The organism is Bradyrhizobium sp. CCGUVB23, assembly GCF_024199885.1.
Lineage (GTDB): Bacteria > Pseudomonadota > Alphaproteobacteria > Rhizobiales > Xanthobacteraceae > Bradyrhizobium.
On the sequence record NZ_JANADQ010000001.1, the window covers coordinates 8,568,491 to 8,621,193 of the forward strand.

Annotated in this window: 67 protein-coding genes and 2 tRNA genes (1 of these 69 cut by a window edge); 37 read left to right on the plus strand and 32 right to left on the minus strand. The window is 62.1% G+C overall.

The genetic code is table 11. The features are described from left to right. On the minus strand, positions 1-893 hold the 5' portion of the coding sequence (locus NLN62_RS39965) for a PrsW family intramembrane metalloprotease (RefSeq protein WP_027524647.1). 139 nt of this gene lie to the left of the window's left edge; only the first 893 of its 1,032 coding nucleotides appear in the window; the start codon lies at positions 891-893; its stop codon lies beyond the left edge, outside the window. A 222-nt stretch (positions 894-1,115) separates the two neighbouring features. Between NLN62_RS39965 and NLN62_RS39970 the strand changes: the two genes are divergently transcribed. Further along, positions 1,116-1,427: a hypothetical protein gene (locus NLN62_RS39970; protein ID WP_254112330.1), complete on the plus strand. Its 312-nt coding sequence runs from the start codon at positions 1,116-1,118 to the stop codon at positions 1,425-1,427. Here the strand turns inward: NLN62_RS39970 and NLN62_RS39975 are convergent. The 7 genes from NLN62_RS39975 to NLN62_RS40005 form a co-directional block, all read right to left on the minus strand. Continuing rightward, positions 1,424-1,693 carry a hypothetical protein gene (locus NLN62_RS39975; protein ID WP_254112331.1) on the minus strand — a complete coding sequence of 90 codons (270 nt, stop codon included), beginning with the start codon at positions 1,691-1,693 and terminating at the stop codon, positions 1,424-1,426. The genes NLN62_RS39970 and NLN62_RS39975 overlap by 4 nt on opposite strands. Positions 1,694-1,892: 199 nt before the next feature. Further along, positions 1,893-2,459, minus strand: coding sequence for a hypothetical protein (locus tag NLN62_RS39980; protein WP_254112332.1), 567 nt, complete (start codon positions 2,457-2,459; stop codon positions 1,893-1,895). 407 nt (positions 2,460-2,866) lie between these two features. After that, complete coding sequence (locus NLN62_RS39985; protein ID WP_254112333.1) at positions 2,867-6,394, minus strand: autotransporter outer membrane beta-barrel domain-containing protein; 3,528 nt, start codon at positions 6,392-6,394, stop codon at positions 2,867-2,869. A gap of 760 nt (positions 6,395-7,154) precedes the next feature. Further along, positions 7,155-7,304 (minus strand): hypothetical protein, encoded by a 150-nt coding sequence (locus tag NLN62_RS39990; protein WP_156944471.1) that lies wholly within the window; start codon positions 7,302-7,304, stop codon positions 7,155-7,157. Positions 7,305-8,373: 1,069 nt separating this feature from the next. Further along, on the minus strand, positions 8,374-8,679 hold the full coding sequence (locus NLN62_RS39995; RefSeq protein ID WP_254112334.1) for a hypothetical protein: 306 nt from the start codon (positions 8,677-8,679) through the stop codon (positions 8,374-8,376). Positions 8,680-9,146: 467 nt separating this feature from the next. Further along, the gene (locus tag NLN62_RS40000) at positions 9,147-9,431 is read right to left on the minus strand and encodes a hypothetical protein (protein ID WP_254112335.1); all 285 of its coding nucleotides are present in this window, start codon (positions 9,429-9,431) and stop codon (positions 9,147-9,149) included. A gap of 112 nt (positions 9,432-9,543) precedes the next feature. Beyond that, positions 9,544-9,816: a hypothetical protein gene (locus tag NLN62_RS40005; protein ID WP_254112336.1), complete on the minus strand. Its 273-nt coding sequence runs from the start codon at positions 9,814-9,816 to the stop codon at positions 9,544-9,546. A gap of 451 nt (positions 9,817-10,267) precedes the next feature. Between NLN62_RS40005 and NLN62_RS53735 the strand changes: the two genes are divergently transcribed. Both NLN62_RS53735 and NLN62_RS40015 read left to right on the plus strand, forming a co-directional pair. Beyond that, entirely contained in the window at positions 10,268-10,393 is a 126-nt protein-coding gene (locus NLN62_RS53735) for a hypothetical protein (RefSeq protein WP_371933074.1), read from the plus strand. Positions 10,394-10,581: 188 nt separating this feature from the next. Then, complete coding sequence (locus tag NLN62_RS40015) at positions 10,582-10,896, plus strand: hypothetical protein (protein ID WP_156944863.1); 315 nt, start codon at positions 10,582-10,584, stop codon at positions 10,894-10,896. 136 nt (positions 10,897-11,032) lie between these two features. Here NLN62_RS40015 and NLN62_RS40020 read toward each other — a convergent pair whose 3' ends face one another. The 3 genes from NLN62_RS40020 to NLN62_RS40030 all read right to left on the minus strand — a co-directional run bounded on the left by NLN62_RS40020 (position 11,033) and on the right by NLN62_RS40030 (position 12,657). Further along, positions 11,033-11,320, minus strand: coding sequence for a hypothetical protein (locus NLN62_RS40020; protein ID WP_254112337.1), 288 nt, complete (start codon positions 11,318-11,320; stop codon positions 11,033-11,035). Between the two features lie 485 nt (positions 11,321-11,805). Then, positions 11,806-12,090 (minus strand): ribbon-helix-helix domain-containing protein, encoded by a 285-nt coding sequence (locus NLN62_RS40025; RefSeq protein ID WP_027527734.1) that lies wholly within the window; start codon positions 12,088-12,090, stop codon positions 11,806-11,808. A 492-nt stretch (positions 12,091-12,582) separates the two neighbouring features. After that, positions 12,583-12,657, minus strand: a tRNA-Glu gene (locus NLN62_RS40030). Between the two features lie 209 nt (positions 12,658-12,866). On the opposite strand from NLN62_RS40030, the gene NLN62_RS40035 reads away from it, so the two are divergent. Together NLN62_RS40035 and NLN62_RS40040 are read left to right on the plus strand one after the other, a co-directional pair. Then, entirely contained in the window at positions 12,867-13,121 is a 255-nt protein-coding gene (locus tag NLN62_RS40035) for a PilZ domain-containing protein (protein ID WP_027527733.1), read from the plus strand. Between the two features lie 35 nt (positions 13,122-13,156). Further along, positions 13,157-13,432 carry a hypothetical protein gene (locus NLN62_RS40040; RefSeq protein WP_371933075.1) on the plus strand — a complete coding sequence of 92 codons (276 nt, stop codon included), beginning with the start codon at positions 13,157-13,159 and terminating at the stop codon, positions 13,430-13,432. Positions 13,433-13,609: 177 nt separating this feature from the next. Here the strand turns inward: NLN62_RS40040 and NLN62_RS40045 are convergent, their stop codons facing one another. Together NLN62_RS40045 and NLN62_RS40050 are read right to left on the minus strand one after the other, a co-directional pair. Continuing rightward, complete coding sequence (locus tag NLN62_RS40045; protein WP_254112338.1) at positions 13,610-14,257, minus strand: glutathione S-transferase family protein; 648 nt, start codon at positions 14,255-14,257, stop codon at positions 13,610-13,612. Between the two features lie 300 nt (positions 14,258-14,557). Beyond that, positions 14,558-15,010, minus strand: a complete 453-nt coding sequence (locus NLN62_RS40050) for a VOC family protein (protein WP_027527730.1) — start codon at positions 15,008-15,010, stop codon at positions 14,558-14,560. 173 nt (positions 15,011-15,183) lie between these two features. On the opposite strand from NLN62_RS40050, the gene NLN62_RS40055 reads away from it, so the two are divergent. Continuing rightward, positions 15,184-15,534: a GrlR family regulatory protein gene (locus NLN62_RS40055; protein WP_027527729.1), complete on the plus strand. Its 351-nt coding sequence runs from the start codon at positions 15,184-15,186 to the stop codon at positions 15,532-15,534. Positions 15,535-15,698: 164 nt separating this feature from the next. Further along, positions 15,699-15,899 (plus strand): hypothetical protein, encoded by a 201-nt coding sequence (locus tag NLN62_RS40060; protein ID WP_027527728.1) that lies wholly within the window; start codon positions 15,699-15,701, stop codon positions 15,897-15,899. 220 nt (positions 15,900-16,119) lie between these two features. Here NLN62_RS40060 and NLN62_RS40065 read toward each other — a convergent pair whose 3' ends face one another. Next, a complete protein-coding gene (locus NLN62_RS40065; RefSeq protein WP_254112339.1) occupies positions 16,120-16,350 on the minus strand; it encodes a hypothetical protein in 231 nt (76 codons plus the stop codon). A gap of 311 nt (positions 16,351-16,661) precedes the next feature. On the opposite strand from NLN62_RS40065, the gene NLN62_RS40070 reads away from it, so the two are divergent. Next, positions 16,662-16,937, plus strand: coding sequence for a hypothetical protein (locus tag NLN62_RS40070; RefSeq protein ID WP_254112340.1), 276 nt, complete (start codon positions 16,662-16,664; stop codon positions 16,935-16,937). Between the two features lie 69 nt (positions 16,938-17,006). Here the strand turns inward: NLN62_RS40070 and NLN62_RS40075 are convergent, their stop codons facing one another. After that, positions 17,007-17,171 (minus strand): hypothetical protein, encoded by a 165-nt coding sequence (locus NLN62_RS40075; RefSeq protein WP_198031950.1) that lies wholly within the window; start codon positions 17,169-17,171, stop codon positions 17,007-17,009. A gap of 447 nt (positions 17,172-17,618) precedes the next feature. Between NLN62_RS40075 and NLN62_RS40080 the strand changes: the two genes are divergently transcribed. The 4 genes from NLN62_RS40080 to NLN62_RS40095 all read left to right on the plus strand — a co-directional run bounded on the left by NLN62_RS40080 (position 17,619) and on the right by NLN62_RS40095 (position 20,003). Then, positions 17,619-18,380 (plus strand): Sir2 family NAD-dependent protein deacetylase, encoded by a 762-nt coding sequence (locus NLN62_RS40080; RefSeq protein ID WP_254112341.1) that lies wholly within the window; start codon positions 17,619-17,621, stop codon positions 18,378-18,380. A gap of 199 nt (positions 18,381-18,579) precedes the next feature. Further along, positions 18,580-19,242, plus strand: a complete 663-nt coding sequence (locus NLN62_RS40085) for a cold-shock protein (RefSeq protein ID WP_027527724.1) — start codon at positions 18,580-18,582, stop codon at positions 19,240-19,242. A gap of 133 nt (positions 19,243-19,375) precedes the next feature. Then, complete coding sequence (locus tag NLN62_RS40090; RefSeq protein WP_027527723.1) at positions 19,376-19,852, plus strand: DUF192 domain-containing protein; 477 nt, start codon at positions 19,376-19,378, stop codon at positions 19,850-19,852. Positions 19,853-19,926: 74 nt separating this feature from the next. After that, a tRNA-Pro gene (locus NLN62_RS40095) sits at positions 19,927-20,003 on the plus strand. Positions 20,004-20,194: 191 nt separating this feature from the next. Here NLN62_RS40095 and NLN62_RS40100 read toward each other — a convergent pair. Further along, positions 20,195-20,383 (minus strand): hypothetical protein, encoded by a 189-nt coding sequence (locus tag NLN62_RS40100; RefSeq protein ID WP_254112342.1) that lies wholly within the window; start codon positions 20,381-20,383, stop codon positions 20,195-20,197. Here NLN62_RS40100 and NLN62_RS40105 point away from each other — a divergent pair. Continuing rightward, positions 20,358-20,522: a hypothetical protein gene (locus tag NLN62_RS40105; RefSeq protein ID WP_245288295.1), complete on the plus strand. Its 165-nt coding sequence runs from the start codon at positions 20,358-20,360 to the stop codon at positions 20,520-20,522. The genes NLN62_RS40100 and NLN62_RS40105 overlap by 26 nt on opposite strands. Positions 20,523-21,347: 825 nt before the next feature. After that, on the plus strand, positions 21,348-21,479 hold the full coding sequence (locus NLN62_RS53085) for a hypothetical protein (RefSeq protein ID WP_256375340.1): 132 nt from the start codon (positions 21,348-21,350) through the stop codon (positions 21,477-21,479). A 24-nt stretch (positions 21,480-21,503) separates the two neighbouring features. Here the strand turns inward: NLN62_RS53085 and NLN62_RS40110 are convergent, their stop codons facing one another. Beyond that, positions 21,504-22,682 carry an OpgC domain-containing protein gene (locus tag NLN62_RS40110; RefSeq protein WP_254112343.1) on the minus strand — a complete coding sequence of 393 codons (1,179 nt, stop codon included), beginning with the start codon at positions 22,680-22,682 and terminating at the stop codon, positions 21,504-21,506. A gap of 289 nt (positions 22,683-22,971) precedes the next feature. Between NLN62_RS40110 and NLN62_RS40115 the strand changes: the two genes are divergently transcribed. Further along, positions 22,972-23,277 carry an ETC complex I subunit gene (locus NLN62_RS40115; protein ID WP_254112344.1) on the plus strand — a complete coding sequence of 102 codons (306 nt, stop codon included), beginning with the start codon at positions 22,972-22,974 and terminating at the stop codon, positions 23,275-23,277. Between the two features lie 103 nt (positions 23,278-23,380). Further along, entirely contained in the window at positions 23,381-23,878 is a 498-nt protein-coding gene (locus NLN62_RS40120; protein ID WP_254112345.1) for an Lrp/AsnC family transcriptional regulator, read from the plus strand. A gap of 620 nt (positions 23,879-24,498) precedes the next feature. On the opposite strand, the gene NLN62_RS40125 is transcribed toward NLN62_RS40120, so the two are convergent. Beyond that, the gene (locus NLN62_RS40125; RefSeq protein WP_254112346.1) at positions 24,499-25,527 is read right to left on the minus strand and encodes an AraC family transcriptional regulator; all 1,029 of its coding nucleotides are present in this window, start codon (positions 25,525-25,527) and stop codon (positions 24,499-24,501) included. 103 nt (positions 25,528-25,630) lie between these two features. Here NLN62_RS40125 and NLN62_RS40130 point away from each other — a divergent pair, with 103 nt between their 5' ends. From NLN62_RS40130 to NLN62_RS40150, 5 genes are all read left to right on the plus strand, one after another. Next, a complete protein-coding gene (locus tag NLN62_RS40130) occupies positions 25,631-26,803 on the plus strand; it encodes an isovaleryl-CoA dehydrogenase (RefSeq protein WP_027527716.1) in 1,173 nt (390 codons plus the stop codon). A 74-nt stretch (positions 26,804-26,877) separates the two neighbouring features. After that, a complete protein-coding gene (locus NLN62_RS40135; protein WP_254112347.1) occupies positions 26,878-28,482 on the plus strand; it encodes a carboxyl transferase domain-containing protein in 1,605 nt (534 codons plus the stop codon). A gap of 2 nt (positions 28,483-28,484) precedes the next feature. Next, on the plus strand, positions 28,485-30,488 hold the full coding sequence (locus NLN62_RS40140) for an acetyl/propionyl/methylcrotonyl-CoA carboxylase subunit alpha (RefSeq protein ID WP_254112348.1): 2,004 nt from the start codon (positions 28,485-28,487) through the stop codon (positions 30,486-30,488). A 4-nt stretch (positions 30,489-30,492) separates the two neighbouring features. Then, complete coding sequence (locus NLN62_RS40145) at positions 30,493-31,404, plus strand: hydroxymethylglutaryl-CoA lyase (RefSeq protein WP_027527713.1); 912 nt, start codon at positions 30,493-30,495, stop codon at positions 31,402-31,404. 78 nt (positions 31,405-31,482) lie between these two features. Further along, positions 31,483-31,911 (plus strand): zinc-ribbon domain containing protein, encoded by a 429-nt coding sequence (locus tag NLN62_RS40150; protein ID WP_254112349.1) that lies wholly within the window; start codon positions 31,483-31,485, stop codon positions 31,909-31,911. Between the two features lie 13 nt (positions 31,912-31,924). On the opposite strand, the gene NLN62_RS40155 is transcribed toward NLN62_RS40150, so the two are convergent. From NLN62_RS40155 to dctP, 3 genes are read right to left on the minus strand one after another with little or no spacing between them, the layout of a single operon-like run. Next, complete coding sequence (locus NLN62_RS40155; protein WP_254112350.1) at positions 31,925-33,283, minus strand: TRAP transporter large permease; 1,359 nt, start codon at positions 33,281-33,283, stop codon at positions 31,925-31,927. Next, on the minus strand, positions 33,280-33,834 hold the full coding sequence (locus tag NLN62_RS40160; protein ID WP_254112351.1) for a TRAP transporter small permease: 555 nt from the start codon (positions 33,832-33,834) through the stop codon (positions 33,280-33,282). The genes NLN62_RS40155 and NLN62_RS40160 overlap by 4 nt, the downstream gene beginning before the upstream one ends. Further along, on the minus strand, positions 33,831-34,853 hold the full coding sequence (dctP, locus tag NLN62_RS40165) for a TRAP transporter substrate-binding protein DctP (RefSeq protein ID WP_027527269.1): 1,023 nt from the start codon (positions 34,851-34,853) through the stop codon (positions 33,831-33,833). Before dctP ends, NLN62_RS40160 begins: the two co-directional genes overlap by 4 nt. 372 nt (positions 34,854-35,225) lie before the next feature. Between dctP and NLN62_RS40170 the strand changes: the two genes are divergently transcribed. Then, positions 35,226-35,462, plus strand: coding sequence for a pentapeptide MXKDX repeat protein (locus tag NLN62_RS40170; protein ID WP_254112352.1), 237 nt, complete (start codon positions 35,226-35,228; stop codon positions 35,460-35,462). A 134-nt stretch (positions 35,463-35,596) separates the two neighbouring features. On the opposite strand, the gene NLN62_RS40175 is transcribed toward NLN62_RS40170, so the two are convergent. After that, entirely contained in the window at positions 35,597-35,950 is a 354-nt protein-coding gene (locus NLN62_RS40175) for a DUF6481 family protein (RefSeq protein ID WP_027527267.1), read from the minus strand. 268 nt (positions 35,951-36,218) lie between these two features. Between NLN62_RS40175 and NLN62_RS40180 the strand changes: the two genes are divergently transcribed. The 4 genes from NLN62_RS40180 to NLN62_RS40195 all read left to right on the plus strand — a co-directional run bounded on the left by NLN62_RS40180 (position 36,219) and on the right by NLN62_RS40195 (position 38,565). After that, positions 36,219-36,446 (plus strand): hypothetical protein, encoded by a 228-nt coding sequence (locus NLN62_RS40180; protein ID WP_027527266.1) that lies wholly within the window; start codon positions 36,219-36,221, stop codon positions 36,444-36,446. Positions 36,447-36,509: 63 nt separating this feature from the next. After that, positions 36,510-36,719 (plus strand): hypothetical protein, encoded by a 210-nt coding sequence (locus NLN62_RS40185; protein WP_254112353.1) that lies wholly within the window; start codon positions 36,510-36,512, stop codon positions 36,717-36,719. 161 nt (positions 36,720-36,880) lie between these two features. Next, entirely contained in the window at positions 36,881-37,630 is a 750-nt protein-coding gene (locus NLN62_RS40190) for a hypothetical protein (protein WP_254112354.1), read from the plus strand. A gap of 140 nt (positions 37,631-37,770) precedes the next feature. After that, complete coding sequence (locus NLN62_RS40195) at positions 37,771-38,565, plus strand: transglycosylase SLT domain-containing protein (RefSeq protein ID WP_027527263.1); 795 nt, start codon at positions 37,771-37,773, stop codon at positions 38,563-38,565. Positions 38,566-38,837: 272 nt separating this feature from the next. Here NLN62_RS40195 and NLN62_RS40200 read toward each other — a convergent pair whose 3' ends face one another. Both NLN62_RS40200 and NLN62_RS40205 read right to left on the minus strand, forming a co-directional pair. Next, on the minus strand, positions 38,838-39,077 hold the full coding sequence (locus NLN62_RS40200; protein ID WP_063621812.1) for a hypothetical protein: 240 nt from the start codon (positions 39,075-39,077) through the stop codon (positions 38,838-38,840). A 96-nt stretch (positions 39,078-39,173) separates the two neighbouring features. Then, complete coding sequence (locus NLN62_RS40205; RefSeq protein ID WP_027527261.1) at positions 39,174-39,440, minus strand: hypothetical protein; 267 nt, start codon at positions 39,438-39,440, stop codon at positions 39,174-39,176. Between the two features lie 240 nt (positions 39,441-39,680). On the opposite strand from NLN62_RS40205, the gene NLN62_RS40210 reads away from it, so the two are divergent. The 4 genes from NLN62_RS40210 to NLN62_RS40225 all read left to right on the plus strand — a co-directional run bounded on the left by NLN62_RS40210 (position 39,681) and on the right by NLN62_RS40225 (position 41,864). Next, entirely contained in the window at positions 39,681-39,902 is a 222-nt protein-coding gene (locus NLN62_RS40210; RefSeq protein ID WP_027527260.1) for a hypothetical protein, read from the plus strand. A 132-nt stretch (positions 39,903-40,034) separates the two neighbouring features. Beyond that, entirely contained in the window at positions 40,035-40,184 is a 150-nt protein-coding gene (locus NLN62_RS40215) for a hypothetical protein (protein WP_198031917.1), read from the plus strand. Positions 40,185-40,394: 210 nt separating this feature from the next. Next, positions 40,395-40,535 (plus strand): hypothetical protein, encoded by a 141-nt coding sequence (locus tag NLN62_RS40220; RefSeq protein ID WP_156944785.1) that lies wholly within the window; start codon positions 40,395-40,397, stop codon positions 40,533-40,535. 1,143 nt (positions 40,536-41,678) lie between these two features. Then, positions 41,679-41,864 carry a hypothetical protein gene (locus NLN62_RS40225; protein ID WP_254112355.1) on the plus strand — a complete coding sequence of 62 codons (186 nt, stop codon included), beginning with the start codon at positions 41,679-41,681 and terminating at the stop codon, positions 41,862-41,864. A 627-nt stretch (positions 41,865-42,491) separates the two neighbouring features. Here NLN62_RS40225 and NLN62_RS40230 read toward each other — a convergent pair. The 5 genes from NLN62_RS40230 to NLN62_RS40250 form a co-directional block, all read right to left on the minus strand. Further along, complete coding sequence (locus NLN62_RS40230) at positions 42,492-42,749, minus strand: hypothetical protein (RefSeq protein WP_254112356.1); 258 nt, start codon at positions 42,747-42,749, stop codon at positions 42,492-42,494. Positions 42,750-43,577: 828 nt separating this feature from the next. Further along, positions 43,578-43,979, minus strand: a complete 402-nt coding sequence (locus NLN62_RS40235; RefSeq protein WP_084801777.1) for a hypothetical protein — start codon at positions 43,977-43,979, stop codon at positions 43,578-43,580. A 157-nt stretch (positions 43,980-44,136) separates the two neighbouring features. Further along, a complete protein-coding gene (locus NLN62_RS40240; protein WP_254113891.1) occupies positions 44,137-44,313 on the minus strand; it encodes a hypothetical protein in 177 nt (58 codons plus the stop codon). A gap of 377 nt (positions 44,314-44,690) precedes the next feature. Next, positions 44,691-45,014 (minus strand): hypothetical protein, encoded by a 324-nt coding sequence (locus NLN62_RS40245; protein ID WP_254112357.1) that lies wholly within the window; start codon positions 45,012-45,014, stop codon positions 44,691-44,693. A 33-nt stretch (positions 45,015-45,047) separates the two neighbouring features. Then, on the minus strand, positions 45,048-45,254 hold the full coding sequence (locus NLN62_RS40250; RefSeq protein ID WP_027527256.1) for a hypothetical protein: 207 nt from the start codon (positions 45,252-45,254) through the stop codon (positions 45,048-45,050). A 735-nt stretch (positions 45,255-45,989) separates the two neighbouring features. Between NLN62_RS40250 and NLN62_RS40255 the strand changes: the two genes are divergently transcribed. After that, on the plus strand, positions 45,990-46,361 hold the full coding sequence (locus NLN62_RS40255) for an Ig-like domain-containing protein (protein WP_254112358.1): 372 nt from the start codon (positions 45,990-45,992) through the stop codon (positions 46,359-46,361). Between the two features lie 203 nt (positions 46,362-46,564). Here the strand turns inward: NLN62_RS40255 and NLN62_RS40260 are convergent, their stop codons facing one another. Then, the gene (locus NLN62_RS40260; RefSeq protein WP_027527254.1) at positions 46,565-46,747 is read right to left on the minus strand and encodes a hypothetical protein; all 183 of its coding nucleotides are present in this window, start codon (positions 46,745-46,747) and stop codon (positions 46,565-46,567) included. A 328-nt stretch (positions 46,748-47,075) separates the two neighbouring features. Next, positions 47,076-47,345, minus strand: coding sequence for a DUF3551 domain-containing protein (locus tag NLN62_RS40265; RefSeq protein WP_084801780.1), 270 nt, complete (start codon positions 47,343-47,345; stop codon positions 47,076-47,078). 189 nt (positions 47,346-47,534) lie between these two features. Between NLN62_RS40265 and NLN62_RS40270 the strand changes: the two genes are divergently transcribed. The 3 genes from NLN62_RS40270 to NLN62_RS40280 all read left to right on the plus strand — a co-directional run bounded on the left by NLN62_RS40270 (position 47,535) and on the right by NLN62_RS40280 (position 49,262). Further along, positions 47,535-47,741, plus strand: coding sequence for a hypothetical protein (locus NLN62_RS40270; protein WP_027527253.1), 207 nt, complete (start codon positions 47,535-47,537; stop codon positions 47,739-47,741). A 278-nt stretch (positions 47,742-48,019) separates the two neighbouring features. Further along, positions 48,020-48,202: a hypothetical protein gene (locus tag NLN62_RS40275; protein ID WP_035664644.1), complete on the plus strand. Its 183-nt coding sequence runs from the start codon at positions 48,020-48,022 to the stop codon at positions 48,200-48,202. A 175-nt stretch (positions 48,203-48,377) separates the two neighbouring features. After that, positions 48,378-49,262: a hypothetical protein gene (locus NLN62_RS40280; RefSeq protein ID WP_371260559.1), complete on the plus strand. Its 885-nt coding sequence runs from the start codon at positions 48,378-48,380 to the stop codon at positions 49,260-49,262. 180 nt (positions 49,263-49,442) lie between these two features. Here NLN62_RS40280 and NLN62_RS40285 read toward each other — a convergent pair whose 3' ends face one another. Then, entirely contained in the window at positions 49,443-49,601 is a 159-nt protein-coding gene (locus NLN62_RS40285) for a hypothetical protein (protein ID WP_254112359.1), read from the minus strand. Positions 49,602-50,095: 494 nt separating this feature from the next. On the opposite strand from NLN62_RS40285, the gene NLN62_RS40290 reads away from it, so the two are divergent. From NLN62_RS40290 to NLN62_RS40300, 3 genes are all read left to right on the plus strand, one after another. Next, the gene (locus NLN62_RS40290) at positions 50,096-50,593 is read left to right on the plus strand and encodes a hypothetical protein (protein WP_051390146.1); all 498 of its coding nucleotides are present in this window, start codon (positions 50,096-50,098) and stop codon (positions 50,591-50,593) included. A 421-nt stretch (positions 50,594-51,014) separates the two neighbouring features. Next, the gene (locus NLN62_RS40295; RefSeq protein ID WP_027527251.1) at positions 51,015-51,650 is read left to right on the plus strand and encodes a DUF1326 domain-containing protein; all 636 of its coding nucleotides are present in this window, start codon (positions 51,015-51,017) and stop codon (positions 51,648-51,650) included. Between the two features lie 270 nt (positions 51,651-51,920). Further along, positions 51,921-52,493 (plus strand): DUF2182 domain-containing protein, encoded by a 573-nt coding sequence (locus NLN62_RS40300; protein WP_198031915.1) that lies wholly within the window; start codon positions 51,921-51,923, stop codon positions 52,491-52,493. The last annotated feature ends 210 nt before the right edge of the window (positions 52,494-52,703 follow it).

Consider the following 52,703-nt stretch of genomic DNA (forward strand, 5'->3'; position numbering starts at 1 on the left):
TTGTGATCGGGGTTGACCAGCCAGTGATGGATCGAGGTCAGCACGAAGGCGAGGCCGACAAAGCCGACGCCGCCGCCGATCACCAGCAGCGCCCACATGCGCCGAAGCTGGCTGAGGCGCTCGCGCGCAACCTCGGTGCGCGGTGCGTGGTGGCGCGCGACGCGCCGCACCAGGCGGATCGCGAAAGCGATCGAGCTGAATCCGATCAGAAGGCTCGCCGCGCCGAGCCACATCCGCACATTCGGATCGAGGTCGGGCATCCGCTGCAAGGTCAGCAGCGGAAAATCGAAGCTCGCATGCAGTGCGAGCGGGCCCATCAGCATCAGCACGCGGCTCGAGAAACGCGCCCAGTCGCGATGATGGCGGTGCGCGCCGAGCGCTGTGCCCGAGCGGGCGATGGCGAGATAGGCTCCGGCAATGATGCCGAGTGCGCCGTGGAAGGGCACCGTGAGCACGCTGCGCAGGGCCGCGAGCGAACGCCACATGTCGGCATGTTGCACGAGATAGGCGAGGTTTTCGTAGGCGGCAAAGCCGAGCCCGACGGCGGCGCCATAGACCACCGTGTCCATCGGATTGGCAAAGGTCCGCCGCTTGGTCGAGGACACCAGAACGATGGCGATGACCTTCACCGCTTCCTCCGGCAGCGCCACGCCGAAGATCGAATGCATGGCCAGCGCGGCCCAGGGATCGTCGGGGGCTGCGACCATCTTGGCGAACGGCGCGCGGGCGAGCCCCAGCAGCGAAATGCTGGCCGCACCGAGCAGGAAGGCGGTCCAGACCTGGGCCGGCGGGCCGGGACGCTCCTCGGCCGCGATGACGAGCCAGAGCATCAACAAAGCCGGTGCGACGGCGGCCGTCCCGATTACGGTCGGCAATGCTTCAAGCAGTGTCATCATCGGCTGGACAATAGGTTCCCTCGGTCAGCTTATCCACTTGAAGCGATGCGACGATGTGTCATGCGTCTGCTGTCGCAACGCTTAACGATCCCGACAGCTGCCGTTCATCCATGCTCGGCATCTCGATCGAAAGGCCTGCGCGATCAAACGCATAACCATCTCCGCTCGATTTCTACATCAAGAACGGCGCGCGTGAGCGGTGATTAGTCAGAAAAATCAATGGATTCAGAGCGTTTCTTAGCTCCACGATGCGCGCGTTCGGACCGCGTGTCCATAAGCGAAATCGCGAAAACCGGGCAGCCGGTGGGCGCCCTCAAGCGCCTATCGCCGCTGCGGCGGTTGGTTGCGGTGTGCGCGGGCCTGCTCGAGCTGCCAGAAGAGCCGCACAAAACAAGAGCCCAGGAAGACGACGATGAGCCGCAACAGGAAGGCCTGATCGGGAGCGGCAAGATGGTTCATGCCCCTGACAAAGCAACACCTAAGCCATCTGTTCCCCGCGGCGCCCTGCACCTGGGGCAGACACGCTACTAGTGAAGCCCGCCTGTCGCCGCACCCGCATATCCGCCATCGGAAGCTGGTTGAGCGTCGGGAGCGATGTCGAACGCGCCGAGATGGAATTCATCGCCGACCGCATCGGCCGACGGCACTTGCGCCAGGAGCGTGAAGGCAGCGTCTGGGTATTGCTGCCAGACCTGGATGTCCCCCTCCGTGATCGTCAGCCAGCCGAACGTGTACATGTAGCGTCCGGGCTCGGTGACCCGGCCAACGCGTTCCCAGGTGATCTTGTTGACAGCCATTCGGTCTCCGATCGCAAGCGAGCAATGACAGCGAAGGCCGCGCACAAGGCACGGTCGCCAGCAGTTTGCCTCGGCAATTTGGGCCAAGACAAGGCGATCAGTCGAACGCGGTTAAGGCGGGACGGCGCAGGCGGCCGGCCAGGGCGAGATCAGCCAGCTGTCGAGGTTGCTCGCGCGTCCGAGGCCGCTCCATGGTCCTTCAACGCGAAAGCGCATGATCGCGATGGACAGAGGCGATCAGTCGAACGATTTCGCAGGTGGCAAGGAGGCCGATCAGCCACGCGATGTTGAGCAGTCCGAGGCGCGCCACGACCGACGTCGTGAAGGCACCGGCTCCGCCAAGGAGAGGCGTGACAGCGAACAGCGTGAGCTCGTACGCGCCGTAGGCGCACAGCAGGGCAATGGCGAGCACGAGCGGCGTGCTCTTCAAGGAGAGATGTTGGAGCACGGCCGATGCTGCCGCGGTCGCAGCCAGCGCGGCGGCGCCGATCGCACCACCCCAGGCCATCGTGCTTGCATCGATCGGATAGTGAAGCGCGGCGAATCCGATGGTTTGGTTGACGAGCCACGCACCGGTGATGACAAGCAGCGCCGGGCGTTGCGGCAGTGCCGCCGCGGCAATGACCGCGAACGCCGCAAAGGGCGTCGTGCAGGCGAGCGCAAAGCTCGCAAGCGCGGATGAGGCGGTCAGCAGCGCGAAACAGAAGGCCGCTGCATGGCGCGGTTCGACCGGACGAAGACGGACGTGATCGACGGAAAGCGGCATGAAATATCCTCTCGTCGAACTCTAATACATTTTCAGATCTGAGACAGTCCGGACGAGATCACGGTTTGGCGGCCGGAGCCTTGGCATCACCGGCCGATGAGCAGGACGATCGTCGCCAAAAAAATGGCGAAACCGATAGCGGGGACGATGATCCAGATGGTTTCGTTCCTCATGCCGACTGATAGGCCGGAATTTGCGGTACTCCGATAGCTATACGTTGGTTTCAGCAAGTCCGACGCTAGGGCTGCCTAGTGGCGTCGATGTTCCATTCAAAATCAATGGGTTAGTAAGCGTACTGGGAAAGCAAATTCCACTGCTTTCTAGTAGCTTTTTTGCACGTCCCCAACGCGAAGGCGTTCCTTTCCCTCGCCAGGGAGCCGTGCTGATTTCGAAGATGGCAACCTTCGTCACCAATTTACCCGCAATCCGGCCTTGCCGGTGTAGGCGAATCCGCCGCCGTCAAACCGGCTCTGGTAGGACGCGTTGGCATAGAGCGTCGTATTCGATCTCACCTGCGCGCTGACGCCGACATTGATCTCGCCCCAGAGACCGCCGAGATCAGCAAAGAACGGAATGAAGCCGGTTTCCGAAGAGAACGATGTGACCGGGTTGCCGCGGAATTCATTCCAGAGATTTGGCCGGATCCAGGCGGTAATCGCCTGCTGCGCGAACCCGTCAAGCGCCCATGTGCGACCAAACCTCGCGCCGACTCGAGCGGCGAGCGAATCGACGTCGGCAAAGCGGACCCGGGCCGCGATGTCGGAGGCGTCATGGATGTTGATGTTCTGATAGATCAGCTGCGCCTGCGGTTCGATGAACCAGCCGCCGGCGAATTTGAAGGGATAGCCGCCCTCGAGTGAGGCGGCCAAACCCTGGCCTTGAGTCTTCAATGTCGGCAGGCCGCGGTTGGCCGTCGAGTTGATGTCGTAGAAGGTGCCCTGCAGGATCGCATCAAGGTACCAGCCGGTCGGCCCGAAATGAGTCCAGTAGCCGCCGAGCGTGTAGGCAGCGAAGTCGCTATTGCCTTCTCTGCTGTCGAAATGGGTGACCTGCCCCTGGTTGCCGCCGATTGCGAAATAGCCACCGGCGTGATCGCGCGAACCATCGGGTCGGTCTTGGCGGAGGAAATCCATGCCCGCCTGCAGCCCCAGGAATTGGTATTCAAAGCGCGGACCGCCGGTGCCACCACTCAACACGCCGAGGCTGTCGCCGTGCTGCGTACCGTTGACGCCGATGATCCGACCCCAGCCAAGATACGGTGAGCCGGGAGTGAGCGGGGCAGCCTTGTAGTATCCGGCCGAGGCCGCGCTTGGATCGAACTCCTCTCCGACGCGCTCGTGCAGCGTATCGAGCAGATTGCGGCCATACAGGAGCGCCATCGACGGGATCGCCGCATAGAGCGAGGTCTCGATGCGGAAGTTTGGGGTCGTCGGCGTCGGTGGAATGGGCGGAACCGGTGTCTGACATTCTGGCAAGTTCGGGGCCAGCGTGCAGTTCAGCGTCGAGCGCAGGTACCAGTTGCCGTTTCCTGCATCGGCGCCGACACCGCCCAGGAACAGGGTGTATTCGTAAGGGCCGGCGACGGCGGGCGCGCCGAGCGTGAAGACGCCGCCGGCTGAACGGCCGGGATCAAGTGCCTGCACAACCAGGATGCCGTCGTTGACCGTCAGCGCACCAGCGCCGCCAGCATTCTTGGCAAAGAGCCGCGTCGCACCGCCAGCGCCAAGCGAGGTGCCATCGACCACGAGCACGTCGGAGTGCGAGTTGGCGCCGCCCTCGTTCAGCACGGTGTCGAGCAGAAGCTGGCCGCCATTCGCGATGAATGTACCGCCACCGCTCATGCCGGGCGTATGGCCACCCGAAATCAGCAACACGTCACCGGGAACGGGATTGGCCTGCAGATCGATGATGCCGGAATTGGTGAAGCTGGTCGCCCCGAGAATCTGGCCCTGCACGGGGCCGCCGAGCGCCATCGCATTGAAATTCAGTCCCAGCGGCAAATACTGGCCGGCGGCATCGAGGGTGGTCGCCCCAGGACCGCCCAGCAACGCCAACGTTCCGCTATTGGTGAAGGTACTGGGACTGCCACCAAGATCTGAAACCGCGACACGCAACGTGTCGCGAACTCCGTCGCCATTGGTGTCGGCGAAATGGCGCAAGTTGAAGATGCCGTTGTTGGTGACATCGTTCACGCCCGCGAGCTGGACAAAACCGGTGATGGTGCCGTTGTTGATGATGATCGGATCGCCGGCAACGGCGCGATCAGACAGTGCGCTTATGCTCCCGTCATTGGTCAGGGTCGCGAGCCCACCTGCGGAGCTGAGGAAAACACCGGTGGCCTGCAAGCCCCAAATCGGCCCGACACCGGTCAGGTCGGCCTGCCAGCCGCCCATGATCGATCCGCCTTGCGCGATGTTGACCGTCACGCCACCGCTGCCGCTCGTTGCGCTGATTGCGGTACCGAACTGTCCCGGCGTCGATACGTTGGCCGCGTTGACCTCGACATGTCCTGTCGTTGTGGAGCGCGCAACCGGCCCGTGCAAAGTCTGGGTATCGGTGAGTAGCCCGCTGTTTCTAGCGAGTATCGTGCCACTGTCAGCCAATATGCCAACAGCATTGGAGCTATTGGTCGTGTCGATCGGCCCGGTGGCATTGATGGTGATGCTGCCACTGCCGGAAAGGGCAACGATGCCAGCGCCGCCACCGCCCTGGGTGGTAATGCCGGGGCCGGTGTAGGTCACCGTGGTTGGCGCGTCGGCGTAACTGATGGTTCGGATACCTACGGGATCGTTGAAAATATTCGAATCGGGGACCGCGGTCCCGAAGCTCATGATGGTCGATGCTACGGTCGCAGTTAGCGACCGTCCGTTTGCTGCGGTGGCCGAATCCAACTGGACAGCGATGCCCGCCTTCACAGGTTGAGTAGGGCTGCCGTCCCCGGGGTTCGCGCCACTGACGGTTATGACGGTGCCAGGACTGGTGGTGACCGATGCCGAGCCGTCGCCCTCGGCCCATACGACGATGCCACGAGGCTTGTTTCCAAACACGTTGATCGTGCCACTACTGTATGTCACCGACGCATCGCCGGCTCCCGACGGGACAAGCAGGGAGTCACCGGCATGAGCGATCAAGCCGTAAAAACCGGCCCCACCTACACCCGGCGTGCCCGTGATATTGCCGGAAGCAACTATTGCGGCGTTTCCTATTCCGCGGTTATCGGCCTGGATGCCAGTCGCCTCGGTTCCGCTAGAGGTTAGGCTCCCCCCGCTCCAGGTTACGCTCGCCAGATGTGGGATCCCCGTCAGGTTTGGCATTGCGAACGCAACGATCGCGTCCTCACTTGCGGTGCCGGCCACGTCAATCGTGGTGTTCGTTGCGCTGATGATCGCGTCGCCGCTCGACTGGATCCGCAATCCGGTGTTGTTAGCCGTAAGAGGGTTGGCCGTATTGTTGATGGTCACACCATCCGTAGTGATGGTGATGTTGGCACTGCCCGAAGTTACGCCCGTTGAGTTAGCGGCGTTCACGGCGTTAACGCTGCCTGCGCCGGCGGGGATGACGACATTGACGCCGGGTAGAAGCGTGAGGCCGATGGGGGTGCCGCCCAGGCCGTTATTGGTATCGACGTTGATGCCGCCGGAATAGGGGTTGCCGCCCAGCGTACAGATCGTGTTGCTCGCGGGACCCGCGCACTGCGCCAGCGCTGGCGACAGTCCCGCATCGAATGCGGCGACGGCAGTTACAATGGCGGCTAACGAAACGGTTGATAGCAGCCGATAGCGTAGCAATCGATACGAGTCGAAATCACGAACCAGTCGGTGGAGCGCGACGGTCGCAACCGAATGGTGATCTCGACGCTTTATGGCGTTCCAGACTTGTGGGTCCGATAAACAAGCGCCGACGGCCGCGAATCCATGCTTCATCGCTTTCCCCACCGAGGTGATACAAGCAAATGAAAAAGGCGCGCCGTCCCGTTTGGTTGGAACGCAAACACAATCGTTGCGTCACACGAGCAGCATGACGCTTAAATTCAAGCTCCCCAGCCTGACTGTAAGCCGACGCCACAATCGCCAATGAAGTCGTGCACGTCTCCTTGTCCCCGCGCGACGCCATCCGTGATTTGTGGTCATAATCCCCAGCAACGATCCGGCAACTACGGGACCGTTGCTTGTGAGGCCTGTCGGATTGCCGATAGGCACGCTCATACAAGACGATAAACCCAGAGCGTGCAATTGTCCTTAAAGACAATTGCCCGCTAGAGGTGCGGTCCTGGTTGCAACGATCAGCGGCGCACTGCCCTTGAGCTAATGCTTGCTTTGAGCATGCAAGGTCCGAAAGAACCCTTGCGAGCGCACGGGCGAAGGAGAGAAAGACTTCGATGTGGGAGCGACCCCGTTGACGGAACTGTCCGATGCGCAACCTTACGAGATCGCCGGGACGAGCTGAGGTCATCGGAGACACACACCGCGATGCCGCGCTCGAGCCGGCGGATCACCGGTCGGTATGGGGGAACTCGTAGCGCTCCAGCCGCTCGACGGCTGCCTCTTGCTCGTGATGTCCCAACCACAGGACGAAGAGGATCAGCGAGCCGCCTAAAGCAGCCTGGCCGAAAGCTAGCTGCCTCATCCCGTTTGAATGCGCAGTAGGGCCCGACGTTCCCGCGTTTTCCAGGCGGCGCCGCTTCGGTTCCGCGTCCTATATTGACGGGCTGACCGATCCGCAGGGCATATGGGTTTTGACCAGGCGCCCGTGCAGGCACTCTCCATGCCGCTCGTGGACGAAGGCAAGCAAGCCCATGACAATCAAAGCAGCGACGACACACACGATTACGAAGTTCTGCGTCATGATGCCACTCCAGGGCCGGAGTCTGATCCGCGGCTATCGGGCGGGATCAGCACATCATTGAGGAGCTCAGGCGGTGAACGAAAAACTGCCCGCCAACTCCTAGGCCGGCGGGTTCGCCATGCGTCGCAGCTTCATCTTGGCAGGTGACTTTTTTTGCTTTGGGGCAGCGAGAACCTGCGGACTGTCGCTGTCGGGCTGGCGTTGTTGCTGAGCTGGTGAAATGGGCCGTTCAAATCTGGCAGCCCACCGCTGCGCGGACCGCCTTTCAAGTTCTAGAGGGACCGTACTCACGACCGGAACTCCGGGTTCACGATCCTGCCCTGGCTTGGAGACCTCAACGCTCACGACGTCTCAAAGGTCCCATTCGGGATTTCCCGGTCTCGACCGGACACAGGCGAGTCCACACTCGCGCGCGTGCGAACCTCCGGTATGACGACCGCGGAACGTCGCGCGCCGTCGCGCTCCTTTTCGGCCTCCGGGCGCCTAGGTGTGACGTGGGTCACGGCGCGAACGAACCCAAGAGAGCCACACTCTTCTCTTCCTAAACCATTGCAGGAGCGAGAATGAGCAACGAACTTCACGAACTATCCATCGGCGATCTCGATGAGGTTAGCGGTGGCATCTATAGGGATTTCACCCCTGGCCCGGCCGTTGTGCCATCCATCCCCATCCCGCCGCCCTTGCTGGGGCTCTTGGGGGCCGGCCCGGTCATCCCTGGAGGGTACGGCCCGATCGGTACCATCACCCCTCAGTAACGCGCGCTCTCAACGCAGGCGGCGCCTCAAGCGCCGTCTGCGCACCTTACCGCGCCTGGGACATCTTCCAATACAGGCACGCCCGCCTCAGATTTTTTTCGAGCCAACTCCGCGTCGCTAGCGGAGCCATAGAGCCACGAGGGCACACGTGAAGCCTGCCGCCAGGATGCTCGCCGCCGTTAGGGTGACTAGATCAATTGACCAGGGGTGTCGTTTTCCACCGATCAAGTCGAAGTGTCTGGAGTGGTGGTCGTCCCTGAATGTCTGAAGGCGCATGACACGCACTCCCTTGTGCGCGGTACCCTGACCTGGCCTTAGTATCCTGACTTGGCCTTTGCACCGCTGGCCGCATTTCCGGTCGTCGTTCCAGTCGACATGCCGGTCGTCGTGCCTGGCGCCATCTTCTTCCCTGCATGGTGAACTTTGTGGGTCGTCTGGTGGGTCGTCGACATGGCGCTTGTGGCTGTTGGAGCGACGCTTAGGCCGATGGCGATAGCTCCCACAATGAGTGCCTTGAGCATGGCAAACCTCCGGTCGGCCTGCCCCAAAAAGAAAACCGGCGGATTTGTGAAAAGTTCCTTTTTCGCCTTGATTGCAGCCACCCAGCGCGCGTCGCTCATGCGTCGGCAGGAGGCCTCACAAGGCGCTGCGGCCCAGCCCACGAGTGTTGCTTCCGATGAGGGCAATCGCAAGCCCGTCCAGGAATCGGCGCCGGTTATTTTGGTCACTGACCGCCACTAGGCGCTTGCGATCCTCTCGACGACCGTGTGTGAAGTTAGCTTGACGGCACTTCTGACAGGTCGCCATGGCGGCCCGTTTCGTTTACCCGCCAACTGCGAGCGCGGCCTCGTTCTCGATTTGGCGCCGCAAGTTAGTTCGGGAGCCGGGCGTCGTCCGACGTCGGTCGAGCATTTCCGTTCGCGCCGATCTCGCAGGTCCTAGCCTGGCGTATCAGTCGGTCTCGCTCCGCGCCCGGGGCAACCGAATGTGCGCGCAGGCGCGCCGCAGCGGCCTGCTCGAGGAGCCGCTTTCGTTCGGCAGCGAAGTCAGTGTCGCGTCGCATCTTAGTCCCCGTCGACATTCTGAATCACAGATTAGGGTAGTAGAAGTGAGCACCCAGCACCGTCGCCCTTCGGCCACACTCAGGCGCATGACGTCCGCTTATCCACAGCGCGGAGCGCCAGGGCGCGAGCGCGGGGTGGATATCAGTGAGGATCTGCAAAAAGCGCTGGCGGCGACGCCGCGCAAGCATGTCTGCGTCATCACCACCGAGTTCGGGAAGCAGTTCACGGTCGACGGCTTCAGCGGCTTCATGCGCGATGCCATCAAGCGGGCAGGATCGGACGTCCGAGATCATGCGGGCGGCCGTCACGTACACGTCCCTCAACGGCGCCATCAACGGCGCATGGAGGGCGGAGCACACTGGCAATTCAACCGTTGCCGAGCCGGTTCTCGCGCTGGCGGGGCGTAAGGCGTATGTCAGCCTATCGTGCAATCTGTCGTCGTCGTCGATTCCCCCGCGGGGTTGGCGGCTGCGAGGTCCGGTTCGGATTTGCCTCCAATGCCGGGCCTCGCTTCTTACCGCTGTTCAAGGCTCGCACAATGCCGATGCGAGCAAGCATCGTCGGACCGCCTTTCTCAGCGACCAGGATCAGCGCCTCCATCGCGGCCTGCCATTCCGGGCGATCGTGCACGGCCTTCGGCAGCTCGGCAATGTATTCGCCGGCATTGCGCAGCGTGGCCAGCTCTGTGTTCACAAGTGCACCGACCGGCGGGTTCGATTGCCCTAAAGGCCAATTTTACTCAACTCGCGGTGTGCTGCAAAAGGATGGCTGGCGCGGACCTGTTTCGCCAGGGGTCGCTAAGAGCCGGACATCGCTCATCGGGAAAAATAGGAACCGGGGCATCTCCAAGCATTTGTTGCGTTCTTGAAGCGTCCAGGAGTCTTTCATGCTGACAGCCGCAGAATGCCAAGCACTTGCCGACGAATACAGATCCCGCGCTCGGCAGCCTGAAATCTCGAAAGAGTGTGCCGCCATGCTCACGAATATCGCGCGAAGTTTTGCCGGTCTCGGGACCCAGCTTGATCGCCTCTCCGCCTACATGAGAGATGATTCAAACCGGAGACCACGTCAGTCGACTTCTGGTTTCAGCAACCGCACATAGGTCCCGCCTCTCGCGCAGCTCGAGCCAGCCGCGTTCGATTGCATGATTGATGCCGGCGCCAAACTCTTCGCCGCTGGCCTTCAGCGTATAGAGGAACGGGGCGTTGATCTTCTCGATATGAATGCGGCCGTCTTGGACGGCTTCGATGCCGGCGGCGATCTCGACTAGGGCGTGTACTCATAAGTCGAGGACACCGTTTTGACGTCCGCTATGCCCTGATAACGGCGCGAAAGCAGACATCCCGAAACTTCCAGAACGCGACATAGTTCACTTTACTTTCCATCAGGCCATGTCACTTTTGGCGGCATCTGCCCATCGCGCACCTCACTCTGCCAGGAAATGGAGGTGATGACAGCTTGCACAATCCTGACGCTGCTGTGCAGTATTTGACTTGGGCGCTGGAGGAGATCGAGAATGGTCATCCAAAAGCTGCTCTCCATGCCCGGATTGCGTTGGACGAGCTGCGCGGCGTCCACGCAGGAATGCCTTGTCCTTACGCCGAAAAAGCGAAGCGATTTCGCGATAAAGCCGATGAGGCCGAACAGTTAGCCGTACCGGCAGAGACGGCGTCTAGACGTGATGCTCTTATGAAGATCGTGGGAAATTACAGGCGCACAGCGGAACAAATGGACCGCTTGTCGGAAGCTCAAACAACAACGAAAAGCAAATAGTTGAGAGGCCTTCTACGGGTCAAAACTGGTAATACTTTGACCGAGCGCTTAGCCCTCCTCCGCGCGTTAATGAGTACACGCGCTAGCTTGCGGGCGGCGGCTTCGGGGTTGGCGTGGGGTCGTTCTGCGGTGAGTTTCATCGGTATCCGATAGCTGGGACCACCGGCTTATTCCAGTTGAAGTCCGGCCGGACATCCGCGCCGCGCCTTCCGCACTTCCAGCAAACGAAGCGAGGCTCGATGTCCGATAGCCGTATCTCATCGGCCCAGCGATCGGCCGAGAGCGCGATCGAATGGCTGCACCGGTAGTCGGAGCAGTAGATCAAGACGCCGCGCACACCCATCATGCGCATGTCGCCGAAGGTGATTTTGGTCGGGCGGTGACCAGGCGGTGTACGGTTCTCGCGGCGGGCAGGCTTGCGCATGCCGGCATGAAAGCGCCGACGTGCGCACCTCGCAAATTATCGATTCCTAGCGGCTCAGAGTGGCCGCGAGCTACTGTTTGTCGTGGGTGTGGAAACACGGCCCGCAGTTCACGCCGGCGGGCGCCTATCCTTTCGGGAATGCTAGAAACAGCTTCACAATGAACCAGAGGATGGGCGCCCAGATCAGGGCGAGTATCAGGCCCATGAAGGCCTGGCTGGTCCGAGTGGAACGTTCATTTGCGCGTCTGCTAACCATGATCGCACTCAGGTGGCTTACAAGATGGATACGAGCACCAGGAGGCCGCCCGCGGCCAGTATCCAGGACAGGAAATGGATCATTCGTGTTCGGTCGCGCGTCATGTTGCGCCTCCGACTATTGCCCATCTCGAAGCAGGCGCCTGACCGGGGGCAGGACATTGAGCCAGATCAAGGCTCCGCCCGGAAGCTGAATTGAGGTCGGGACAGGGCGCGGGCTTCGGTCCGCTTCAGAACTCACGCCCCACCGCGGGATGGCTGGGCGATGCCGGCACTTTCTGCTCAAGCTGGGTCGCCGCGGCGCGGTGCTTAAAGTGGTCGAGGACGAACAAGCGTAACGCGGACGACAAATTGCCGTGCAAGCGGTTGCGGTCGATCTCACCGGCCAGATCCGAGAGCGTCGTGTTGCGCAGGCTCGAAATCTCCTTCAACCCGGTCCAGAAGGCCTCTTCCAGGCTGACGCTGGTCTTGTGGCTGTCGACGACGATGGATCGTTTCATGACGGGGGATTTCATGGCTCTTCCTCGCGCTCGATGCCCTGCGCCAGCCGGGCCACTCCAATCCTGCAAAGCAGAACGGCCCCGACGCGCGAGGCTGGCCGACACGCCGGAGCCGTTCCTCCCTGCGCACCGCCGCACGCAAAATCACTCTACCGGGAAAAAGTGGCAATATGAGATGCTCTCTGGGAGTAACCCCTGAGGTATCTCCATAGCCCTTGAAGGCGGACTCCTCGTCAGAGTCTGATCCGCGCCAAGGGGCGGCATCAGCGCGTCATCAACGAGCGCGTGTGCATGCGATCGCATCCGCCGCAGTCCGGTAGTTCAGTGACATGGCGATCAGGGCATCGCGGGCGAGATCGAGTTCGCAGCCTTCGGCCCATTCCAGACACGTCCGCTCCAACGCGCAGCTCGGCTTCCCGGCTTCGATCGGCCACGCGAGTCCATGCCCGTATATTGGACCGATGTTGGACATAGCGGAGGAGGGAACTCGTAAGTCTTTGATTTTGCTGGCGCTCCCTAGCGGAATCGAACCGCTCTCTCCACCGTGAAAGGGTGGCGTCCTAACCGATAGACGAAGGGAGCAAAACTTGCGCCGTGCCGGGGCCCAACGAGTCGTGCCCGGAATGCCCTGAGGCGGGCGAACGTATAGTGGCCTTTGGCCGGTGGGGCAAGCCATTCGGGAACGTCTTTTGGGACCGGCGGAGAAACCTGCCCCCGGGAAAGTTCGGAGGCAATTTCAACGGTTTCTTAGGGTTCCCTGCGCTAGCTCTGGAAGAGGAGATTTCCAACCGATGGCCGCAACCAAGAAGCGGGCAGCACGTAAATTGCTGTCCCAACATGCCTGGATCACGCTCGACGGCGGGTTCGCGGCGCGGCATTGCCTCGTGGCTGACATCTCCACCTCGGGGGCCCGCATCACGCTTGACGAGGATGCGGCTCAACTGCCCGGCGTCATCCGGCTGGCCTTCGCGCGCGATGCCCGGACCGGGCGGAGCTGCCAGGTGGTCTGGCGGCGCGGCAAGTCCGCCGGGATCAAATTCATCTGACGCGCGGCCGCGCCGGCCCGGATGGAAACCGGACCGTGCCCGCGCTACAACGCGGCATGCGCGCTTTCTCCATCATCTCCATCATCGCCATCGGCTGCCTCGCAATCTCGTCGGCTCGTGCCGAGACGGCGCGCCTGCCCACATCGGAGCGGTCGCCTCCGACCGGCAAAGTGCTGCCGCTCAAGGGCGCGGGGAGCGCCAATGGCTGCGCCGCCTACGGTCCGGGCTTCGTCAAGGTCGAGGGTACCGGAAGCTGCGTGAAGATCGGCGGCGCGCTCGATATCGGTGTTGCCGCCTCGAGCCGGCGCTAGCGCCGCATACCGGCGAACGGGCTCTCGCTCGACATCGTCGTTCCCGTCCTGATCTATTGCGCGCTGTTCTGGTGGGTCGGCCGCGGCATGAGCTGGACTGCGCGGCTTGCGACCGCCGCCGTTACGCTGGTGCTGGTCGTCTGCGTGCTGCTGGTCGAGCGCGGCTGGCGCTAACCTTCACGACAACGGCGGTGCGACGTACCTTTCAAAGCCAGGCCGGCTCGCGAACTCTGCGAACCAGCGGTTCAGATTCGAAAGCGTCGGACGCGTGATGCCCTCGACGCCGAGCCAGCGCCGCGCATAGGCACCGAGTGCGATATCGGCAATGGTGAAGTCCTCGCCCTCGACGAAGCGGCGTGTCGCGAGTTGCTGATCGAGGATGCACCAGACCTCGGCCGCCGCGTTGGCGTCCTTCTGGACCTGCACCATGTCGCGCTCGGCCGGCGGCGTGCGCACGATGCCCCAGAACACGGGACGATCGGCCGGCTGGAGCGTCGAGAGCGTCCAGTCGAGCCAGCGGTCGACGCCGGCGCGTCGTTTCGCGGCTTGCGGATAGATCCGCGTGTCCTGACGATAGGCGAGACAGAGATAGCGCATGATGGAATTGGATTCCCACAGCACGTAGTCGCCGTCGACCAGCGTCGGGATGCGCGAATTGGGGTTCATCACGAGGTAGTCGGCCTCGCGGGTGCGGCCGAACTGCATGCCGGCATCGATGCGCTCGAAGCCAAGATCAAGTTCGGTCAGGCACCACAGCACCTTCTGCACGTTGACCGAGTTGGCGCGGCCCCACACCGTCAGTTGCGGCGGCTTTTGCTGCGGCACGTTGCTCCTCCCACGTTCATGCTTTGCTGCCGGTGATAGCGGAGTATCACGCATCGCGCGAGCCGCGTTCGCGAAGCCGTCTCATGCAAAAAGCTCCGCCGGGGGCGGAGCTTTCAGACACGTCCAACAACCGGCAAGCGTCAGTGGCCGAAAAACAGCCACAACAGAATGATCACCGGGATCGGCACGCCAAGCAACCACAGCAACAGCCCTCTCGCCATTCGCGTCCTCCTCCAGATGTCCTCGTTGAGGAGAGAACGCCGACGGGCAGGGCTCGTTCCAAGTGGAACGAGTGTGCTGTTACCAATGACCGGTGTTCGGCATCGACAGCCACGGCTCCTGCGGCGGCTTCGGATCGCCCTTCTGGAGCAACTCGATGGAGTGCAGGTCGGGCGAGCGGACGAACGCCATGTTGCCGTCGCGCGGCGGCCGGTTGATGGTGATGCCGGCCTTCATCAGCTTCTCGCAGGTCGCGTAGATATCGTCGACCTCATAGGCGAGATGGCCGAAGAAACGATCCTCGCCATACTTCTCCTCGTCCCAATTGTAGGTGAGCTCGACCAGCGGCGCGCCGCGCGTCGAGGGTTGCTTCTTCAGCGCTTCGAGATCGTCCGCCGAGCAGAGGAACACCAGCGTGAAGCGCCCCTTGTCGTTGTCGATCCGCCGCACCTCCTTCAGACCCAGCGCATCCTGATAGAATTTCAGCGCGACATCGAGATTGCGCACGCGCAGCATGGTGTGGAGGTAACGCATGGTCTTTTTCTCCCTAGGCGGTCTTTGACTGAGGCGGGCTTGGTTCGGCCGTTCCATAGCAGCAAACGCGCGACGAGGGCAGGGGAGGAGCGTGCAACCGGCTGCATGGCAGGCTCGCGCTTCACGCCGCTGCTCGACGTTATGGCCGGCAAGGGTGTATCGTCGCCGCTGCCATGAAAAACGGGCTCTACTCCATCCACATCCACATGCTCGACGGCGTGAAGGGCCGCGACAGTGGCGTGCTGGTGCTGCGCGATGGGGTGCTGGTCGGCGGCGGGCCGTACTTCTGGTCGCAAGGTTCGTACACGGTCGGCAACGGCACATGGAAGGGCGAGCTTGCCACCAACCAGCATACCCCGTTTGCCGATCCCTTCGTCCGGCCTCTGTTCGGCGGGCAGGAGGTCACCAGCGGGTTCTCCGGAACGTTCACCGACAAGGAGGCGGAGGTGTTCGGCACCGTGCTGGTCGGCGGCAACCGCAGCCTGAGCTTTCGCGCGACGTTGAAGCGGCTCGCCGACATCTGATCGCGCACCGGAAAGTGCCGCGCGGCAAAGCCTAACGAAAGCTTGCACCAGATCGGATAACCCTATTCGGTTAGGTTAAAAGCCGGATCGCGTTGCAGTTGCGGCGCATTGCGATAGGTGTCGTCTCGCAGGCAAGCCAAACGCGAGAGCCAGACACGATGGCCATGACGCCACCTTCGACGCCGTCCTTCTACCAGGCCGACCGACAGACCTTTCGTCGTGTCGCGGTCGTCGGCACGCTGTTCTGCGCGGCCTTCGTGGTGATCAGCTTTTCGCTGCGTCCGCAGGTGGAAGACGGATCGCGCGTGCTCGTGAAGGCCGACCGGCTGGTGCGGACGGCGGGGCAGCCGCCGCAGACGCACTGAGTGCGCCACCGCTCATTCGAATCCTGTCATCGTAGATTTGAGTCATCGCCGGGGCCGCGGGCCCGCGAGGCACTGTGCGCGGCGAGCGCCAGGAATCCGGCGTAGCCGACCAGGTTGAGCAGGACTTCAAGCCACGCGGGCATCGCCGCCTCTTTGCGCGAACGGGGATAGCCAACGCACTAGCGACAGTCTTGTTCCGGGACCGTGACGAGAAAATTGCTCAGGTCCCGGAGGATGGATCCAGCCGCCGCCCGAGACTCGATACCGAGGTTGCCGAAGGCGAGTCCTTCAGGAACTCGGCGATCGCACGGGCAAGCTCGCCGTCGCTCATCGGAGTCGGTGGCGCACGCAAGGCGCCGACGCCGAAGCTGCGGACGATCTCCTCATAGTGTTCATCCTGGCGTCTGGGGATGAGCCTGCGGATGCGGGCCAGCAATGCGGATATCGGCAAACGGACCTCCTCAAGTGCCCTCCCCATTGGCAAAGGGGCGCCTTTGCTGCCACCGCGCCCTGAAACTGAAAACCCCGCCAACACCACGGAGGATGCTGACGGGGTCTTCGTGCTTTCGCCTCGACCCGGATGGCGGAGGCTGCCGCACTTGGATGCTAAATGCGCCGGCGAGCGCGTTTGTTCCATATTGGCTCGATTTTTTTTTGGCTCGATTTTTTTCGAACGGGGCCGGGTTTCGCTGGCGTCGATGGCCCCGCAACCATCGGACGGTGCAGGCGTTGGTCCTCCAGGAATGATGGAGGAGAAAGCGCATGAGAAAGACTTTGGCAGTTCTAGCCGCCGTTGCGACCGTCGGCGCGACCGCGATTGCGGGACCGGCAGAGGCGCGCGGGCGTGGCATTGGACCGGGTCTCGCGTTCGGTCTCGCAGCCGGCGCGCTCACGGCGGGCGCGATCGCCGCGTCCCATCCATATTATTATGGCCCGGGCTACTATGACTATGGTCCGAGCTATTATTACGGAGCGGGTCCCTACGCCTACTACGGCGGACCGGTCTACTACCGGCACCATCACTGGCGTCACTGGTAAAACCAAACGCCAAAACGAAAAGCCCGGAGCGGCGCTCCGGGCTTTTTGCTTGTCCAATTCACAACGGCCTTACGGCCAAAGCGACGGCCGCTCGACCTTGCGGGCGTTCTCCAGCGTCGAGACAAAATATTCTTCTCGCTCGCGTTTGAATTTTTCCTGAGTCGCGCGAAAAGCGGCGACGCGTGCGGCGATCTCTTCACGCTCCCTTGCTTTTCGCTGTTCTTCTTCCGTCATGTCCATCCCTTCTTACCAACTAAACCCAAGCGCTGCCGCCGCATCGCGTTGAGTCGGATTCGAACGGATGCATTGATCGACCTCGAATGGGGCGTCAATGGGGACGAGACATTGCCGGATTGTGATAGGCGATGCGGCGGAGAAACTTGCCGACCTCGTCGCGTTTCATGGTGGATAACAGTGTCAACAACCTTGTCGCTTGCGCGCTCTATCGCTAGCCCAAATGAGCAAATCAGTAGGCTGAGCTAGCGAAGATCGATCTGGAGTCTCCGAGCATCGAAGAGTTCGCGCAATTTTGCGAGCGTGCGAACGCGAAGCTCCTGGAGAAGATCGCCGCTCGCTAGCGCCAGATCCGCAGACGGCGGGGGGCGTCATTGCGATGAGAGAGATCATCGCGACCGGGCGGACGTGCTATAGGAGGCATGTTCGCGAACGGGATGGCTGCCTATGATTGCATCAGATCTTCGCAGCGGCGTCGACAGGCTCGGCGACATGATCGCTGCGGCACGCACCATCGTGCCGTTCACCGGTGCAGGCATCTCGACCGAATGCGGCATCCCCGATTTCCGCTCGCCGGGCGGATTGTGGACGCGTAACCGTCCGATTCCATTCGACCAATTCGTCGCGAGCCAGGAGGCGCGGGACGAATCCTGGCGCCGCCGCTTCGCGATGGAGCCGACCTTCGCTGCGGCCGAGCCCGGACGCGGCCATCGCGCGCTGGCCTCACTTTATCGTGCCGGCAAGGCTCCCGCCGTCATTACCCAGAACATCGACAATCTGCACCAGGCGTCAGGGTTCGCCCCCGACCACGTGATTGAACTCCACGGCAACACCACTTACGCGCGCTGTATCGGCTGCGGCGAGACCTATCAACTCGACTGGGTGAAGCGGCGGTTCGACGCCGACGGTGCCGCGCCCGATTGCACCGTGTGTGCCGAACCGGTGAAGACGGCGACGATCTCGTTCGGGCAGGCGATGCCGGAAGATGCGATGCAGCGCGCGACAGAGCTTGTGCAGCAGTGCGATCTCTTCATCGCGATCGGTTCCTCGCTCGTGGTGTGGCCGGCGGCGGGCTTTCCGATGATGGCGAAGAATTGCGGTGCGCGTCTCGCGATCATCAACCGGGAGCCGACCGAGCAGGACGACATCGCCGACCTCGTGATCCACCACGACATCGGCGAGACCCTGGGGCCGTTCGTCGGCAACTGACGTCGAATCTGATTCGTGGCTGTGCAAGGCTGTTCATAGGTTCCGGCGAATCTCTTTTTTGTCTATGCGTCGCAACCGGGAGTGTTATCTTTTGATTCGAGAGATTCGTGTGGCGTCATGGTGAGAAGTTCTCGTCCTGACGCGTGATTCGGCACCGTCGCTGAGGGCGGTTTGCCTTTGATGTGTGAGGTCCGGGGTTATGGGGTCGTCGGACGGATTCGAGTCCAAGAAGGTCGGGGTTCCGGCGCCGGGGGCGGCGTCTGGGCGGCTGGCGCCAGGCGAGATCGCAGGTGTCGGTCGCGATCCAGCGCTCAATCCCTTCACCGGGCTCGGTGAAGCAAGCGCCAATCTTGTCGAAGTTACGGGCGTCATCAAATGGTTCGACGCTTCGAAGGGCTACGGCTTCATCGTTCCCGACAATGGCTGGCCCGACGTGCTCCTGCACGTGACCGTGCTCAGGCGCGACGGTTTCCAGACTGCCTATGAGGGTGCCCGCGTCGTCGTCGAGTGCATCCAGCGCGCCAAGGGCTATCAGGCGTTCCGCGTCGTCTCGATGGACGAGTCGACCGCGATCCACCCCGCCCAGATGCTGCCGCCGCGCACCCATGTTACGGTGACGCCGACGAGCGGGCTTGAGCGGGCGCAGGTCAAGTGGTTCAACCGCCTCCGCGGCTTCGGCTTCCTGACCTGCGGCGAGGGTACGCCTGACATTTTCGTACACATGGAGACACTGCGCCGCTTCGGCATGACCGAGTTGCGGCCGGGCCAGTATGTGCTGGTCCGCTTTGGGCCGGGCTCCAAGGGCATGATGGCCGCCGAGATCCATCCCGAGACCGGATCGCCCGGGCTGCAGTCCCACTAACTACCAGTTCTTCCAGCCAGGCTGTTCCCGGATTCGTGAGCAGCCCGGGGGCGGGTGGGGCCGTCTGGCATTGCCATGATCGCCGGGTTAGGATGCGCATCCCATCCCACGCCGCTGGCATGAGTGCCGTTCCATGAATTTTGATCGTAAGGCAGCCTGGTCCCTAATCCGGGGCTTGTTGGCCGTAGTCCTCGTTTTTGCCGCTTGCGCCAGCCCCATACGGGCCGCGAGTTTCCAGCCGCTCGAGATCGCGACCAAAAACGGCGTTCAGGTGTTCTCCGTCGAGATGGCCACGACCGAGGAGGAGAAGACGACCGGCCTGATGTACCGGAAGGAGCTCGCGGACGGGAAGGGCATGCTGTTCGACTTCTCGCCCGAGCAGGAAGTGACGATGTGGATGAAGAACACCTACATCTCGCTCGACATGATTTTCATCAGTGCGGATGGTCGCATCCTGCGGATCGCGGAGAATACCGAGCCGCTGTCGACCAAGATCATCCCCTCGCGCGGCCTCGCCAGGGCGGTCCTGGAGGTGCCCGCCGGCACGGCACAGAAATACGGCATCCGCCCCGGCGACCGCGTCGCGCACCCGCTGTTCGGGGCCAAATAGAGCCAAAATCGGCGGCGCACAGCCGCCTTGCTGGCGGCCCTTGAAGCGTGTATCGACGGGGCCTGCTGGACATTCGGGGTATAGCGCAGCCTGGTAGCGCGGCAGTTTTGGGTACTGCAGGTCGTTGGTTCGAATCCAGCTGCCCCGACCAGCCCCGCCTCGGCCCTTGAGGCCGTGGTGTTGACCTTTCCAGGCGATCCTGACGCCTGCTTTGGGCGGGAGGCGCGTTGAAGGAAAGGGCGGGGTCGTGCATCCCGCGTTGCGCCCTGCAAGATCTCCTTAAGGCGAGGCTCCCATGTCGATCACGGCGATCGGTTCGACCTCCAGCGCAGCGGCAACGTCTCAGTCCGCGGCAAGCTCCTCTTCCTCGGCGACATCATCCACATCGGCGACGACCTCGTCTTCAGCGACGGCATCATCGTCCCAGTCGGCCGGCGGAAGTGGCGGAGCCGGCGGCGGTAGCGGCAGTTCGGCCAAAACCATCGTCAGCGAGGTTTCCACGACCGTGAACGGGATCACCACCACGGTCATCACCTATTCCGACGGCACGACCGAAGTCGAAACCTCCGTGAGCGCGCAAGGCGGCCAGAGCCAGGGCGATCAGACCAGCCAGGCTGGTCAGACCTACACGGCTCAAGGCACCCTCGGCACGACCGCCGGGAGCACGTGAGGCACAGGGGCGGGACCGGGAGCCGCGGTCGATCGCCGCGCGCTGGCGTCTTGCACAAGCGCCGGTTCAAACCTTGGGTCCCTGTTCGCAGCGCGTCGCGACTTCTGCGCGATTTTTCAGGCAGTTGGCGTGCGAAATTACACGGCTTGATCGAACCTTTGGTGCCCACGATAGACATACGGGTATTGGGGATTTGAGCGCCCAATACCTAAACGGACGCCGCCAAGCGACGATATTCCGCTTGTGCGGCGTCGCGCTTTTCAGAGCCGACAAATTAACCGTGCGCCTCAGCTCGACGCGCACCAGCCCACCGGGAACGGCACGAGCGGCCAGACCGCCTCGTTGTCGTTCGCGGCATCGGGGAGCTTTTCGGCGGCTTGTCCGACGGTCGACACTGCTGGCGGAGATGCGCTCGTTAGGTGCAAACGAGCACATTGCAGACTCATGTTGAGCAAATTCATGCTGAGCAAAGTCATGTCGATCGTGTCTCAAAAATCCAAATTCGGTTCGAAATCGTCACGCGCCTCAAAACAGCGCGGTCATCTCAAAATCTCGCTCGCATTCTAGAAAAGACCGGGCACTGTTTCAACTGCACATCGCCGGCAATTAAGGTTGACCGGTTAGGTTAAGCGCGCGCTCGTGTTGCGGCCATTCTGTTGACTGTTATCAAATCGGTCCCGGCTCGCCGCCGTGCCTACGAAAATAGCTCACACACCATCACAGACATCGCGGCGCTTTCTTTTTCTTGCGAGTTTTTTCGTCATGGTTTTCGATCGCAGCTCCCGAATACCCGATTTACGATCCGGTTGGACCGAGATCTGGCACTTGTGGACTATCATCGTGCCGAGGCGCTCGATCAACGGGCAGTTGGTCTACGGCAAGGTCTGGCGCCGCCACGACGGCCGTCAGTGGATCTACAAGAAGTTCACCGAGTATGGCGAGGACGAAGCGGCCTGAAGTGGCCGCTTCGCGTTTGCTCGCTCAGCCCGCCTTCGCAGTGGTGGCCGCTGGCTTCGCCGTGGCGGGCGGCTTCAGCGGCTTGTCCTGCCGCTTCGACCAGGAGATGTAGTAGGCGACCGTTGTCATGATCGCGATTCCGGCGATGCTGACGAACAGCTGCGCGAACAGCGAACCCGAGCTCATCGACAATTCGAAATGGCCGACGAAGGACAGGAACACGCCGACGCAGAACACGGCGAGCGACTGCTGACCGCAGACGATCACGGGGTCGAAAATCTTCCACTCCAGGCCCGGCCAGTCCTTCGGCACGAAGCGGATCACGAGGATCACGATCACGACGAAATGGATGAAGCGATAGGGCGCAAGGTTGGTCTTGTCGTTCGGGTTGAAGGCCGAGAACAGCCACTCTGGAAGCATCGCGCCGAAGTTCGGGAAGCGACCCGCCATGGTCATGATCAGCGCGAACAGGAGATAGGCAAGGCACAGATAGAGCGTGATCGACGAGTTGATCAGCGTCATCGAGCGCCGCGCGCCGCCCATCGCGCACCAGGCCCCGAACACGAACAGCACCTGCCAGCAATACGGATTGAAGTACCAGGTGCCGGCCGGGTAGGCGGTGAGATTCCAGCCGAAATGCCGCGCCGCCAGCCAGAGGATGATGGAGAGCCCCATCGTGAGATCCGGTTTGCGCAGCATGAACCACAGGACCGGCGGAAATAATCCCATCAGCACGATGTAGAGCGGCAACACGTCGAGATTGAGTGGCTTGAAGCGCAGGAACAAGCCCTGCCGCAGCGTCTCGGTGGCGTTGTCGACGAGGCCGGCGACATTGAACTCGTCGATCATGTCGGAATCGCCGAAGCGCAGCGCCAGATAGCTGATCGCGGCGATGTAGATCACGAACAGGATGATGTGGGCGACGTAGAGCTGCCAGACGCGCTTGGTCAGCCGGGTGGCGCCGACGATAAAGCCGCGCTCCAGCATCATCCGCGCATAGACGAAGGAGGCGGTATAGCCGGAGATGAAGACGAAGAGGTCGGCGGCGTCGCTGAAACCGTAGTTCCGCGTCGTGATCCAGTTCACGACGTTGTCGGGGATGTGATCGAGGAAGATCGCCCAGTTCGCGACCCCGCGAAACAGGTCCAGCCGGAGATCACGGCCTTTTTCGGGAAGCGTTGCGTTGATGTTCAGGAAGGCCATTCGAAGTGGACTTTCGAGGAGGAAACACAGAACACGAGGGGCGCGCGGTGAGCGCCAGCAGATCAGCCGTGCTGCGGGGCCAGGCCCCCGGGCCGAGGTGCGCGGGGGGCGAGATTGTCACGGCGCAGCATAATGACTATACCCGTTGGCAACGCTACCTCCAGGATTGTGGAATCACCGTTCAAATTCCCGATACGGTGTTCTCTATACTATCCCGGTGGTTTCCACCAATAGCTTCGGTGACGCATAGAGTTAGACCGAATAGACGTAAAAGGGGTCCGGCCGTCCAATGACCGCACGCATTTTCAAGCCCGCCAAGAACGCGATGCAATCGGGCAAGGGGAAGACCCGGGAATGGCAGCTCGACTATGAGCCGGAGCAGCCGCGCGCGGTCGAGCCGCTGATGGGCTGGACCTCGTCGGCGGACATGAAGCAGCAGATCACGCTGCGCTTCGAGACCAAGGAGGAGGCGATCGCCTATTGCGAGCGCAAAGGCATCGCCTACCAGATGATCGAGCCCAAGGAGTCGATCCGCCGCCCGGTTGCGTATGCCGACAATTTCTCCTTCCGCCGCGGCGAGCCTTGGACGCATTGATTCCGGCGCACTGAGCGCTGGCCGCATTCCCCTGGAGCCCTTGGCAGGGATTTTCTCGCATGCTTCGCTGGGCGAAGCGTGATGGGATCATGACGAGGTGGGTATGGCCGGGCGTTACCAGCTCGACGGCGTCGATCTGAGGATATTGTCGGAACTCCAGGAAGACGGCCGCGTCCGCAACAATGAGCTGGCCCATCGTGTCGGCGTCTCCGCGCCGAACTGCCTGCGGCGGCTCAAATCCCTCGTCAGCCGCGGCGTAATCAAGGCAGTCCGCGCCATTCTGGACGAGCGGCTCCTGGGCTACGAGGTGATCTCGTTCGTCGCTATCCAGCTCGGCAGCCAGGCCCAACCGGTTCTGGAGGCCTTCGAGATCTCCATTGCCGCCATTCCGCGTATCCAACAGTGCTGGCGGATCTCCGGCGATACCGACTATCTCCTGAAATGCGTGGCCCCGAGCGTCGAAAGCATGCGGCAACAGCTCCTGCATTTCGCCGCCATGCCGAACGTCAAGAACGTCCGCAGCTTTCCCGTGCTGGGCGTTGCCAAGGACGTGCCGCTTCCGGTGCAGAATATTGCCGCTGCGACCGCGCCGGTTGGTTAGAAAGCCGCAATCGGAAGCCGACGCCGCTGCGCCTCAATTCATCAAACGTGGACACCGAGGCTGGTTTTGCAGAGCTCTCGTGGCGGATTCAAGCAAGGTCTTTTCGAGTGTTCCCCGTAATGACTCGGACCAGATTTGAGAGGTGCGATCTCCAAAATCCAGAAGCCCAAATATGAACCGTCGATTTCGCAAGAGGCTCGTTAGCGCATCGGTAGACAGGAAAGGGCTCGAAAGGTCTCCTTGCCAGTCTTCAGGAGCAACATCTTTGTAATAGTCGCTCGCTCGTACCCTCACGTTAACATGAAGTATGCTGCCGCTCTGAAAGCCCGACGTCTCTTCGGGTGAGAATTCGGAGGGCCTCGCCGCAATAACTCGGTCGAGCTTGACTGTTAGCGACCATCTAAAAAAGCAGAAGGAGCGATGACTTTCCTTGCAGTGCTCTGGAATGCTGACCGATGGAGAGTCTTGCGTAACAGTAGCGACAACAAAGACCGCTGGAATACAGGCCATCTGTTGTGGAGTGGCCGGTTTCATAGCGTTCACGGTGCTTGAACTAAGATAAGCCAATAATACGAAAACGCATGCTTTAGTCGTGCGCACTCCTGCCTCCAATTCCTACGCTAACGATACTTGGTGCGAAACTCGCGCGGCGAAGCGCCGGTCCAGTTGCGGAAGGCGCGCGAAAAACTCTTCTCGTTACGAAAACCGGCGATCTCGGCGATCCGCTTGATCGGTGTGCGGCCGCGCATCAAGGCGTCCCTGGCGAGTTCGAGCTTTGCCTCTTCCTTCAACGCGCGCAGCGAAGTCGCCTCGTCGTGCAGGCGACGATGCATGGTGCGGCTCGACAGCGCAAGCTCGCTTGCCACGTCATCGGCGGTCAGGATCCGACCGCGTGCACTGCGCAGCACGCGCCTGATCCGCTCCACCATCAGGCGGTCGCGCCGGTAGGGCAGCACGGTCAGGCGCAGCGCCCCCTTCAGCATGTTGTCGAGATCGGACGGGCTGCGCTTCAGCGGCAGCGCCAGATAGTGCTTGTCGAAGGTGATGCCGGCGCGCTCGGCATCGAAGCGAACATTCTTGCAGAAGATTGTCGGATAGACCGAGACGTGGCGCGGCTCACCATGGGGAAATTCCGCCGCGCGAAGCGCGATCGCGGAATCCACGGCCCAGCAGGAAAAGCCGAGCACGTAGCGCAGCAGCGTCACCAGGCAGAACTCGCGCAACGGCCCGAGGTCGCGCTGCTCGCGAAGACGGATCACGGCCGTATCGCGGTCGACGCTAAGCTCGAACAGCACCTCCTCGGTGAGGATGCGGTGATGCCGGCACCAGCGCTTCAGCGCCACCTCGAGATTGGGAGCGGTGATCGAGGCCCGGCACAGCATGCCATAGGTGCCCCAGGGCAACCGGCGCGAGAACCAGCCGAGCGCCTCGTCGTCGAGTTCGCGCATGGCATGGCCCGCCAGGGCCTCGAACTGGGCCGCCGTGACCCGCCCATCCGCCGATCTGAGCAGGTCCGCCGGCACCTGGCTCCTGGCTAGCGCCTCGGCCGCGTCGCGGCCATATCTGGCGTAGGCGGCAACCACCCCGCGCACGAAGGCGGCCGGTGTCACGGCGCGGCGAGGAACTGCTGCGGTGGCTTGAAAAGGCATGTCGAATCCTCGCCAACTATGGCGGAAAATGCAACCTTTTCGACGGCCCGAATGCCCGATCGGGGTTAGGTTTGAGGGCAAGACAAGACTGGAGGAGCAGCCCATGAACATCCCGAGCATCGATTTCGACCTGGGCGAAGACATCACCATGCTGCGCGATACGGTGCGCGCCTTCGTGGAGGCCGAGGTCGCGCCGCGTGCCGCCGAGGTCGAGAAGGCGAACCTGTTTCCCGCCGACCTCTGGAAGCGTTTCGGAGATCTCGGCCTGCTCGGGATGACCGCGCCTGAGGAATACGGCGGCTCCAACATGGGTTATGTCGCCCACATCGTCGCCATGGAGGAGATCTCGCGCGGCTCGGCCGCCGTGGGCCTGTCCTACGGCGCGCATTCCAATCTCTGCGTCAACCAGATCCGCCGCAACGGCAATGACGCGCAGCGCCGGCGCTATCTGCCAAAGCTGATTTCCGGCGACTATGTCGGCGCGCTCGCGATGTCCGAGCCGGGCGCCGGCTCCGACGTCGTTTCGATGAAGCTGCGTGCCGACAAGCGCGGCGACCGTTACGTACTCAACGGCTCGAAAATGTGGATCACCAATGGCGGCGACGCCGACGTGCTGGTGGTCTATGCCAAGACGGATCCGGAAGCAGGCCCGCGCGGCATCACCGCCTTCCTCATCGAGAAGGGCTTCAAGGGCTTCACCCACGGCCAGCATCTCGACAAGCTCGGCATGCGGGGGTCCAACACCTATCCCTTGTTCTTCGACGAATGCGAGGTGCCGGAAGAGAACGTGCTCGGTGGCGTGGGCGAGGGCGTCAAGGTGCTGATGTCCGGCCTCGACTATGAGCGCGCGGTGCTGTCCGGCGGTCCGCTCGGGATCATGGCGGCCTGCATGGATGCTGTCGTGCCCTACATGCACGAGCGAAAGCAATTCGGTCAACCGATCGGCGACTTCCAGCTCATGCAGGGCAAGCTTGCCGATATGTATTCGACCTGGCAGGCCACGCGCGCCTATGTCTATGCGGTGGGGCGCGCCTGTGACCGCGGCGGTCACGCGCGCTCGCTGCGCAAGGACGCTGCCGCTGCGATCCTCTACTCCGCCGAGAAGGCGACGTGGATGGCGGGTGAGGCGATCCAGGCGCTCGGCGGCGTCGGCTACACCAGCGAATTTCCGACCGGGCGTCTTTGGCGCGATGCGAAGCTCTACGAGATCGGCGCCGGCACCTCGGAAGTGCGCCGCATGCTGATCGGCCGCGAGCTGATGGCCGAGACGGCCTGAACGCATTTGGAATCGCCGCGAAAATGGTCCAACCTGTTGCGGCATCTCACCACGTCAATAGAAGCGCTGGACACATGCTGCTCCATTCCACCATCGATCCTTCATCATTGGATTTCGCAGGCAATGCCGAGGCGATGCGCGCGCTCGTCGCTGACCTGCGGGAAAAGCTCGCCCAGGTCGCCGGCGGCGGCGGCGAAGCCTCGCGCAAGCGGCACACCGCGCGCGGCAAGATGCTGGCGCGCGAGCGCGTCGATCTCCTGGTCGATCCCGGCACTGCGTTTCTGGAGTTGTCGCCGCTTGCTGCCTATGGCCTGTACGGCGGCGACGTGCATTCAGCCAGCGTCGTCACGGGAGTCGGGCGGATCTCGGGACGCGAGTGCGTCATCGTCGCCAATGATGCCACCATCAAGGGCGGCACCTACTACCCGATGACGGTGAAGAAGCACCTGCGCGCGCAGGACATCGCGCGGCAGAACAATCTTCCTTGCGTTTACATGGTCGATTCAGGCGGCGCCTTCCTGCCGATGCAGGACGACATCTTTCCGGACGAACGGCACTTTGGCCGCATCTTCTATAATCAGGCGCAGATGTCCGCAGCCAGCATCCCCCAGATCGCCATCGTGATGGGATCCTGCACGGCCGGAGGCGCCTATGTGCCGGCGATGTCGGACGAGAGCATCATCGTGCGTAACCAGGGCACCATCTTCCTCGGCGGCCCGCCGCTGGTGAAGGCCGCAACGGGCGAGGTCGTGAGCGCCGAGGAGCTCGGCGGCGCCGACGTGCATTCGCGGCAGTCCGGCGTCACCGATCACTACGCTCAGAACGATGCCCATGCGATCGGGATTGCCCGGCGGATCGTGGGTACGCTGAAGCCGGCGACGCGGCCGAACCTCAACATGCAGCCGCCGCGCGATCCGCTGTTTGCGGCGGAAGAGATTTACGGCGTCGTGCCGGTCGACGGCCGCAAGCCGTTTGACGTCCGCGATATCATCGCGCGCATCGTCGACGGCTCGGAATTCGATGAGTTCAAGAAGCTCTACGGCACGACGCTGGTGTGCGGTTTCGCCCACATTTGGGGCTATCCGGTCGGCATCATCGCCAACAACGGCATCCTGTTCAGCGAGAGCTCGCTCAAGGGCGCGCATTTCATCGAGCTGTGCTGCCAGCGCGGCATTCCGCTGGTGTTCTTGCAGAACATCACCGGCTTCATGGTCGGCAAGAAATATGAGGCGGGCGGCATCGCCCGCGACGGCGCGAAGCTCGTCACCGCGGTGGCGACCGCCTCGGTGCCGAAGTTCACCGTGGTGATCGGCGGCTCCTACGGCGCCGGCAATTACGGCATGTGCGGGCGCGCCTACAGCCCGCGCTTCCTCTGGATGTGGCCGAACGCGCGCATCTCCGTGATGGGCGGCGAGCAGGCCTCGATGGTGCTGAGCCAGGTCAGGCGCGACAACATCGAGGCCAGGGGCGAGAGCTGGTCCAAGGAAGAGGAAGAGAAGTTCCGCAGCCCCATTCGTGCGCAATATGAGAGCCAGGGGCATCCCTACTATGCGACGGCGCGGCTGTGGGACGACGGCGTGATCGATCCGGCCGATACGCGGCTCGTGATCGGGCTTGGGCTGTCAGCGGCGTCGAACGCGCCGATCGAACCCACGAAATTCGGCCTGTTCAGGATGTGACGATGGACCGCTCAAACCTCTACCGGCGCTTTCGCACGCTCCTGATCGCCAACCGCGGCGAGATCGCCTGCCGCGTCATCCGAACCGCGCGCGCCATGGGCCTGCGCACAGTCGCCGTCTATTCCGAGGCCGACCGCGATGCGATGCATGTCGCTCTGGCTGACGAGGCCGTTCTGCTTGGACCTGCGCGAGCGCGCGACAGCTATCTCAACGTCGAGCGATTGATCGAAGCCGCGCGGAAGACCGGCGCCGAGGCCGTGCATCCCGGCTATGGCTTCCTGTCGGAGAATGCCGAGTTCGCGCGGGCCTGCCTGGACGCCGGATTGGTCTTTGTCGGCCCGACCGCCGGGATGATGACGGCGATGGGCTCGAAGTCGGGCTCAAAGGCGCTGATGGAGAAGGCTGGCGTGCCGCTGGTGCCCGGCTATCACGGCGAGGCCCAGGACGAGGCGACGCTCGCAAAGGCCGCCGACAAGATCGGCTTTCCCGTGCTGGTGAAGGCTTCCGCCGGCGGCGGTGGCCGCGGCATGCGCATCGTGCGCTCGGCTGCCGAACTCGGGCCTGCGATCGTCAGCGCCAAGCGGGAAGCGAAAGCCGCGTTCGGCGACGACACCATGCTGATCGAGAAATATGTCGACAATCCCCGCCATATCGAGGTGCAGGTGATCGGCGACAGCCACGGCAATCTGTTGTCGCTGTTCGAGCGCGAATGCACTCTCCAGCGGCGGCACCAGAAGGTGATAGAGGAAGCGCCGTCGCCGACGCTCAATGCCGCGCAACGCGAGACCGTCTGCGCCGCGGCGCGCAAGGCGGCTGGCGCGGTGAGCTATGTCGGCGCCGGTACCATCGAGTTCGTCTCCGACGGCAAGGACGTGTTCTTCATCGAGATGAACACGCGCCTCCAGGTCGAGCACCCCGTGACCGAGCTGATCACCGGGATCGATCTCGTCGAGTGGCAATTGCGCGTCGCCTTCGGAGAGGCGCTGCCGCTGAAGCAGAATGAGATCCGCCTCAACGGGCACGCCATCGAGGCGCGCGTCTACGCGGAGAATCCGACGAAGAACTTCATGCCCTCGGTCGGCCGGATCTCGACCTGGCGTTTACCTGAGGATGCCGGCGGCCTGCGCATCGACGCCGGCTATCGTGAAGGAGATGTCGTCTCGCCTTATTATGATGCGATGCTTGCCAAGATGATCGCTTGGGCGCCGACGCGGGATGCGGCGATTGAGCGGTTGAACCGCGGGCTCGAGAATTCCGACGTCCGTGGCATCGTCACCAATATTCCGTTCCTCTCGGCGCTGATGACGCATCCCAAGGTGCGATCGAACGCGATCGACACCGGCTTCATCGAGCGGGAGCTGGCTGGGCTGACGGCGGCAGGCGCTGCGCCCGGCGAGTTCGAGCTGTGTGCGGCCGTCGCGGCGATCGTCAATGAGGAGCGTGCGGCGGTGCAGGCCGAGGCGAATTCGCCCTGGCGGGCCTTTGGCTGGCAGCCGGTCGGACGGCGCCAGCGCAGCTTCGCCTTCCGCGTCGGCCATGGATCGGAGCTGAAGATTTCGCTGAATTACGGCAGCGGCCCGTCGACACTCGTCATCGGTGAGCGGGAGCTGGCTTTCGCGATGGCGCCGAAGGAGGGCGGATTCGATTTGACGCTCGACGGCGTCAAGACAGCGGTTGCCGCGGTTATTGACGGTCATGAGCTCTATCTGCGCACGCGCAATGGCCGGTTCGATCTGCACTGGGTGGATCCGTTCGGGGGCGAGAGCGAGGAGCATGTCGGCGAGGACAAGATTGCAGCGCCGTTGCCGGGCATGGTCGTGGCGGTGCTCGCGGAGGAGGGGGCCAAGCTAGAGAAGGGCGCACCGATCCTGACGCTGGAAGTGATGAAGATGGAGCAGACGTTGCGCGCGCCGTTTGCTGGCGTTCTGAAAGCAATCAAGTGCAAGGTCGGCGACATCGTGCAGGAAGGCGTCGAGCTTGCAGAGGTCGAGCCTATCGGCGAGTAAGATCATGAGCGACCAGGTCCGCATCATCGAAATGGGGCCGCGCGACGGCCTCCAGAACGAGAAGACGCCGGTCAGCGTGGAGGCGCGCATTGCCTTCATCGAGGCGCTGGTCGCGGCCGGCCTTCACACCGTCGAGGTCGGCGCCTTCGTCTCGCCCAAGGCAATCCCGCAGATGGCAGGCTCGGATGCCGTGCTGCACGGCGTGAGCCACGTCAAGGACGCCGAATTCCACGTGCTGGTGCCGAACGAGAAAGGCTATGACGCCGCGCGAGCCGCCGGCGCGAAAGTCGTGTCCGTGTTCGCGGCAGCCTCGGAAGGATTCTCCCGGGCCAACATCAATTGCTCGATCGCCGAGTCCATCGAGCGCTTCAAGCCGGTCCTTGCCCGCGCCAAGGCCGATGGCGTGAGGGTGCGCGGCTATATCTCCTGCGTGCTGGGGTGCCCCTTCGACGGCGAGATCAAACAGAAAGCCGTCGCCGATCTTGCCGAGACGCTGTGGGATCTCGGCTGCTACGAGATTTCGCTCGGCGACACCATTGGTGTCGGCACGCCGACCAAGGCGAAGGACATGCTGCGCGCGGTTGCCGCCAACATCCCGGCCGCCCATCTCGCGATGCATTTCCACGACACTTACGGCCAGGCACTCGCCAATCTCTATGCGGGAATGGAGGAGGGCATCCGCGTCATCGATTCCGCCACCGGCGGGCTCGGCGGCTGTCCGTACGCGCCCGGCGCGACCGGCAATGTCGCGACCGAGGACGTCGTCTACATGCTCGAGGGCATGGGAATCAGGACCGGCGTCGATATGGAGAAGCTGCTGGTTGCCACCAACGAGATCAGCCGACTGTTGGGCCGGCCGCCGGCGAGCCGGGTAGCCAACGCGATCAACGCGAAGAAGAAGCGAGCGAAATCGTAGGGTGGGTTAGCGCGAAGCGTAACCCTCCACCTCTCCAGCAAGGACGGAAATACGGATGCCCCCCAACGGGCTGAAGTAATGAAAAGCAACAAACAGAAGCGGTCTGAGATCAACGCGCGCAAGGCAAAAAGGCGCGAAAAGGAAGCGCTTCTCGCCGCACAAGCTGCCAGAAAAGCGCGGCAGGAATTCGTGCGTCTCGCCCGTTTGCGCGACGAGCTGCCAGTCGACCCGACCAGGCTCAGTACGGCGGGCAACAGCTACAGCATTCCCACATTCGTGGAACGCGGCACGTACGCCGCGATCGAGTTTGCCTGCAAGGCCTGCGGAAAGGTCGAAACGTGGACGGCCAAGCAGCAAAAGTGGTGGTACGAGACCGCCAAGGGCGATGTGTTCACAACGGCGACAAGGTGCCGTCCCTGCCGCCGCAAGGAGCGCGCGCGCCGGGACGAGGCGCGTCGCGTTCACCTTGAAGGCGCGGCGCGAAAAACGCGCGAGCCGAAGGGCTGACGCTGGATTTGTTCTACCTGCTCCCGTCCGGCCCCATCACGAGATCCGGCAGCCAGGTCGAGATCTCCGGCACGAAGCAAAGCAGGAGCACGGCGCCCATCATCAACAGCACGAAGGGCAGCGTGCCCCAGATCACCTCGCTCAAGGGGATGTCTGGCGCCACGTTTCGGATGACGAAGATGTTGAGGCCGACCGGGGGGTGGATCAGCCCCATCTCCATCACGATGGTCATGACGACGCCGAACCAGATGATGTCGAAATTGGCGGCACGTAAGGGGGGCAGGATGATCGGCGCGGTCATCAGGATGATCGAGACCGGCGGCAGGAAGAAGCCGAGCACGATCACCATGGCGAGGATCGCGAACAGCAGGCCCCAGCGCGGCAGGTGCATCGCGACGATGGATTCGGCGGCCGATTGCGAGATGTGCAGATAGCTCATCACGTAGGAATAGAGCAGCGACATACCGATGATCATCATCAGCATGGTCGATTCCCGGATCGTCGACTTCATGATTGGGCCAAGGTCGGTCGGCCGCCAGACGCCATAGATCATCGCGATCAGCGCGAGCGCGAGCAGGCCGCCCAGTCCCGCGGTCTCCGACGGCGTGGCATAGCCGCCGTAGAGCGCGATCATGACGCCGGTCAGAAGCAGCACGAACGGAATGACGCGCGGCAGCACACTGAAGCGTTCGGCAAGCGTGAACTCGTCACGGGAAAGGATCGCAGCCTCGGGGCCGCCCTTGTTGTAGGCGGCTTCAGCCGCCGCATATTCCTGGCGGAAGCGGATCACGGCATAGGCGCCGAACAGGCTGACCAGCAGCAGCCCTGGGCCGATACCGGCGAGGAAGAGCCGGCCGAGCGATTTTTCAGCGGCGACCGCAAACAGGATCATGGTGATCGAGGGCGGCAGCAAGATGCCGAGCGTGCCGCCGGCAGCGATGATTCCTGCGGCAAAGCCACCGGAATAGCCGCGCTTGCGCATCTCGGGAATGCCAGCCGAGCCGATCGCCGAGCAGGTCGCGGGCGAGGAGCCGGCCATTGCGGCGAACAGCGCGCAGGCAAAGACGTTGGCGACGCCGAGACCGCCGGGCACGCGATGGAGCCAGGCATGGAGGGCCGAGTAGAGATCCTGGCCGGCGCGCGACTTGCCGATCGCCGCACCCTTCAGGATGAAGAGCGGGATCGACAGCAGCGTGATCGAGGCCATTTCCTCGTAGACGTTCTGCGTCACGGTATCGAGCGAGGCCGCCGGCATGTAGATGCCCATGAACACGACCGCGACCGCGCCGAGCGCAAACGCGATCGGCATGCCGGAAAACATCACAAACAGCGTCGCCAGCCCGTAGGACAGGCCGATACCGAACACGCTCATCGGCGCTTGGCTCCGGTGAAGGGAAGGGCGAGCTGCACGATGATCTGCACGCAGAGCAGGCTCATGCCGAGCGCCATCAGGCTGTAGGGAATGGCGAGCGGCGGCGACCACATCGAATTCGAGACCTGGCCGTCGACATAGGCCTCATGCGTGAGTGTCCAGGACTTCCAGGTGAAGAAGGCGCAGAACAGCAGCGTCACGGCGTCGACCAGCCAGAGCCGGATCCTGTTCGCGACCGGCGACAACAGCCCGACAAAGGCCTCGATGCCGATATGGCCGCGATTTTGCTGAACATAGGCCGCCGTCATGAAGGTGGCGCCGACCAGCAGGAACACGGCCGCCTCGTCCTGCCAGTAATTGGCGGCTTTGAAGAGGGCGCGGCTCAGCACGCTGTAGCTCAGGATCGCGCAGGCGGCGACCAGCGCGAGCGCTGCCAGCACGACGATGATCCTGTTGAGGACGGCGAGACCACGATCGAGCACCGCCGCAAGCCCGTGGCGTGCGGCGGCATCGACCGGGTCGTCACGATCCGGAAGCGGACCGTGCATCATGCCGAGACTTCGGAGGCGAGCTTGAGCAAGCTCGCCGCGGTCGCAGTCTTCGCGCCATAATCCTTCCAGGCGGTATCGCGGGCGATATCGCGCCACTTGCCGACGGTCGCTGCATCGAGCGCGCTAACCTTGGCGCCGGCCTTTTCATAGACCTTGGCGACCTCGACGTCGTCATCCTGCGCGCCCTTGCGGCCGAAGGCTTCGAGCTCGGTGCCGACCGCAAGCAGGATGTCCTGATGGTTCTTCGGCAGCTTGTCGAAGATCGCTTTCGACATCATCAGGGGTTCGAGCATGAACCAGTAGGAGGCGCCGGCGCCCGAGGTGAGCGATTTGGCGACTTCTTCGAGGCGGAACGAGATCAGGCTGGTGGAGGAGGTGATGCCGGCATCGCACGCGCCGGTCTGCATCGCGGCATAGATTTCGTTCGAGGGTACCGAGAGCACGGACGCGCCCGCCGTTTGCAGAACCATGTCCATCTCGCGCGAGCCGCCACGCACCTTCATGCCCTTGGCGTCCTCCGGCGAAACGATTGCCTTGGAGCGGCTGGCGACGCCGCCGGCCTGCCAGATCCAGGAGAGCAGGATGATGCCCTTGTCGGCGAGGAAGTCGGAGAGCGCCTTGCCGACCGGCGCCTTCTTCCAGCGCATGCCCTGATCGTAGGTCGTAACGAGGCCCGGCATCAGGCCGATATTGGTCTCCGGCAGTTCGCCGCCGGCATAGGGCATCGGATAGAGCGAGATGTCGAGCGCGCCCTTGCGCATCGCGGAGAACTGCGCGTTGGTCTTGATCAGCGAGGAGTTCGGATAGATCTCGGCGGAGATGTCGCCCTTGCTGCGCTTTGCGACCTCGGCGGCAAACATGCGGCAGAGACGATCGCGGAAATCGCCCTTGTCGATTGTGCCGCCCGGGAATTGGTGCGAGATCTTAAGCGTGGTCGCGGCCTGCGCGGTCCCGGTGCCGAAACGGAGAATGGCGGGCGCGGCAACAGCCGTCGCGAGAAGGTGACGTCGCGTGAACATGGAATGATCCCTGATTTGTCCGTTGGATTTGTCCCTCAGGACTATTCTTGATTGAACTCTTGATTGGGCCTTGAGGCCGGCGCCCGAGCCTATCCTAGCCGGTCTTTAGCCCGATATTATCTAGTCTGATAGTTCGAGAGCGAATGCGGCGGCAAGTCGCGGTGGTGCCGATGCTGCGCTGCACACTCGTTCCTCAGGTTCCGCGCACTAGCATGGCTGACACGGGCAAAATTGTGTCGGGCTGAACACGGAAACAGGGCAAGGCCTCGGAAAAAATTCGGCCGCTCGCGTAACAAAGGCGCCCGGCGCCCCGTCGAGCAGGAGTAGCGGCATCCGTCGCTGGCAACCTCCACCTCGAAGGGAAGATCAACCATGACCATTCGCACCCGCATCGCGCTCGCCGTCTCCGCTGCCGCTCTCTCGCTCAGCCTGGCCTTCGCGCCCGCCTTCGCCATGGACGACATGAAGAAGGACGGGATGAAGAAAGAGACGATGTCCAAGGACAGCATGAAGAAAGACTCCATGTCCAAGGATGACGGGATGAAGAAGGATACGATGTCAAAGGACACCATGAAGAAGGACGACGGCGGCATGATGAAGAAGAACTGATCGCGCCGTCATCGTCATTGCCCCGCGCGCGACGGCGCGAGCCCCAATGCGCAATTGCGCATCGTGGAATCCGACTAGATGCGACGGGACCGCGCCACGCGCGCAGGCCGGTCGCATCTGATCCGCAGTGACGGTTACTTCCGCTTGCCCTTGGCCTTGCGGGCGGCGTAACGCGCGTCGCGCTTGGCCTTCTGCTCGGCTTCGAGCTCGGCCATCCTTGTGGCGGCCTCCTCGGATTCGCGAGCAATTCGTGCGGCTTCCGCAGCCGCGGCCTCTTCTGCAAGCCGCTTCTGCTCAGCCTTTTCTGCCTCGCGTGCCGACTTTGCCTCGGCACGCTTGGCGGCAATCGCCTCGCGTTCGGCGCGCCGCGCCGCGACCCCGGGGTCGTCGTGCCCCGGCTGCGATTTGAATTTGTTCAAAAGATTTTTGCGGGCTTCCTGCGCCGCCTTTTGCCGGTCTGTGAAGCCGGGTTCCCTGAATCCACTCATCGAACGAGCCTTGTCTTCCTCGCTTTCAATCCTACATCAGCGTCTGTGGGTGCGCCGGCCGCGAACAAACGCGCGCCGCGCGACGAACAAGCGTGTACATCTATGCGCGTCGCGAAGCCACCCTTAATCGCAGCCTATCAGGTCGCGAAAAATCGCTGGAATCGCCGATCTTTCGTAGTCCGGAAAAACTGCCGAATTGTGATCCCTCTCACAAGGGAGCACGGGGGCGGCGCCGAGTGTCCGCACCGAGACGAACGGAGCTACGGCGATGACTATTTTCCGGCTGTCTTTGCGAACGCTCGCGATCACATTTGCGACAGTAGCGCTTGCCGGCGTCGCGGTTTTCCTGGCCCAGCCCAAACCGGTCGAAAGCAGCTTGCTCGGCGCCGAATGGCAGTGCAGCCGAACGGCGTTTGTGCTCACGACCTGCGCGCCGCGGGTGCAGCAGGCCGCCTCGGCATCTAACAAGGTGGCACTCCGCGCACCCAAGCAGTGAGCTCCGATGTGACGTGACGCCGCAGAGATGGTAAGGGGCAGCAATTCACGGCTTCACCTCGCCATGCCCGATACCCAGCCCAACTCGAAACCAAAGCCGCAACCAAGTCCGCCTGGCGATAATCGCCGCGGCGCTATCGCCGGACTTATCATTGCCGTCGTCATCCTCGGCGTCGGCCTCTGGCTTGCGCGCGATCTCACCGCGGCCAGCAAGATGCAGGATTGCGTGATGTCGGGACGCACGAATTGCAACGTGATCGAGCCGGCGCGCTAACTCGGCGGACGAAAAATTGCCGTGATCTTAACCATTTGTAACGGGACATCGGTGATCAACGTGATCACCTTTGTCCGCCGGCATCAACCGGGGCCCGGAATCGTTGGGCGTCCGGACCACGGCGACGACAGATGAGAGATACAGGTAAGGGGTAGGCACCAATGCGTGCATCCAGCCGGATGAAGATTATCATTCCCTTGGTTTCGGTCGTGTCGCTGCTCGCGCTTTCGGCGCAGGCGCAGGACTCGAACGCGGGGAGGGGCGGCCAGCCGCCGGGGCCGGGTGCGGGCGCGCCGCCACACACCAATGCTCCCCACGCGACGCGCCAGGGACCGCCGCCGCAGCAGGCCACGCGGGTCGCGCCGCCGCAGGGGGCGCACCAGGGCCCGGCTGGCGGACCGCCACAGGGGCGCTATGTGGCCCGCGGGCCGGTGCCGCAGCGTGACTGGGGCGGACACGCCTATCGCGGCAATCTCGCCTGGGAGGGCGGACGCTGGCGGCATGAGAATCACAATGGCCGCTATGGCTGGTGGTGGGACGTCGGCGGGGCCTGGTATTATTATCCGGAGCGGATGGACGGGCCGCCCGCCTACATCTCCGAAGATTACATCGATGACGTGCCGGTGGCCTATGCGCCGCCACCCCCGGCCTATGCGCCGCCTCCGCCGCCTGCTCCGGCAGACCCCGGCGCGAGCGCGCTGGGCGGAGCCATCGTCGGTGGCGTGCTTGGCGGGCTGATCTCCGGCAACGCGACGGGAGCGGCCGCCGGGGCCGTACTCGGCGGCGCGACCGGCGCGATCGCTGGCGCAACGGCTGCGTCGCAGCCGGGCTATTATTGGTCGCAGGGTAGTTGCTACTACCGCTATCCGAGCGGGCAGTACGTGCTTGCCGATCGGCGCGCGTGCTACTGATCCGCGGATCGATCTACGATCTGACCGAGGCGGGCCCAAGGCCCGCCTCTTTCGTTTGATGCGATCCTTCGAATTGCGGCGCGATCGCGCGGCGGGCTTGCCGACAAGCGTTGTTAACTGGCCTCCGCTATGAAGCGCCGATGAGGTCTTGCACGCGCCTGTCATGGGTCCTGTATGCCGCGCCGCTTTGTCTGGCGGTGCTCGCGGCCGGCCCAGTGCGCGCTGGCGCAGCGGATGCTGCGGCCGTCGACGTCTCCGATGCGGTCACGTCGGATAGTGTCGAAGCTCCGTCAGCCGCGGATGCCGAGCCGTTTCCGGCGCGTGCATCCGTTCGCGCGCTGATCGAGAAGGAAGCTGCGAAGACGAAGTTGCCGCCCGATATCGCAGAAGCCGTCGTCTTCGTCGAAAGCCGCTTCGATTCCACGGTGATTGGCCGCGTCGGCGAGATCGGGCTGATGCAGGTCAAGCCCGAGACCGCGGCCCTGCTCGGCTTCAAAGGTACCACGGTCGAGCTCGCCAGACCCGAAATCAACATCCACTACGGCGTGATTTATCTCGCCAGGGCCTGGCGGCTGGCGCAGGGCGACCTCTGCCGCGCACTGATGAAATACCGCGCAGGGCACGGCGAAGAGACCATGACGGCGCGCTCCGTGATTTACTGCAATCGCGCGCGCAACCGCCTCATCGCGATGAACTCGCCATTCGCGACACCAGGCGCGACCACGGCCGTAGCGCCGGATCCCGAGCCCGCGCGGACTGTCGTGAGCGCGAAACCACAAGCACGGCCGTCACCGGTCAAGCCGACCGACGTCTACGCGACCTACAAACACGGCACGGCGGCGGCCAGCCGCGCATATTGGGCCGCGCATGAAGCACGTGTCCGCGCGATCAAGGCGCGGATCGAGGCCAAGTGGCGGCGCGTGGCGTCGCGTTAGGCAAACTGCGCAGCTGCCTACGTCTCAACCAGTCTCGGGCACGCGGATACCGTCGCTCGACGAGCGCTGTGCATTCTTCGGCGACGCACAACAACTGCCTGAAATTTTCTCTGGCGCTCCCCGCGAGTTCGCGGTTCTGATCAAAGAAAAAAACGATTGAATTGATTCGCGGGGAAACGGGACATGTTGGACGCTATCCAGATCAGCGTTGCGCTTTGGGGAATGATCGTGTGCGGCGGCATCAAGGCCGCGCAACTGGCGCCAAATCTTTTCTAGAAGATCAGCCAAGTCACCACGGCTACTCCGGCCCAGATCAGGCCGCCGATCCAGGCGACCATGACGACGCCGATAGTCGCAAGATAAGCGACGCCGAGCAGATCGCGGCTCGGGCGCGGCGTCTGTGCGTCCGCGGCGTTCGTGGCTGCTGCTTCGGCGTCGTGCGTCATGGCGGGCAGGGGGCGGTTGAAGCGTCGGTTGGACTGGCCCGCGGCCGCAAGGTCCCGCGGCCGCATCGGCTGCCTTTTAGCCGAGGAATCGCGTCGCCTCTGTGATTAAATTCACAGTCGCGGCCACAATTCGTGAACCGCCGTCAACACGAGCCGGCGACTTCAGGCGGCCCGGCCCCAGTCGGCCGGCGGGGCCACCGCCTCGAGCTGCCGCTGCAGGGTGGCAACCGTCGCGTGGAGGTTATCGCGGCGTCCCCGCAGCGTCACGGCCAGCATGGGATAAGCAAGATTCGCGGGATCGGACACGCCGGCCTTGCGCTCCTCTTCCTTGATGTCGGCATCGAGGAGTTGAACCCTCCATCTGAGGTCGGCGATCAAGGCGTGGAGTTGTGTGGTGGCGGTCGCTTCGAAGCGGGACATCGGCTGCATGGCTTGCCTCACTGTGAAACAGACCCAGAGCGGGTCTGGCTAATTGGCCATGCCTGAGCAAAGCGAGTGCCAATTCGAAATGAGGGCCGAAGGCGCAAGGCGTCGTTGCCTGCATTCTGCTGCGCTCCAGCGTTAACCAAACCTGCGTTAATGACGGAACCCGGACGGGGATCGCAGGCTTAAACGGTGTGCCGGTCCCACTGCCCGGACCGGCTGCGTCGAGAGCTGGGGGTATGCATCATGTCCAAGGCCATCGAGTTGATCGTCGAAGGTTTTACGCGCATCAGGGATCGCCAGTCGCTGGAGGATCTGCGGATGCACAGGCGGCGCCTTGCCGTCGATCTCAGATCCATCGAGGGATTCGACTGTCGCCAGTCGATTGCGCAGATCGACGACGATATCGAGGTGATCGAGAGCGGCCTGAGAAGCCTCGACTCGTCAGCCGCTGCGAAAGAACTTTAGCCGCCTCGAGGAAAATCCCGCGTCGATTGCGGTTTTCCCGATCATTTTGCGGGAGCGCCGCGTTGACCCCCCGCATTCATACGGGGCGAATTGTCATGCCCTTGTCCACTTTTGCGAGCCATGATCGCGGTCATGAGTGCGGAGTATGACCCCGAGAGTGAAGCCGAGGCAGCGATGAAGCGCGCTGCGGCCTCCGAAGGCGCCGACCGGCAGCGGCTGATCCAGCTTGCGCTGGCGTGGCACCAGCTCGCGCGCGAGCGGCGCGAGAACGACGCGGAGTAGGGGCGTCCAGCAACCGGGCCTCGGTGTCTTGGAACCGTTGGCGCCTGGCCGACTTGCCTTGCTGTGCCGACGACCGCCGACTGTCGGCACGTGGGAATGGCGGCCTCGGTGTGATTCCCCCGTACCAGCCGAGGCCGTTTCTGATCACGACGACGGACGCCGACGATGCGGCGATCTTCGATTCGATCCCTCCGCTCGAAGCAGACACGCATGAGCGTCGCCTGGTTCGCGATCGTTGCGGTGGCGGGCTTCGTCCTCTTCCTGTGCCTTCATTTCGGCGAACGGGCACAGCAGGCCGCCCTCGATCGGCTCGCGACGCATCCCTCGCAATCGGTTGGCCAGGGAAAGTGATCCCCTGGGATCCACTGGGCCAGACATGCCGACCGCCCGGGCCTCGCGCATTTTTGCGAAAACAACCCCATGCAAAGTAGGACGGGGGCCGACCATGCTCGTCATTCCGGGACGCGCCGTTCACTTCGCGTAGGCGCATCTGTACTATATTACCGTATATTGCCAGCAACGCTTTGCCCCAAGGGGGCACGGATTTATGGGTGGGTTTGAACAGCGCGCCAGTCCGCGCGTCGCATTAGGTGAGCTCACCTGGGTGAACGGCGACTTCGTCGGTTGACGTTGCTGAACCGGGACAAAGCAAAGGCGAGGTCGAAGCGGACGACCTCGTGACGCAGCGGTCATTCGTCGCGCGCGTCCACTCATGAAAAACAGCAGGGCTTCCGCCGCCGCGGAAGGGATGCCTCGTCGTGGACCTTTTCGAGGGTCTCTTGTTCGACGCCTGCGTCCTGTCTGTTTACACGTTACACGCCGTAGAAGATCTTGATTCCCCACAACACGATGACGATACCCAAGATCAAGCTGGCTGCCGCCAGTACACTTTCCAAGGAAGCGACTCTCATTCTACTCTCCGCTTCCCAGCCCCAATTGCGGTCTAAGTGATTCGCTGAATCCCCTGCAATTGTACGGTCGGCACGTCGCGACGTTCTCTCAGAGGTCGTGGCGTGTGCGCCACAGCCGTATTTTTTCGGAAGGGGAGTGACCATCCCGGCAGCTTGGCATCGGGGAGGTGAGGCGACTGGCTAGTCGTGTCCCGCGGGGCGCGGAGCATCCTCAAAATATATCAATGCCGGTTGATACGCACGGCACAACGTCCCGCGCACCGGCATGGTACCGACTGCGTGGGCGAGGAGCCCAGAGGGCCCGCGTATGATCATGCATCAAATGCGCCGCTCTCCGATCTCAATTGTGGAATTTGACCGATGCCACAGGCGTCGTTTTCAACGACCGGCCTCTCTGTGCCTCAAGCAAATTTCGAGCGTCAGGCGCAACGGAGAAGCCTTTCGACCTGGTTGCTCGAAGCCTTGCACTGCTCGCGGCTGCGACAGGCCGAGCGCGTCCTAAGACAATTTGCCCATCTCATCGCGGAGTCCGATCAGCGGGCAATCTCCAATACGCCCGACCTCAAGGGACCTGACAATGTCGATGAGTGAGAAATCGGAACGGAACGCCTTCATTCAGCTTCCGGCACTGAGCGAAAATACGCTGTTGGCGATCATCGCGGTCGGCTTTTGCATCCTGCACATCCTGACCGCCGTGGTTCTGGTGCCTCCTGCCGCAACCAGGACCGCGGCTCCGTCGCTAGAACGGATGCTCGCCAACTACGACTAGCTTAACGACTGGCGTGCGCACCCGCGTGTGCCTCGCAAGAAAAATGCCGAGGCTCTACAGGCTAGAGGGCACAATTTAGTACGTACCGACGGTGGTGGGTCGGGCTAATCTGTCGCGGCGGATCAAGTTGCGCCTCGCGGGGCAGACGTGCCGATCAGGGTATCAGGACGGCAGCGAACGCCATCGCTATGGGGAGCAACCCGAGACCGATCGTGCCGGCCTTGTAAACGATCCCTTTGTGAAGCAGCGGTTTGGACGGGTGACGCATAACGACGCCCTCTCTCAGTTCCAGCCACTCCAGAATGCACCCGCTGAATGAAAAGCGCTAGGCCTCCGTTTCGCGTCGCACGCTCGGCTGGCTCGGGCCTGTCATTTCGTTAGATGCGTCGAGAAGGATTCGCAGGCTTTTCCGGCGTCAGCGAAAGTTTTGAAGGGCGAACCGCCCACCTTGATGGCGGGTCTATTCAGATAAAGCGGCGCCACGAGGCCACAAAGCCGGGCTGCCCGTGAAGGCCGGGACCGGTCGGCGCTCGAAGCTAATCACGAACGAAAAGCCGCGGCCGCTCGCGCTCCAGGGCAGCTAACGCTCAGCGCCCGATTTTCATCTGCCTGAGTCAGCGCTCTGATTCAGCGACCTTGCGGGATTGATTTCTCGAACAACCAGCCCAACGCCTGCGCGGGGTTCGACCAGCGCACCTCATCGATCTGTTCGGCGATGGTCAGCGCATGTGAAGTCAGAACCTCCACGTCGTGAGGATTGGCATCGGCTTTTTCCAGGACCTCTATGCACCGATTGAACGCCGCCAGATCTAGCTGGAGTTGCTCGATATTTGACTCGCGACGTTTGGCCCCCATGACTTTCCACGTTCTTCTCTGTGCGCGCATCTTTTCCCCCTATGCGGTCACGCATTCGTGAGTTCTGTTTGTGGCGGCAACAGGAAGCTGGGGAGACCGAATTAGGGATGTTTGCAGCCAATGCGCCAAAGGTGGGGCATTGGCGGCTACGTCAGGCGAGTTGTATGCCCGCGTGCGGCATCGCCAAAAGCCATGCACGGTCGGCCCGAATGGCACGCGGCAAGGGAGGCGCTTATCCTGGTGGCCGAGGAGGGGGCCAATGATGCTTGTGCGCGTTGGCCGGCTGGCATTTTAGACCTTGCAAACTTGTAACGACGTGAACACCAAGGCGCCGCCAGCTCGGCCAAATGCTGGCAAAATGTGACAGCTTATAAGCAGCTCACCCTTGGCCACGCAGAAACCACTCCGATGTTATTTCAAGTCGCAATTGTTTGCCTGATCGTACTCAGCGTTAGCGTTCTTGTCGCCCACGCGGTCGACGCTCTCAGGACGTAGCGAGCCCGCCGGCGTGAACCGGCGGCATGTATTCATCGGCGCGACCACATATTTTGAGGATGCGCGCGGAAAGGCTTTGCGGTCTGCCGGCATGAGCGCACCTTGAACGGTTCGCACGTCGAGCGGTCGCCGCTGATCTGGTGACTTAATGAGGTCGTCGCGCGTCCGGTGTGGCGGATAAGGGCAATCTCTTGCCAAGCTCTCTACAGCGCCAAGGAGTACCGATAAGACAAGCGCTGCCGGGCTCGAAATGCCAGTCCCCCCGGCAGCGCTCTTGTCTCAAAACCGGGCACTGAAATCCCAGTTGGTTTTCAATTAGCAAGGCTCATGCCACAGGTTTGTGACAGGGCCGAAGCGGGCCTATCAGTAGGGACCTCCGTAGGGGCTCCCATAGAAGCGAGGCGGAGGGGCATAGGCGGGTGGATACCCGTATCCTCCGCTATAGTAGGGATCCCCATACCCGGGGTCCGGATACACGTAGCCGTAGGAATAATAAGGATCGTAGTAGCCGCCACCGTAATAAGGGGCAGCAAGGGCGCCTGCGATCAGACCGCCTGCAAGAAGTCCCGCGCCTATGCCCCAGCCTCTTCCATGCCAGCCGTAGCCACCACCGTGCCAGCCACCACCCCAGCGAACCTGTACCGTATTCTCAGTCGATTTCGCTAATCCGGAAAGGGATGACAGGGGTGCGGCAGAAGCGGATGCACTGACCAACGATATCGTGCCGGCAAAAAAGAGCGCGGCTGCTGTCTTGACGGTGCTCATGGATCACCTCCACTCGTAAGAGTCGAACACTTGATCAGCCAACCCTGCAAAACGCGCCGGGTTCCTTCCTGGGTCGGTTGGCGATCGTCTATCTGGCGGCACCTCGGCCGCGGTCACGGCAGCAACAAGACCGGCAACGTCATGGTCCAGACGGTCTTCAATCCGTGGGGTAGAAAGCAGGATGGGTCAGGCTCTCGACCGCAGACTTTTCCTCGCTCAGGCGCTGTTCCAAAAATTGGCGCTCAAGATCTGACAGATTGGTTTTAAGCAGGCGTCGATATCGGCTGATGTTCTTATCGTGGGCACGCAGACGGGCGAGTCTCTCGTCGGTCATGGGGCCTCCCGTATGAATGAAAGAAATCTCACACTGTCCTAATTCCCCTCCGCGAGTCCCCAACAAGGCAGCGACCCCACCTTGCGGGAAGCTTGGTAGGGTCGCCTGCTCTCGGGGCTGGGGCTGGAAGCCCGGCGGGCGATTTCAACTCTAGGTCCCCAAGCCGGGAAGGAACGATTGCTCAAAAGAGGCACCTCGTTGGGATAGGCTTCACCGAGATCCCATAGCCGCAACTGGAGGCCTCAGTTTGAAGTCCGGCCGAACATCCGCGCCGGGCTGCCGCAGGCTTGGCAGACGAAACGCGCACTGGCGCGCGCTCGCGCGTGCCTCGCAAAAGAAGTGCCGCCGCTCAAATGGCGGCATTTCTCGTGCTGCTATTACTTCAGCTTGTAAGTGCCGCTCTGATGATTGCAGTCCTGAAACGTTCCAGCTTTGATCACTGGAAACGGCCCCAGCGGCAGGACCGTGCCGCTCGCGACCATGCCTTCGTATTTTCCAGTGCCCACGACATTCTCCCGGGCGACCTTGCCATCACTGCCAAGAGAAAAGTACGACAAGCGCTTATCGCCATCCTCATCAATGGCCTCGCATACCGTGGTGCCGGTGGCCTTGCCGTCGAGCGAAGCATTCATCCCCACGCAGCGGAAGGTGTGCCTGTCAAACATCCCGCCCGGAATGGTGCTTCGGACAACACCAGTCATTTCGCAACTCAGGCTGCGAAACGCTCGCGGCGTTTACGGCCGCAGGTGAATCTTGCCCAGAGCCTTCAAGCCCTTTGGAACCCACTCGATGAAGTCCTTGCGATCCATCGCGTGGTCCCACGCTATCTGCCAAGTGCTCTTCCCATTGTCGGAGGCGTAAAAGTGATCCCAGACGGCATGGCCGGTCATCAGCAAGGAAACAAAGATCACTCCGGTCAACATGAGCTGGCGTTTGGTCATGGCTGCACTCTCGTTGCTGCCCGAGACTGTGGGCTCAAGGAATACACCGCGGCCTTCACTCGCGTCTGGCTTTTTCCTCTGTGGCTGATTTGCAACGGGGTGCGCCTAAGCCGGCGCCGTAGCGTGGTTACGAGCACCACGTACAGCAGCACTCCGTTCGCGAAGGTAATGAGACTAAGAGCGTGGTCCAGATTCATCTTCGTCCTCGCCGGTTGTGCGGCCATGGAGCGGAGAGTGAAGAAAGCACCCCGATTATTCCGTGACCGCGCGCACACTCGCTGAGCCGGTCAAAACCATCGAAAATCACGGTTTGACGGATGCGAAATCCGCTCGGCATTGAATGACATCAATAGCTCGAGTCTTCCGTGTTGCATCTGTGTTGCTCAAGCCTCCAATTTTCGGAGTGATTGGTAATCGTCGGCAGACATTGCGAGACGAGACGCTGTTAGAGCGATCAGCGCGCGAATGACACACACTCTCCTGATCGGGCTCACGCTGTGACGATACATGGCCTGCCCGACTCAGTAACGGCCGCTGGTGCGTTCTACGCCGCACCGCTGGGGTAGTGCACCCATCTACGGGCTGACGCAGGCCCCTACGGCACTCCAGCCTTTCCACGCTCAAACCACGTCGCGAAAAGACGGTATTTGGCGCGGGATCACAAGCCGGGCGCTGATTGTTTTTGTAAATGACCAGCTCTATCGTTGGACGCGGATCAATATTTGGAAGGGAAGCATGATCAGGTTTGCAGGACTGCTTTGTCTTTTGCTGTCGGTACTCACCGGTCCTGCCTTGGCCGGTACATGCGTCGTGCCGTACATCCGCACGCTTGATAATCAGACCGTGAACGGGACAATGTATGTCGTCAGCGGCAAGCGGTGCAGTATCGCTTTGCAGCGATCCGCAGGTCCGATTCACAGCGTGAAGCTGGTCTCGCGTCCCAGCAACGGGAGCGTGTCGATCAATGGCGGCCAGGTGGTTTACGTCTCCTCTGCCGGATATGTCGGAGACGATCATTTCACCTATGCCCGTCAGGACCTGAACGCGCTCAATCAGCCGATCACGCGAACCGTCGAGGTGACCGTGAAGGTCTCGGCCAGGCTCTGAATTGCGGCGACAGTGCACTTAGTTCGTAGGGTAGAGCACTTGCGAAACCAATCAGGCTTGTCGTTCGACACCTCGATGGGTTTCGCTTTCCGCACTGCTTATAGGGCGTAGCCGAATGTTGGACGGATTTCGGCTCGGAGTGGCACTGGACGTGGCGGCGTGACATCAGCCGATCGAGGTGGCGTTCCTCTGATCAGGCACGTTCACAAGGGTCGGATGCCGGGGTTGCCGGGATTACCGGAGTTTCCTCCGATGGCAGCGCTGATAGCCTCGTCAACCGCCTTTGTGATGTACTTGCCGAGGTCGGAGACCCCTCCGCTCACGGCCTCGACTTCCTCATCGCGAAGTTCGACGCAAACTGCTTCCAAATGGTCGCGGTCGTTCATGGTCTGCTCTCCTTTGCGGGTTGGGAAGGGCGGTCATTGGCTGAACCTTGGCGTGGTGCGCTTCCCAATAGAGCAGCGGGCTAAGAACGGCCGCGCATGCGATTGTCAGGAAGATGATGGTCATCGGGGTCCCCATCGGGCTCAGCAAAGTTTGTCTTGGATCATGCAGTTCTAGGAACACCACGCCGTGCTGACTGTGCCGCGCATCACAGTTCTGAGACAGTTCTGAGGGGGCGCGCATCATGCGCGCACGGGCACACCGGCAGTCGGGACTCGTGGATAGACGCACGTGAATTGAAGGAGCTGCACTCGCGGCTACACCGTCCGACTAGTAGACGCCTTGTCGCCGAGGGACGCGGCCCGGTGATGCCTGATCTGCCTGCGGCCGATATGGGTTGGCGTAGCACGTCGCCGAGAGTCCCGACGCCGTCGCCCGGCACTGCTCCAACGATGTATAGCTGCAGTCGATGGCGATGGCGCCGGTCTGCCCCCACTTCTGGAGGCAAACCGGATAATGGGGATCGTAGCGTTGAGCCGTGGCCGGAGCGCCTGCCAGGATCGTCGCCACCACCACGACTGTCCAACGTAGCGTGCGCATCGCAACCCTCGTTCTCGTCAGTGCCATTGAACAGAACACCGCCGACCTGCACAAGGTGGCCACACACGCACGCCCGGCCTTCAATATTTTCCGACGCGTCGGGCGCGCGCATCAGGCGCGCGCTACGTCCTGTGCCGAGCTAGTTGGCTCTGTTCTGCTTAGACGCTTCGGCCGCGCCTATGATGGAGCGTGCCCAATACAGGCACGCCGCCCGCGAGGCTTGCGCTCGAGCTGATCCTACAAACTGGGCACGCGCGAGCCGATGCCGTCAGGATGGGACGCCAGCACGTCAAGAGCGGCAAGCTGTCGATGCGCAGGCAAAAGACGGGAGTCCAGTTCGATATTCCGTTACCGCCCGAACTAGTCGCCGAACTGGCGCTGCATGGGCGGCTGTGAAGATCGCGAGCACGAGCATGACGGCCGGGAGCCTGAGCTATGCGCCTGATCCGGGCTCTAGTCATGCGAGCGCGGATTAGGCTCGCAGCATGGGCGATCAAGGGAAGCCTCGCGCTCGCTAGGCTCTACAGCGCCCTGATGCCTGAGCAATATCGATAGAGCAGAGAGGCCCGCCGGTTCACGCTGGCGGGCCATTATATGGAACTCTGGCGTATTGACCTAAGGTGCTATTTGCCGAACTCGTACCTGTTGGTAGCCATCCCTCGAGGGCTGAGGGAATGAAGAAGAACAATCAGGCCGAGCTAAAGAAGCTAAATGAATTGCGGAGGCTGGAGCGAATCTGCCGGGAGCATGCAGAGTTCGCTTCGATGGATCTTGAGCGCGCCGGTCTCTTGCAGGTCGCCGAAGACTGTCAGATGGCGGTCGAGGCAATCGAGGCACGGCTTTGTCAGAGTAAGTGAACGGACCCGACAGCCATGTTGAGGCTTTCAGCGAAATCCGTCGTGCGCTTTGCCGAGATGCTGGTCGGCATTGCCCTGCTTGTGTTTATAGCGATCTTTCTTCCCTGGTAGAGGGACGAAAATGCGGGGCTTCGGTCCCGCGATTTGAGCTAGCTAGAAGAAACAGTTGCAAGCCGTGTTGAACGCGGCTGCGAAGAGTGCCGGGGATGAAATGCGAAACTTGTTCCGCAACAGCGCGCTATTGCGGCGGCTGTATTATCGTACGCAGATGCTTCGCGCGCGCGGGCAATCTGATGAGACGCAAATTCTTGATCGCCTCACTCGCGGCATTCTGACGAAAACGTTCGTTGAGTTCGGGTTTCATCCCGTCCAGTTCAACTGCATCGGGCTCGCCCAAAACCCGGACTGGCACGGCCTTCTGGTCGACGGCAATGCTCGTCAGATCGCGGACGCGCGCGCCATTCTTCCCGATCGGATCAAGATCGAGGAGCGCTTCCTGACCGTCGATAATCTTGAATTTATCAAGAGTGCATTCCCCAAGATCGGAGTCCTATCGATCGATGTCGACGGCAATGATTTCTGGTTCCTGCGTGAGCTGATCGATACTCGGCCGTCTGTAATCTGCGTCGAATACAATTCCAGCCTTGGCTTGGCGCCAATTACGGTGCCCTACGATCCCGCGTTCGATCGACACGAAAAGCACCCGCGCGGCTGGTATCACGGCGCTTCCTTGACAGCCTTGGCGAAGCTTTGCGCTGCCCATGGGTACGGACTGGCCGAAGTATCGGCCGCAGGTGCCAACGCATTCTTCACCGAAGGCGGCACCCTAGACCCGCAAACTGCATGGAAGCCAAACAGGCTTCGCGAAAGCTATTCCGGTGTGCCTCACGAGGAACAATGGGAGGCAATCCGCCATTTGTCTTTTGAGACAGTTTGCTCGATGCCGGCGGCGAGCGTAGGGCCGTTCTGTGGTGAGCTTCATCGGTATCCCATAGCCGGGACCACAGGCCTATTCCAGCTGAAGTCGGGCCGCACGTCGACGCCGCGCCTTCCGCAATGATCGCTGATAGGGTGCGTCGCGGGTGCCGCTTCGCGAATAACCGCTACGTTAGCGCTGCTGTCAGAACAGGCCCAACGCGATAAAAATTCCGACCTCAGTCAGGAAAACGCCGTCGTGAGGAACAGATCGCCCATAGACATGGCCTTCCTCGCCGGTTGCCAGTCCCGTAGTCTGGCGCGCTTACCGATCCTCGGGCTCGCCTTGTTTTTCGTGAACGTCTCGTGCCTGCGCTCGCGCTAACAGCCCTGTGAGCATCTGTCGCTGTTTGTCCGTGATGTTCGGATCGGCAAGCCGTCTTCTGAAGATGATCAGATTCTCATTGTGGATGAAGTCTTCCATCGATGTCATGCGTGCCACCCCTGTGCCAGCACGACGCCATCTGTGATCCTCAACAGCAGTGCCACAAATAGCGGCAGAATTGCTGAGGAAGGCGTATCGGGCTGGTGATGCAGCGTGCTCATGGAACGGGACAACACCAGAAAGTGCAATTGTCCTTTGATACAAGTGCTCGCGACCAGAGTACGACCCGTGCCGTGAGCCACTGCTTTGAGTGGGTATCGCCGCCGCTAGCGCGTGAAGTCGCGAGCTGGGACGGATCCCACCCCCCGCGATCAGGCACCGCTACCGGTTGTCCAAAGGGACGGTTTGTCGCAAGTGTCAGTACATTGATCCAGATCAAACGCCGGTTCTCTGCCCTTCATGGAATAGCTGCCGATCTCCAGTCAGTCTGGAGGAAACCGCCGTGGCTTCAACAAGGCGGCTAGAACACCATGGACTTGACAATTCGATCAGGTCGTCGTGGCGGCGACTGATGCAAAAAGGGAGTGCTGCACATGGGATTCCTTGACGAGTTACTCGCCGGTGGGCCACGCAAGAAAGAGTACAGCGATTTCGTAGATCGATACGAACAAGGAGACCCGTCCCAAGGTTACTCCGATCAAGAGGTTCTGAAGCGGTATGCTGAAGTGTCACACGCTGTCCCGCCAGACCGGTACGCTCAGGCGGCGCAAGAGGCGCTGAGCAAACTGTCGCCGGAAGAACGAGCGGAGTTCGTAAAGATGCTGCAGGACCGCGCTGCCGCTCGTGGCGTAACGCTGCCCGGAAAGGTGGCGCCCGAACCGAAGGAACTGGGCCAGGTGCTTACTGATCTGCATAAGACGCCAGGGCAGCTCCGGGATATGCTCGGCGGAGGCGACCCTCAGCCTCAGGAGCAAGCGTCAACGTCTAATCCGATCACCGACATCCTGGCGTCCCCAATGGCAAAGGCTGTGCTCGCGGGCATCGCAGCCATGGTGGTCAAGAACGTGATAGGTCCGTCCCAAAGGGCATAGCGCGGCGCCGAAGTCGGGATTGAAGCGACCAAGGTACCGGTACCGGTTACTGTGGCACGTCTTCTACATCATTTTCCGCGAGGCACTTGAGTACTAGGGCGTGTCCTCAGTAAGCGGCTTGGCCGACTGATGTCCGCTCAACCCCCAACAGCGGCGGAAGAGCGGACATTGCCTGAGGTCGCAGAAGGGCCATTAACGGGCTCATGCACCGCAGCAAAGCCCCATGCTATTGAGGCACTCGCTCCGTCACTTTCCAACTGTGGCGCAAGAGCAGACACTGAGGCAGGTGCGCATAGGGTCAACCGTGTCGGTCCGACGAGACTCTTTGTCCGCTCACTGCAGCGGGCACTGGATCGCTTCCGCCGCCTGTGGCAAAATTGAAGTTCCTTCGTCAGCTATCGTCAACCATCGGAGGATTGCCATGGCCTACGTCGATTGGATGATCAAAGGACCGGAGCTAGGCACCTGCAACTGCGACTGGGGTTGCCCCTGCCAGTTCGATGCGCGGCCGACAAGAGGCAACTGCCGCGCGGTCGTGGCCCTGCGCGTAGACGAGGGTCATTTCGGCGAGGTCCGACTGGATGGACTGAAGGCTGCCGCGATCCTTGCCTGGCCGGGAGCCATTCATGAGGGGCACGGCGAAGCCTTGGCTATCATCGACGAGCGGGCCGACAAGCAACAGCGCGAAGCCCTCCTGAAGATCCTGACCGGGCAGGAAACTGCACCGTTCGCGACTATCTTCAACGTTGTCGCGGCGATGACCGAGACCTTCCACGAGCCGGTGTTCGCGCCGATCGAGTTCGAAGTCGACCAAGAGAAGCGGAGAGGCCATTTCTCGGTCGCCGGAATCATTGACGTCAAGAGCGAGCCGATCCGCAATCCCGTCAGCGGCGAAGAACATCGAGCCAAGCTCGTGCTGCCGCACGGCTTCGAATATATCGAGGCGGAATTTGCGAGTAGCACGGCGAAGACCATGGGCACAATTGAGAATGACTGGACTGGCCGCCACGCGCATTTCTGCATGCTGCACATGGGGCCAAACGGGGTCATACACTGAGCACAGGCTTTGACAGGCAGTACGCTTGAATCCGCCCTGAGGCGCGACAGGCTCGTCGCAACGAGCCTTATCGGCTTGTGCCTGCTGTCCTGGCTCTTCTTGATCCATCTATCGCTGCAGATGGAGACGATGGAGGGTATGGCGGCGCGGATGATGGGGATGCCGGTCGGAGATGCCGTGTCGACAATGCTCGGCGCCGCTCTGAGTCCGAGAGCGGCGGAGATTGCGGATGCGACAGTCAATTTCTTCCTGGTCGCGCTGATGTGGGCGATGATGATGGTCGGCATGATGATGCCGAGCGCGGCGCCGACCATCCTGCTCTTCTCTGCGTTGGAGCGTAAGCGCACTGCGGCGAACCGGATCGCTTCCTTCATAGCCGGCTACTTCGCCATCTGGAGCGCATTCTCAATCGCCGCGGCGGCGGCGCAGACGGTGCTGTCGCACACCGGCCTCATATCCATGCAAATGGCGACGACGAGTGCCGTGCTTGGTGGCGCAGTGTTCATCGCGGCGGGGCTCTTCGAGTTCACGCCGCTGAAGGAGCGCTGCCTCGTCCATTGCCGGTCGCCGCTCGAGTGGATCCCACGTCACATGCGCCCGGGCCAATTGGGGGCGTTTCGCATGGGCGTGGAGCACGGCGTCTACTGCGTCGGCTGTTGCTGGGCGCTGATGCTCCTGCTTTTCGTCGGGGGCGTCATGAATCTGATCTGGGTGGCGTTCCTTGCGACTATTGTGCTTGTGCAAAAAGTGCTGCCAAGCGGAGTTACTGTCGCCCGGTTTGCCGGCGTTGTTCTCATTGTCTGTGGCATCGCCCTCCTTGCCCGGTCGCTGATCCTTGCCTGAAGTTGCACTTGAGCCTGTGAGCTGAGATTGCCTCGACCTCATGCATTGTCCACCGTCGATCGCTTCAAAAGCGTCGTTCTAGTCGCCCGCCAGTCACTTCCAGTCTGCCCCGATAGGCGGACCATTTGGAGCTGCCCATGGGTAGTCGCATGGGGTTGATCCCCGGGGCGGTCCAATCCCGTACCGCCCTATTTTCATGTGTGCTACCTA

Coding starts and splice junctions, on each gene's coding strand:
- NLN62_RS39970 (WP_254112330.1), top strand. CDS start 1,116: ATGGATTCAGAGCGTTTCTTAGCTCCACGATGCGCGCGTTCGGACCGC.
- NLN62_RS39975 (WP_254112331.1), bottom strand. CDS start 1,693: ATGGCTGTCAACAAGATCACCTGGGAACGCGTTGGCCGGGTCACCGAG.
- NLN62_RS39980 (WP_254112332.1), bottom strand. CDS start 2,459: ATGCCGCTTTCCGTCGATCACGTCCGTCTTCGTCCGGTCGAACCGCGC.
- NLN62_RS39990 (WP_156944471.1), bottom strand. CDS start 7,304: ATGACGCAGAACTTCGTAATCGTGTGTGTCGTCGCTGCTTTGATTGTC.
- NLN62_RS39995 (WP_254112334.1), bottom strand. CDS start 8,679: ATGAGCGACGCGCGCTGGGTGGCTGCAATCAAGGCGAAAAAGGAACTT.
- NLN62_RS53735 (WP_371933074.1), top strand. CDS start 10,268: ATGATTGATGCCGGCGCCAAACTCTTCGCCGCTGGCCTTCAGCGTATA.
- NLN62_RS40020 (WP_254112337.1), bottom strand. CDS start 11,320: ATGCGCAAGCCTGCCCGCCGCGAGAACCGTACACCGCCTGGTCACCGC.
- NLN62_RS40025 (WP_027527734.1), bottom strand. CDS start 12,090: ATGAAATCCCCCGTCATGAAACGATCCATCGTCGTCGACAGCCACAAG.
- NLN62_RS40035 (WP_027527733.1), top strand. CDS start 12,867: ATGGCCGCAACCAAGAAGCGGGCAGCACGTAAATTGCTGTCCCAACAT.
- NLN62_RS40050 (WP_027527730.1), bottom strand. CDS start 15,010: ATGCGTTACCTCCACACCATGCTGCGCGTGCGCAATCTCGATGTCGCG.
- NLN62_RS40055 (WP_027527729.1), top strand. CDS start 15,184: ATGAAAAACGGGCTCTACTCCATCCACATCCACATGCTCGACGGCGTG.
- NLN62_RS40060 (WP_027527728.1), top strand. CDS start 15,699: ATGACGCCACCTTCGACGCCGTCCTTCTACCAGGCCGACCGACAGACC.
- NLN62_RS40070 (WP_254112340.1), top strand. CDS start 16,662: ATGAGAAAGACTTTGGCAGTTCTAGCCGCCGTTGCGACCGTCGGCGCG.
- NLN62_RS40075 (WP_198031950.1), bottom strand. CDS start 17,171: ATGACGGAAGAAGAACAGCGAAAAGCAAGGGAGCGTGAAGAGATCGCC.
- NLN62_RS40080 (WP_254112341.1), top strand. CDS start 17,619: ATGATTGCATCAGATCTTCGCAGCGGCGTCGACAGGCTCGGCGACATG.
- NLN62_RS40085 (WP_027527724.1), top strand. CDS start 18,580: ATGGGGTCGTCGGACGGATTCGAGTCCAAGAAGGTCGGGGTTCCGGCG.
- NLN62_RS40090 (WP_027527723.1), top strand. CDS start 19,376: ATGAATTTTGATCGTAAGGCAGCCTGGTCCCTAATCCGGGGCTTGTTG.
- NLN62_RS40100 (WP_254112342.1), bottom strand. CDS start 20,383: ATGACCGTGGTGGTGATCCCGTTCACGGTCGTGGAAACCTCGCTGACG.
- NLN62_RS40110 (WP_254112343.1), bottom strand. CDS start 22,682: ATGGCCTTCCTGAACATCAACGCAACGCTTCCCGAAAAAGGCCGTGAT.
- NLN62_RS40115 (WP_254112344.1), top strand. CDS start 22,972: ATGACCGCACGCATTTTCAAGCCCGCCAAGAACGCGATGCAATCGGGC.
- NLN62_RS40120 (WP_254112345.1), top strand. CDS start 23,381: ATGGCCGGGCGTTACCAGCTCGACGGCGTCGATCTGAGGATATTGTCG.
- NLN62_RS40125 (WP_254112346.1), bottom strand. CDS start 25,527: ATGCCTTTTCAAGCCACCGCAGCAGTTCCTCGCCGCGCCGTGACACCG.
- NLN62_RS40130 (WP_027527716.1), top strand. CDS start 25,631: ATGAACATCCCGAGCATCGATTTCGACCTGGGCGAAGACATCACCATG.
- NLN62_RS40135 (WP_254112347.1), top strand. CDS start 26,878: ATGCTGCTCCATTCCACCATCGATCCTTCATCATTGGATTTCGCAGGC.
- NLN62_RS40140 (WP_254112348.1), top strand. CDS start 28,485: ATGGACCGCTCAAACCTCTACCGGCGCTTTCGCACGCTCCTGATCGCC.
- NLN62_RS40145 (WP_027527713.1), top strand. CDS start 30,493: ATGAGCGACCAGGTCCGCATCATCGAAATGGGGCCGCGCGACGGCCTC.
- NLN62_RS40150 (WP_254112349.1), top strand. CDS start 31,483: ATGAAAAGCAACAAACAGAAGCGGTCTGAGATCAACGCGCGCAAGGCA.
- NLN62_RS40155 (WP_254112350.1), bottom strand. CDS start 33,283: ATGAGCGTGTTCGGTATCGGCCTGTCCTACGGGCTGGCGACGCTGTTT.
- NLN62_RS40160 (WP_254112351.1), bottom strand. CDS start 33,834: ATGATGCACGGTCCGCTTCCGGATCGTGACGACCCGGTCGATGCCGCC.
- dctP (WP_027527269.1), bottom strand. CDS start 34,853: ATGTTCACGCGACGTCACCTTCTCGCGACGGCTGTTGCCGCGCCCGCC.
- NLN62_RS40170 (WP_254112352.1), top strand. CDS start 35,226: ATGACCATTCGCACCCGCATCGCGCTCGCCGTCTCCGCTGCCGCTCTC.
- NLN62_RS40175 (WP_027527267.1), bottom strand. CDS start 35,950: ATGAGTGGATTCAGGGAACCCGGCTTCACAGACCGGCAAAAGGCGGCG.
- NLN62_RS40180 (WP_027527266.1), top strand. CDS start 36,219: ATGACTATTTTCCGGCTGTCTTTGCGAACGCTCGCGATCACATTTGCG.
- NLN62_RS40185 (WP_254112353.1), top strand. CDS start 36,510: ATGCCCGATACCCAGCCCAACTCGAAACCAAAGCCGCAACCAAGTCCG.
- NLN62_RS40190 (WP_254112354.1), top strand. CDS start 36,881: ATGCGTGCATCCAGCCGGATGAAGATTATCATTCCCTTGGTTTCGGTC.
- NLN62_RS40195 (WP_027527263.1), top strand. CDS start 37,771: ATGAGGTCTTGCACGCGCCTGTCATGGGTCCTGTATGCCGCGCCGCTT.
- NLN62_RS40200 (WP_063621812.1), bottom strand. CDS start 39,077: ATGCGGCCGCGGGACCTTGCGGCCGCGGGCCAGTCCAACCGACGCTTC.
- NLN62_RS40205 (WP_027527261.1), bottom strand. CDS start 39,440: ATGCAGCCGATGTCCCGCTTCGAAGCGACCGCCACCACACAACTCCAC.
- NLN62_RS40210 (WP_027527260.1), top strand. CDS start 39,681: ATGTCCAAGGCCATCGAGTTGATCGTCGAAGGTTTTACGCGCATCAGG.
- NLN62_RS40215 (WP_198031917.1), top strand. CDS start 40,035: ATGAGTGCGGAGTATGACCCCGAGAGTGAAGCCGAGGCAGCGATGAAG.
- NLN62_RS40220 (WP_156944785.1), top strand. CDS start 40,395: ATGAGCGTCGCCTGGTTCGCGATCGTTGCGGTGGCGGGCTTCGTCCTC.
- NLN62_RS40225 (WP_254112355.1), top strand. CDS start 41,679: ATGAGTGAGAAATCGGAACGGAACGCCTTCATTCAGCTTCCGGCACTG.
- NLN62_RS40230 (WP_254112356.1), bottom strand. CDS start 42,749: ATGCGCGCACAGAGAAGAACGTGGAAAGTCATGGGGGCCAAACGTCGC.
- NLN62_RS40235 (WP_084801777.1), bottom strand. CDS start 43,979: ATGAGCACCGTCAAGACAGCAGCCGCGCTCTTTTTTGCCGGCACGATA.
- NLN62_RS40240 (WP_254113891.1), bottom strand. CDS start 44,313: ATGACCGACGAGAGACTCGCCCGTCTGCGTGCCCACGATAAGAACATC.
- NLN62_RS40245 (WP_254112357.1), bottom strand. CDS start 45,014: ATGACTGGTGTTGTCCGAAGCACCATTCCGGGCGGGATGTTTGACAGG.
- NLN62_RS40250 (WP_027527256.1), bottom strand. CDS start 45,254: ATGACCAAACGCCAGCTCATGTTGACCGGAGTGATCTTTGTTTCCTTG.
- NLN62_RS40255 (WP_254112358.1), top strand. CDS start 45,990: ATGATCAGGTTTGCAGGACTGCTTTGTCTTTTGCTGTCGGTACTCACC.
- NLN62_RS40260 (WP_027527254.1), bottom strand. CDS start 46,747: ATGAACGACCGCGACCATTTGGAAGCAGTTTGCGTCGAACTTCGCGAT.
- NLN62_RS40265 (WP_084801780.1), bottom strand. CDS start 47,345: ATGCGCACGCTACGTTGGACAGTCGTGGTGGTGGCGACGATCCTGGCA.
- NLN62_RS40275 (WP_035664644.1), top strand. CDS start 48,020: ATGAAGAAGAACAATCAGGCCGAGCTAAAGAAGCTAAATGAATTGCGG.
- NLN62_RS40285 (WP_254112359.1), bottom strand. CDS start 49,601: ATGGAAGACTTCATCCACAATGAGAATCTGATCATCTTCAGAAGACGG.
- NLN62_RS40290 (WP_051390146.1), top strand. CDS start 50,096: ATGGGATTCCTTGACGAGTTACTCGCCGGTGGGCCACGCAAGAAAGAG.
- NLN62_RS40295 (WP_027527251.1), top strand. CDS start 51,015: ATGGCCTACGTCGATTGGATGATCAAAGGACCGGAGCTAGGCACCTGC.
- NLN62_RS40300 (WP_198031915.1), top strand. CDS start 51,921: ATGATGATGGTCGGCATGATGATGCCGAGCGCGGCGCCGACCATCCTG.